The organism is Actinomadura harenae, from assembly GCF_003696215.1.
Taxonomy (GTDB): Bacteria; Actinomycetota; Actinomycetes; order Streptosporangiales; family Streptosporangiaceae; genus Spirillospora; species Spirillospora harenae.
Genome location: NZ_RFFG01000023.1, coordinates 1 through 55799 on the forward strand (window position 1 = coordinate 1; position 55799 = coordinate 55799).

Sequence of the window (55799 nt, forward strand, 5' to 3'; positions counted from 1 at the left end):
GCGCGCCGAGCGCGGCCGGGCCGATGACGACGAGCGGGCTCGGCGAGGTCGCGGCCGGGGACGGCTCGTCCGCCTCCCGCTCGTAGGACGCCAGCACCTCGGCGCGCGGCGCGCCGGGCATGCCGTCCGGGACGCGCCGGGCCAGCAGGCGCGGCAGCGTGCCCTTCTCGATCGCGGCGATGACCTCGGCCACCGCGGTTCCGTCGGCCGCCTCGCCGCGCATCAGCGCGCCCAGGACGCCGCGTTCGAGCCGGGCGCGGGCGGTGTGCAGCAGCTGCCGGACGGTGTCGGGCGCGAGCCCGAGGACGTGCGCGATGTCCGGGACCTCCAGCCATTCGCCCGCCTCCAGCAGCAGCGCCTCGCGCTGCTCGGCGCGGAGCGCGGCGGCGGCGCGCAGCAGCGGGTCGGCCTCGCCCGCCGCGACCCGCCAGGGCCGGTCGAACGCGCCACGGGACCGGGCCGCGGTGCGGGAGAGCGCGTACATCCAGAGCACGACGTCGCCGCGCGGGGGATGCCGGACGGCGGCCGCGAAGGCGTCGTGCACCGCCGTCGCCGCGTCGTCGCCGAGGAGCGACCAGCCGTGCGCGTACAGGCGGGCGGCGTGCGCGTCGTAGAGGGAACCCGGGTCCCCGCGCATGGTGACCTCCGTAATGGGGCCGGCTCTGGCGAGCCGATGGGAGCCGACCGGTGCACCGCCCGGCGCAGGGGGCAGAGGCTCGGGACGGACCGGTGGGAATCGGGACTCTAGTGCATTCCGGAAAAGGGGTGGAAGCGGGGGTCCGGCGTGTCGCGAGAGGGTCCCCGGCCTGCTCAGCGGCCTCGCGAGGGGCGGAGCTACCTGCCGGTTTGGTGTCAGTTGGGGGATTGTTACCTGAATCACAGGCTTCCTGATCCGTTTCAGCAGGGAAGATTCGAACTTGTGATCGAAAATTCTCGCCGCCTGCGTCTCGAGGACGTGCACAGCCACGTCACCGGGACCTGCTTCAAGACCGGTCCCCCCGGAACCGTCGGGGCGGAGACCGAATGGTTCGTCATCGACCCGCGCGAGCCCGGGGCCCCGATCCCGGCCGCCACCGTCCGCGCCGCCGTCGAGCAGGCCGGGCCGCCGCCCGGCGGCAGCGCCGTCACCTACGAGCCCGGCGGCCAGCTGGAGCTCAGCTCGGCCCCGTTCCCCGGCCTCGCGCCCCTGCACCGGGCGCTGGCCGCGGACATCGCCCACGTCCGGGACGCGCTGGAGCCCGCCGGGCTGACCCTGGCCGGGCACGGCGTCGACCCGCACCGGCCCCCCGGATTCCAGGCCGAGCACCCCCGGTACGCCTGCCAGCGCGACTACTACATCGCGCGCGGCTTCGCCGAGGCCGGCCCGCAGATGATGTGCTCCACCGCGTCCGTGCAGGTCAACCTGGACATCGGCGCGGACGACGCGGACGCGGCCCGGCGCTGGCGGCTGGTGCACGCGCTCGGCCCCGTGCTGGTCGCCGCCTTCGCCAACTCGCCGCGCCGCGCCGGGCGGCGCACCGGCTGGGCGTCCACCCGGCAGGCCATCTGGGCCGAGCTGGACCCGTGCCGCACCGCCTCGGTGCTGCGCGACGCCGCCGAGAGCCCCGCCGACGCCTGGACCCGGTACGCGCTGGACGCCCGGGTCATGCTCGTGCGCGCGCCCGGGGACCGGTGGATCGCCGACCCCGGCCTGACCTTCGGCGAGTGGGTGGACAAGGGCGAGCCCACCGCCTCGGACCTGGAGTACCACCTGTCCACGCTGTTCCCGCCGGTCCGCCCGCGCGGCTGGCTGGAGCTGCGCATGATCGACGCGCTGCCCGAGCGGTACTGGTCCGTGCCCGTCGCCGTCGCGACCGCCCTGCTGGACGACCCGCGCGCGTCGTCCGCCGCCGAGGCCGCCACCGCCCGCTTCGCCGGGCGCGCCGGGGCCGCCTGGTGGGAGCCCGCGGCGCGGCACGGGCTCGCCGAGCCGGTGCACGCGGACGCGGCGCGCGCCTGCTTCGAGGCCGCGCTGTCCGCGCTGCCGGGGATGGGCGCGTCCGCGCTGGTCCCGGCCGTCGCCGACTACGCCGACCGTTACGTCGAGCGGGGCCTGAGCCCCGCGTTCGCCGAGGAGACCTCCCGATGTTGACCGCACCCCACGCGAGCTCCGGCGTCCCGGACGAGGACGCACTCAAGGAGCTGGTGGCGGCCGAGCTGCTCGCCGCCCGCGACCGCAGCCTGGGACTGACCACCGGGTCGCTCTCGCGTCCCGAGCTGGTCGAACAGGTCTCGCCGCTGATGTCGCCCCTGGTCTGGGACCTGGCGCACGTCGGCAACTACGAGGAGCTGTGGCTGCTGCGCGCCGCCGCCGGGATCACCCCGATGCGCCCGGAGATCGACAGCCTCTACGACGCGTTCGAGCACCCGCGCGCCGAGCGGCCCACGCTGCCGCTGCTGTCCCCGGACGACGCGCGCGCCTACATCGCCCAGGTCAGGACGAAGGTGCTCGACTCGCTCGAGCGGGTGTCGTTCGACTCCGGGAACCGGCTGATGTCGGGCGGGTTCGTGTACGGGATGGTCCTCCAGCACGAGCACCAGCACGACGAGACGATGCTCGCGACGCACCAGCTCCGCAAGGGCGAGCCCGCCCTGCTCGACCGCGCGCCCTCGGACCTGCCGGTCTCGCTCGTCCCGGCGGCCGAGGCGCTGGTCCCGGCCGGCCCGTTCGTCATGGGCGCCTCGGACGACCCGTGGGCCTACGACAACGAGCGCCCCGGGCACGTCGTGGACCTCCCCGCCTACTACATCGACACCGAACCGGTCACCAACGCCGACTACCAGCGCTTCATCGAGGACGGCGGATACGACGAACGCCGCTGGTGGACGGACGCCGGATGGGACTGGCGCAACGCCTCCGGCAAACGCGCGCCCGCGTTCTGGACGCGCGAGGGCTCGTCCTGGGTACGGCGCCGTTTCGGACGCGTCGAGACCGTCCCGCCGAACGAGGCCGTCCAGCATGTGTGCTGGTACGAGGCCGACGCGTACGCGCGATGGGCGGGCAAGCGCCTGCCCACCGAGGCCGAATGGGAGAAGGCCGCTAGGCACGACCCCGAAAAGGACCGTTCCCGCCGTTTCCCGTGGGGCGACTCATGGGGGGAGGGACGCGCCAACCTCGGTCAGCGCTTCCTGCACCCGACCGAGGCCGGAACCTACGCGTCCGGTGCGTCCGCCTATGGCGTGCGCAAGCTCATCGGGGACGTTTGGGAGTGGACGTCCAGCGACTTCCACGGCTACCCCGGATTCGAGTCGTTCCCCTACAAGGAGTACTCGGAGGTCTTCTTCGGGCCTGACTACAAGGTCCTGCGAGGGGGCTCCTGGGCGACGCACCCGCTCGCGGTGCGCGGGACGTTCCGCAACTGGGACTACCCGATCCGCCGCCAGATCTTCAGCGGCTTCCGCTGTGCGAGGTCGCTCTGATGTGCCGCCACCTCGGATACCTCGGACCGGCCCTCCCGCTGCACGACCTCGTGTACGCGGGGGACCACAGCATGGAGCACCAGTCGTACGCGCCGCGCATGACGAGCGGGAACCTGCTCAACGCGGACGGCTACGGCGTCGGCTGGTACCAGGCGGGCGAGACCTTCCGGTTCCGCCGGTCGCAGCCCATCTGGACGGACGCGTCGTTCCGCGAGGTCGCGCGCGCGGTGTCCGCGCCGTGCGCCGTGGTCGCGCTCCGGTCGGCGACGACCGGCTTCCCCGTGGACGAGTCGTCCGCCCAGCCGTTCCGCGCCGGGACGCGCCTGTTCAGCCACAACGGCAAGGTCGAGGACTTCGCGGGCGTCGAGGCCAAGCTGCGCGAGCTGGCCGGGGACCTCGCCGAGGTCCCGGACGCCCGCGCGGCCGTGGACTCGGCCCTGCTGTTCGCGATCGCCGCCCGGGCCTGGCGGGACGGCGCGTCCCTCGGAGAGGGGCTCGCCGCGACCGTCGCGACCGTGACCGGCCTCGCGTCCGGCCGCTACAACCTGCTGGCGTCCGACGGGACGTCGCTCGCCGCGACCACGTGGGGCGACTCCCTGTTCGTCCGTGAAGGGCCCGGCCGCGCCGAGTCCGCCGGCGAACGGCCGGACGCGCTGTGGATCGCGTCCGAGCCGCTGGACGCCGATCCCGCCTGGCGCGCCGTCCCGGACGGCTCGCTGGTCACCGCCGACCTCGCGTCCGGCGTCCGGATCGACGCGCTATGACCGCCGCCGCCCGCTCCCACTCACCTGGAGAATCCGTGGACCTGTTCCTCACCGCCGACGACCTCGCCAAGTCGCTGCGCCGGGACGTCGCCGAAGGGCTCGCCGCGAGCCCCAGGACGCTTCCGCCGAAGTGGTTCTACGACGAACGGGGCAGCGCCCTGTTCGAGGACATCACCCGGCTCGACGAGTACTACCCGACCCGCCGCGAGCGGGAGATCCTGGCGGCGCGGGCCCCCGCGATCGCGGAGGAGACCGGCGCGACGATGCTGCTGGAGCTCGGCGCGGGCTCCGGCGAGAAGACCCGCCTGCTGCTCGCCGCGCTCGCCGGGACGCTGCGCTCCTACGTCCCGGTGGACGTGTCCGGCGACTTCCTCGGCGAGGCCGCCGCCGCGATCGCCGCCGACCATCCGGGGCTGACCGTCCGGCCCGTGGTCGCCGACTACGAGCACCACCTGAACCAGCTGCCCACCGACGGCCGCCGCCTGATCGCGTTCCTCGGCGGGACGATCGGGAACATGCCGCCAGCCGCCCGCATCGCCTTCCTCGGCGGCCTGCGCGCCACCATGGGGCCGGAGGACGCGCTGCTGCTGGGCTGCGACCTGGTCAAGGACGAGGAGCGGCTGGTCCGCGCCTACGACGACGCGGCCGGGGTGACGGCGGAGTTCGACAAGAACGTCCTGCGGGTGATCAACCGCGAGCTGGACGCCGACTTCGACCCCGACGCGTTCGAGCACCGCGCGGTCTGGAACGCGGCGGACGAGTGGATCGAGATGCGGCTGCGGTCGCTGCGCGACCAGACCGTCCGGATCGGCGCGCTGGACCTGACCTGCGCGTTCGCGAAGGACGAGGAGATGCGCACCGAGATCTCCGCCAAGTTCCGCCGCGAGCGCCTGGAGAGCGAGCTCGGCGCCGCCGGGCTGCGGCTCGCCGAGTTCTGGACGGACGAGGCCGGCGACTTCTCGCTCAGCCTCGCCCGTCCGGCGTGACTCATCCCGCCAGCGGGACGGCGGGCGCGACGGCCGGTGTGACGGCGGGTGTGACGACGGGTGTGACGACGGGGGAGTCCCCGAGCACCGGGTAGTCGGTGTATCCGGTCGCCTCGCCCGTGTACATGAGGTACCGGTCCTGGATCTGGTTGAGCGGCGCGCCGAGGCGCAGCCGCTCGACCAGGTCCGGGTTCGCGAGGAACGGGCGGCCGAGCGCGACCAGGTCGGCGCCCGCGTCCACGAGCCGCTCGGACTTCGCCGCGACATCGCCGGTGGTGAAGTCGTCCAGGATCGGGTTCGCGATCAGGACGGTCGGCCACAGGGCGCGGATCTCCTGGAAGAGCGGCGCGTCCGGGTCGGCGTACACGATGTGCAGGTAGGCCGGGCCGATCTCGGCGAGCCCCCGGACGAGCACCGGGTACAGGACGTCGGTGTCGTCCTCGCGCAGGTCGTTCGCCGTGACTCCGGGGGAGATCCGGACGCCGACGCGGTCGGCCCCGACGGCGTCCACGACCGCCCGCGTGACCTCCAGCGTGAACCGGACGCGGTTCTCGACCGAGCCTCCGTAGCCGTCCGTCCGGAGGTTGGTGTTGGAGCCGAGGAACTGGTGCAGCAGGTACCCGTTCGCCGAGTGCACCTCGACGCCGTCGAAGCCCGCGTCGATCGCGTTGCGCGCGGCGGCGGCGAAGTCCCGCGCCGTGCGGTGGATCTCGTCCTCGGTCATCTCACGCGGGACGACGGCGGGAACCGGCCCGGCGGGCGTGTGGATCGTGTCCGGGAGCGGGACGGCCGAGGGCGCGACGGGGTGCAGGCCGCTGTTGTCGGGGTGCCCGACGCGTCCGCCGTGCTGGATCTGGAGGAACGTCCGCCCGCCCTCGTCCCGGACGGCGCCGGTCACGCCGCGCCAGCCGGTCACGTGCGCCGCGCCGTGGATCGCCGGGACGTTCGGGTAGGTCTGCCCGACGGCGTTCGGCGTGGCGGCCTCGGCGATGATCAGCCCGGCGGTCGCGCGCTGCCTGTAGTAGGTCTCCATCAGGGCGCCGGGGACGCCGTCGGCGTCCGCGCGGTTGCGGGTCATCGGGGCCATGACCAGCCGGTTCCGCAGAGCGAGCGGGCCAAGGGCGGCGGGGGAGAGAAGGGTGTCGTTCAGCATGGTCTTACTACCTTTCAGCGAGTGGGGAAGGCGTCCCGGCGGGCGATGACGACCACCGCGAGCACCGGGGCGAGCAGGAGGAGGGCGGTCCAGGGCAGAGCGGACGCGCCGAACCGGTCGAGCAGGACGCCGCCCGCGACGCCGCCGCCCGCCATGGCCACGTTCCAGAGGGTGACCAGGAGCGCCTGGGCCGCGTCGGCCGCGCCGTCCCCGGCCCTGCCGCCCGCGGTTCCGGCGGCGGTCTGGAGCAGCGTCGGCGCGCCGCCCCAGCCGAGGCCCCACAGGGCCGCCGCGACGTAGACCAGGACGGCCGAGCCGGACAGCAGCGCCAGGACGGCCGCGGCCACGGCGACGAGCAGCACGCTCGCGATCGACAGCAGCCGCAGGTGCCGGTGGATCCGCGCGCCGACGACCGCGATGCTCAGCAGGGACGCGCCGCCGAAGACCAGCAGCACCCGGTCGGTCGAGCCGCCCATGCCCAGCCGGTCCAGGAACGTGGCGACGTAGGCGTACAGGACGGTGTGCGCGAGGACGTACACCAGCGTGACGAACAGGACGGGGGCGACGCCCGCCACGCGCAGCACGCGCGGCCTCGGCTCCCCGGATCCGCGCCGCCGCCCCGGGGCGTCGGGCACGGACGCGGCGATCCACCCGACCAGGACGACCGTGAGCGCGCTCATCGTCCAGAACGCCGTCCTCCAGCCGAGCGCCGAGCCGAGGAACGTGCCCGCCGGGACGCCCAGGGACAGCGCGACCGGGATCCCGGCCATCGCGACCGCGATCGCGCGGCCCTCCAGCCCGGCCGGGGCCAGCCGGCGCGCGTACCCGGCGAGCAGCGCCCAGGCCAGGCCCGCCGCGATCCCGGCGGCGAACCGCGCGACCATCGTCAGCGTGTAGTCGGAGGAGACGGCAGTGACGCCGTTCGCGACGGCGAACCCGGCAACGGTCGTGAGCAGCAGCCGCTTGCGCCGCCAGCCCGCGGTCGCTGCGGTCAGCGGCGCGGCGGTCAGCGCCGTGCCGAGGGCGTAGACCGTCACGGTCTGCCCGGCGGCGGACGCCCCGACCCCGAGGCCCGCGCTCATCGCGGGCAGCAGCCCGGCGGGCAGCGTCTCGGTCAGGCTGGTGATGAACACGGCCGTGGCCAGGGCCAACAAGGGCGACATCGGCAGCCGCCGGGCTGCGGCCTCGGGCTCGGCGACCGGCACGGCGGTCGTCTGTTCGGTGGTGACCAACTCGTCCTCCTCAACTGGACAGGGACGACGATGCCTCCGGGTCCTTCGGGAACGCTGACGGGCGGCTGATGGAAGATCCGAATAGGCTGCCGACGTGCGGTTCGGGGTACTTGGTCCGGTAATGGTGTGGGACGACGCGGGCGCGCCCGTCGCGGTTCCGGAGGCGAAGGTGCGGGCGCTGCTCGCCGACCTGCTCGTCCGGCCGGGCGCGGCGGTGTCCGCGGACCGGCTGATCGACGATCTCTGGGGTGACCGCCCTCCCGGGAACCCGGCCAACGCGCTCCAGGCGAAGGTGTCGATGCTGCGGCGCGTCCTCGGCCGGGACCGGGTCGTCCGGGAGGCGGCCGGGTACCGCCTCGTCCTGGACGACTCCGTCTCCGTGGACTCCGAGACGTTCGCGTCCCTCGTCCAACGCGCGCGCACGATGGACGACCCGCGCGCACGCGCCGCCGTCCTCGCGGAGGCCCTCGGCCTCTGGCGCGGCCCCGCGTTCGCCGACGTCGCCGACGAGGAGTTCGCGCGGACGGCCGCCGACCGGCTCGACGACCGGCACCTCGACGTCCTGGAGGAGCACGCCGAGGCGAGCCTCGCCGCGGGGGACCACCTGCCGCCCGCCGGGGGACTGGCCGACCTCGTGGCCCGGCACCCCCTGCGCGAACGGCTGCGCGTCGTCCACGCGAAGGCGCTGTACCAGGCCGGACGGCAGGGCGAGGCCCTCGAAACCCTCGCTGACCTGCGTAAACTCCTCGCGGACGAGCTGGGCGTCGACCCCGGCCCCGAAGCCGCCGCCCTCCACGAGGCCATCCTCCGGCAGGACGCGTCCCTCGCGCCCGCCCCGCCCGCCGCTCCGGAGAAGCCGCCCGCCGCGACGAACCTGCCCGTCTCCCTGACCGGCCTCGTCGGACGCGGCGCCTGCCTCGCCGACGTCGTCCGCCTCCTCGGCGCGACGCGCCTGGTCACGCTCGTCGGGCCCGGCGGTGTCGGCAAGACGCGCCTGGCCGTCGAGTCCGCGCGCGGCGCGGCGGGCCCGGACGGCGCCTGGCTGGTCGAGCTGACCGCGCTGCACGGCGGCGTTGCGGACCTGGCGCAGCACATCGCGGCCGTCCTCGGCGTCCGCGACGAGCTGCCGGGCACCGCCGGCGCCTGGGGCCCCGCCGCCGACCCGGCCGGACGCCTCGCGGACGCGCTGCGCGACCGGCGGATCCTGCTCGTCCTGGACAACTGCGAGCACGTGGTCGAGGAGGCCGCCGAGCTCGTCGCGCTCCTGCTGGCCGCCGCGCCCGGCCTGCGCGTCCTCGCGACCAGCCGGGAACCCCTGGCCGTGGACGGCGAGACCGTCTACCAGGTCGAACCGCTCGGCGAGGACGACGCGGTCCGGCTGTTCGCCGAGCGCGCCGCCGCGTCCGCGCCGGGCTTCTCGCTCGACCGGGACCGTGACGCCGTCGCCGAGATCTGCCGCCGCCTGGACGGCATCCCGCTCGCGCTGGAGCTCGCCGCGACCCGCGTCCGCGCCCTCGGCGCCCGCGAGCTCGCGGCCCGGCTCGGCGACCGGTTCCGCGTCGTGGCGGCCGAGCGGCGCGGCGCGCCCGCCCGGCAGCGCACCCTCCGCGCGATGATCGACTGGAGTTGGGAGCTGCTCACCCCGTCCGAGCGGATCGTCCTGCGCCGCCTCGCCGTCCACCGGGACGGCTGCGACCCGGCGGCGGCCGAGGCGGTCTGCGCCTGCGGCGGCGTCCACGCCACCGAGGTGCTCGGCCTGGTCACCCGCCTCGTGGACCGGTCCCTGGTCGTCATGGCCGAGGGCCCGGACGGCCCGCGCTACCGGCTGCTGGAGTCCGTCGCCGCCTACGCGCTCGAGCGCCTGGACGAGGCCGAGGAACTCGCCGCGACCCGCGACCGGCACCTGCGCCACTACCTCGCGCTCGCCGAGACCGCCGAGCCCCTCCTGCGCGGCCCCGAACAGCGCGCCTGGCTCACCCGCCTCGACACCGAAGCCGCCAACCTGCGAGCCGCTTTGGAGAACACCTCCGCATCGGACGCGGCTCGGATGGTGACGGCGCTGACCTGGTGGTGGCTGTTGCGCGGGCGGTTCCACGAGGCGCGCGGAGCCCTGGCGGAGCACGCGCCGGGCGGCCTCCTCCACACCGCGTTCGCGCTGCTCACCGGCGACCACACGGCGTCCGCCGAACCCGACGGCGAGGGACGCGCCGTCTGGCTCTACGCCTACGGCCTGTTCCACGCCGGACGTCCGGACGCGAGCCGCGAGGCCAACGCGCGCGCACAGGAGCTGTTCACCGAGAACGGCGACCGCTGGGGAACCGCCGCGGCGCTCGCCCTGAGCGCCATGCACGCGATGAACGCGGGTGACCTCGCCGCGATCGCCGACACCGGGGAACGCGCCGCCGCCCTGTTCCGCGACCTCGGCGACCGGTGGGGCGAGCTCCAGACCGTCCTGCCGCTGGCGAACCTGGCCGAGGTGCGCGGCGACTACGCCGAGGCCGGACGGCTCCAGTCCGAGGGCCTCGGCATCGCCCGCGACCTGGGGCTGCGCGCCGAGGAGTCCGAGCGGCTGTCCGGGCTGGGCCGCCTGGCGCTGCTCGCCGGGGACGCGGAGCGCGCCCACGACCTGCACGAACGCGCCCGGAGGCTGGCCGCCGAGCAGGGCTACCGGTACAGCGAGGTGTACGCGCTGGTGGGCCTCGCGCTCGGCGCCCGCCGCAGCGGCGACCTCGACGACGCCGAGGCGCGCCTGCTGGCCATCCGGGAGGGGCACGAGTCGTCCCCGCTCGGCGAGCACCTGATGGCGGCCGAGCTGGGCTTCGTCGCCGAGCTGCGCGGCGACGCGGACGCGGCCCTCGCCCACCAGCGCGAAGGGCTCGCGATCGCGGTCGAGCTGGCCGAGCCGCGCTCCCTCGCGCTCTCCCTGGAGGGCATGGCGGGCGTGTCCGCCCTGGTGGGCGACGCGTCGCGGGCCGCGCTGCTGCTCGGGGCGGCGGACGCGGCGCGGCGCGCGGTGGGGGCTCCGCTGCCGTCCGCCGAGCGCGGCGACGTCGACCGGATCACGGCGTCCGCCGCGTTCGCGCTGGGGGACGCCGCGTTCGCCGCCGCCTTCGAAGAGGGTGCCCGCCTCCCCGTGGACGAGGCCGCCCGCCTGGCCGCCGACCAAGCCGTCAGCCGCGCCGCCGGCTAAGCGGTCAGCTGCTGCCGGCCGGATGCGCCAGCCCGGCCTTCCGCAGGTCCTCGGCCAGGCGTGTCGCGAGGTAGCGGTGGCCGTCCAGGGTCGGGTGGGTGCCGTCCGGCTTGATGTACCGGGCGGCGTTCCCCGTGCCCTTGTCCCGGTCCCCGGTGATCCACTTCTCGGTGAAGGGGTCGATGAACGGGATCTTCAGCTGGGACGCGACCGTCCGCAGCCCGTCCCGCACCGCGAGGGCCCCGGTGGACGGGTGGTCGCTGCCCCACATCGGCCCGATCAGGACGATCCGCGTCTTCGGCCACCGCGACCTGATCTTCTGGAGCAGCGTGCGCGCCGCGTCCGAGACCTTCCCGGCCGGGTACTTGCCGTCGTTGTGCCCGCCGGACACCACGAGCAGCGCGGGTGGGGGCCGCCAGCCGAGCTGGTCCTCGAAGAGCTTGTCGAACGGGGTGTGCTTGCTGCTCGGGTTGACGAACCCGGTTCCGGAACGTCCGCCCTGGACGACCTGCCAGCCCAGCAGCCGCGCGGTGGCGGCGGCATAGGTGGTCTCGGGCTGCACGCGTTTCTCGCCGACCGTGTAGGAGTCGCCCAGGAACATCACCACGGGCGCGGACGCCGAGCCCCGGCCGTTGGCCTTGGGAGACTTCGCCTTCCCCGCCTCGTGCGCGCGCGAGGCGCACCCGGTCACGAGAAGCGGAACGCAGATCAGCAGGGACGCCGCGCTACGGCGGACGCGGCGAGACGCCATCGACAAACCACCATCGTTCGGAACATTCTCCGCGCATACTAGCGAGCCCGACCTGCCGGAAGTGCCGTTTCCCGCGGCATGATCATCGTCCTTCCGCCCCCGGAGGGGTGCGGAGGGGCACGCCCTCCTCCGCGTGCCCCTCCGCACCCGCCTCGGGCCGGGTCAGCCGTCCAGCGGGCGGAGCTCGTCCGCGTAGCTGACCGAGGTCCGGCGCATGACGCCGTCGTCGCTGATCGAGTACTGGCCGAGCCGCCACAGCGGAGGCGAGTACGCGTGGATCGACACGCTCGACTCGGCCGACCCCACCAGGCGGTGGATGTGGTCCGGGCCGAACGCGAACGACGCGCCCTCGCCCACCCGCACGCGCACGTGCTCGCCGCCGATGCGCGGGTTGCACTCCTCCAGCTCGCCCGCGACCACCCGGACGGCGCCCGACGACACGTCGTGGTCGTGCCAGCCCGTGTCGTTCTCCGGCGTCCAGCAGAGCAGCCACACGTCCACGTACTCGTCCCGGTAGAGGGACGCGTAGTGGCGTTCGTCGTCGGAGAAGGCGACGTGCCGCCCCCAGACCTCCGGCCGCAGGGCCAGGTCGTCGACCAGGCCGCGCAGCTCGCGCTTGTCCAGGGCGCGGGCGGGCAGCTCCGGCAGACAGGAGTCGCCCTCGGTGAGAACTGCGTCAGACGACATGGGTTCGCTCCTTTCCCTCGAGTAGCCGGAACGGGTTGGCCACGCGGAAGGCGTGGCGGGCGGCCTCGCCGAGGCCGAGCTCTTGGGGGTCCGCGTAAGGACGGTCGCTGCCGTGGACCACGACGTCCACGCCGAGGGCGCGGACGACCGCGTCGGCGGCACGCGGCCCATAGGAGGAGGTCTCGACGAAGACGTCGCGGTCGATCTCGCCTCGTCCGCCCCCACGGGCGATGAACCGTTCGCCGTGCACCGGCGCGAGGCCCGCCAGCAGGGCGAAGCAGACGCGCAGGCGCGGGAAGGCGGGCCGCCCGAACGCCCGGAACGCGTACCAGGCCGCATGCATCTGGGAGACATAGGAGACGACCGGAGCCCACCAGCCGGGCTCCTCCGCGCCGGGACGGACCGCCCCGGCGGCCGGGCCCGGGTGGACGAACAGGGGCAGCCCGCGCTCCTCGAGCAGGGAGAGGAGCGGCGCGCAGTGCCGGTACCCGGACGCGTCGAGCAGCGCCGTCGCGGGGAGCTGGAGCCCGGCGAACCCGCGGTCGAGCTCGCGGGCCAGGGCGTCCGCGTCGATCCCGGTCACGCAGGCGGACGCCCAGGCGCGGAACGGCGCGGGGAGCGCGGCGGCCCCGTCGTGATAGGCGTCCAGGAGGGGACGCGCCTCGTCCGGGGGGAGGAACTCGATGCCGAGGGGCGAGGAGAGGGAGACGAGGGCGAGATCGAGGCCGTCCTCCCGCGCCCGCGCGGCCCGCCCGGCCACGTCATGATCGTCGGGATCCACCTCGTACGGCGGCTCCCCGGCCAGGTGGAGCGTCCAGCCGTCCAGGCGCGGCGGGGCCGTCCGGGCGCGCAGCGCGGCGAGCAGGGGAGTGCCCCAGAGGTGCTGATGGACATCCACGCCGGGCACGCGCCGCCTCCTGGAGACCGTTCACTGAACCGCATCAGTTAACCGTTTCAGTGAACCGGTTCAGTGGCCGCCGCGTCAACCACATCCGGGAAAGGACCGCCCGACCGTCTAGGGTTGGGGGGCGTGAGCGACAGGCGGAAGCGGGCGACCATCCGGGAAGTGGCGCAGGCTACCGGCCTGTCGCCGGCGGCCGTCTCCTACGCGCTGCGCGGCATCCAGACCTCCGAGGAGACCCAGGAACGGGTCCGGGCCGCCGCCGAGGAGCTCGGCTACGAGGCCCACCCCATCGCCCGCGCCCTGGCCAGCGGGCGCACCGACATGGTCGGGCTGCTCTGCGGCTCCCTCGAGGACTACTGGCAGCAGTCCCTCGCCGTCGGCATCGGCCGCGCCCTGCTCGCCCGCGACCGCTACGCCCTCATCGTCGACGCCGGCGGCGACCCCGAACGCGAGCTCGCCCTCGCCCGCCGCCTCCGCGACCAGCGCGTGGACGGCCTGATCGTCCAGCCGCTCGATCCCGCCGCGAGCCTCTGGACCGACCTCGCCGAGACCCTCCCCGTCGTCTCCATCGGGGACGCCCTGCTCGGCGGCAAGGCCCAGGGCGAGGTCGTCTTCGACAACCGGCGCGGCGTCACCCTCGCCCTGGAGCACCTGCGCGACCTCGGGCACCGCCGCGTCGCCGTGTTCACCCCGACCCGCGCCAGCACCCCCGACCGGCCCGCCGACGTCCACGTCAACGCCGAGGCCGACCGGCTCGGCCTCGCCGTCGAGGTGGTCGTCGCGCCGCCGTCACCGGCCGAGACCACCGAGGTCGCCCTGCGCGTCCTCGCGGGCCCCGACCGGCCCTCGGCCGTGTTCTGCTTCGCCGACTCGATCGCCTACGCCGTCTACGCCGCGACCCGGGCCCTCGGCCTGTCGGTCCCGGGCGACCTGGCCGTCTGCGGCTACGACAACCACCCCATGTCCGCGCTGCTCACCCCGCCGCTGACCACCGTCGACTGGGACATCGACGGCATCGTCGACGCCGCCGTCCGGCTCGTCGTGGACGTCATCGACGGCAAGCCGCGCAAACGCCGCGTCGTCCGCGAACCGGAGCTGATCGTCCGGCCGTCCACCACCGCCTGACCGCCCGCACCGCCTACTCGGCGGGGAGCAGGCGGGCCAGGACGGGGACGAGGTCGTCGGCGATCGCGATGTCGGCGTCCAGCGGACGGTCCGCCACACCGTCCGGCAGGACGGCCGCCGCCCGGTCGAACGCCGCGCGCAGCGGACCGCCGGACGGCGCCCGCCCCTGCATCCGCAGCGCCCGCACCGCCGCGACCAGCTCGCACGCCAGCCCGATCCGGTACGCCGCGACCGCCTCGCCCGTCGCCCGCGCCGACTGCGTCGCGAACCCCGCGTGCTCCTCCACCCCGCGCGACAGCACCGCGCTTCCGAGCGCCGCCGGGGCCGCCTGCCGCCGGACGTCCGCGAGCGCCGAGTGCGCCACGTACTCCAGGATCATGATCCCGGAGGCGGCCTCCACGTCCGCCTGGAACGGGCGCAGGCCCGTGAAGGACGGCTCGGTGAGCGTCCCCAGCCGCGCCGCCGACAGCGCCCCCGCCTGGAACAGCGCGAGCCGCGCCGCGTCCAGCGCGAGGCCCGTCCCGGCGGTGTGGAAGTTCCCGTTGTGCCAGACCTCGGCGTCCGCGGCGTTCACGGCGTCCGTGACGTCCACCATCGGATTCTCCGCCGCGCTGTTGACCACCCGCGCGACGGTCGTCTCCGCGTGCCGCGCCGCCTCCATCGCCGGGGCGTGGACCTGCGGAAACGCCCGGTACCCGTACGGGTCCTGGATGCGCGCCGGGGTGTCGTCCTCGTAGGCGAGCAGGGTCCGCATCGCCGCCGCCACCTCCGCCTGGGCGGGCTGCGCCCGGTGCACGGCGGGCGCGTACGGCTCCCGCGACCCGCGCACGGCCAGCAGCGACAGCGCCGCGACCACCACCGACGCGTCCAGCGCCGTTTGTAGGTCCGTGACCGCCAGGGCCGCCTCGCCCAGCGTCGCCGCGTTCGAGCTCATGAACGCCAGCGCGTCCGCCGAACTGAGGGGGAAGCGCGGGGCGACCGACGCATCCGGGAACGTCTCGGAGTCGTGGCCCAGCCACGACCGCTCGCCGATCAGGCAGAGCGCGGTCGACGCCAGCGCGGTCAGGTCGCCGGTGCCGATCGCCCCGTACACCGGGACGGGCGGCAGGACGCCCAGGTTCAGCGCGTCCGCGAGCGCCGTCAGCACCCCCGGATCCACGCCCGACCCGCCCGCCGCGATCTGGTTCGCCCGGACGACCAGCATCGCCCGCACCACCTCGGCCCGCACCAGAGGCCCGGCCCCCGCCGCGTGGCTCCGCATCAGCCGCAGGCCGTGCGCGTCCGCGTCCTCCCATTCCACCTCGACCGCCCGGTTCGCCCCCACGCCCGTCGTCCGGCCGTAGACCGGCCGCCGCTCGGCGACACGCCGGACGGCGCTCCAGGCCTCACGGGCCCGCTTCCGGCCGTCCGCGGATATGGCGATCATCACGTCCGCGCGGGCCGCGCGGGTGACCAGATCGCAGGTGAGGGACGTCCCGTCGAGCTCGATCCGGCTGTGTACCACGGCGCTGCGCCCCTTTCTCGTGTTTTCAGGTCGATAACATCGACAGATATCGGGTTGACCCGGCGGGGCCCGTGTCGGAGATTGTCGGATGTCTAAGGTTGGGTGGATGCCGGTACCCATAACCCTTTTGTCGAGTGGAACGGCGTCACGGCGGCGCCCGGACAGGACGTGACTCGTTTGATCACCTTCACGGGCGTCACGAAGCGCTACCCGGACGGCACGGTCGCCGTGCACGATCTCGACCTGGAGATCGCGGCCGGGCGCATCACCGTGCTCGTCGGGCCGTCCGGATGCGGCAAGACCACCACCCTCCGCATGGTCAACCGGATGATCGACCCGACCTCCGGGACGATCACCGTCGACGGCCGCGACATCCGCGAGGTGGACCCGCCCCGCCTCCGCCGGGGGATCGGCTACGTCATCCAGCAGGCCGGCCTCTTCCCGCACCGCACGATCATCGACAACATCGCCACCGTGCCCTACCTGCTCCACCAGGACAAGAAGCAGGCCCGCACGCGCGCACTCGAACTGATGGAACGGGTCGGACTCGACACCGCCCTCGCCAAGCGCTACCCCGCCCAGCTGTCCGGCGGCCAGCAGCAGCGCGTCGGCGTCGCCCGCGCGCTCGCCGCCGACCCGCCGGTCATGCTGATGGACGAGCCGTTCAGCGCCGTCGACCCGATCGTCCGCGGCCAGCTCCAGGACGAGTTCCTCCGCCTCCAGAGCGAGCTGGAGAAGACGATCGTCTTCGTCACCCACGACATCGACGAGGCCGTCAAGCTCGGCCACCGCATCGCGGTGTTCCAGGTCGGCGGCGTCCTCGCCCAGTACGCCACCCCGGACGAGCTGCTCGCGAACCCCGCGAACGACTTCGTCCGCGACTTCCTCGGCGGCGACCGCGGCATCCGGCGGCTCCGCTTCGTCCAGGAACTCGACGCGGAGGCCGCGGCGGAGAGGCGAGCGGCCGTGCCGGAACCGGCCGAGCCACCCCCCGGTGGCGAGGCCGCGGCGGCGGGCGAGCGGTGAGCGCCGCCCTCTCCCCGGTCGCCGCCGGCGACAACGGGGAACCCCTGATCCGCTGGGACTGGATCGGCCACAACTCCGACATCATCACCCAGGCCCTCAACGACCACCTGGTCCTGTCGATCGTCCCGGTGGTGCTGGGCCTGGTGATCTCGCTGCCGATCGGCCTGCTGTGCGCCCGCTACCGCTGGCTGTACGCGCCCGTCGTCGGCCTCACCAGCGTGCTCTACGCCATCCCGGCGATCGCGCTGTTCGTCGTGCTGGTCGCCTTCACGGGCCTGACCCGCACCACCGTGATGATCCCGCTCACCCTGTACACCCTGTCGGTGCTGGTCCCCGCCGTCGTGGACGGCATGGACTCGGTGCCCGAGCACGTCCGGCAGGCGGCCACCGCCATGGGCTTCGGCACGCTGCGCCGGCTCGTCCAGGTCGAGCTGCCGATCGCCGTCCCCGTCGTCATGGCGGGCCTGCGCGTCGCGACCGTCTCCAACATCAGCCTCGTCTCGGTCGGCGCCCTCATCGGCGTCGGCGGCCTCGGCCAGCTGTTCACCGACGGCTTCAACCGCGACTTCACCACCCCGATCATCGTCGGCATCGCTCTGATCATCGCGCTCGCGATCGCCGCGGACGTCGTGCTCCTGGTCGTCCAACGCCTGCTCACGCCCTGGGCGCGGGCGGGGAGCAGCAGACGGGCCGCGCGCCGCGCCGTCCGGGCCGAGCCGGCCATGCCCGAGGAGGCCGCCCTGTGAACGCGATCCTCGACGCGATCCGCTGGTTCTTCCACGGCGAGCAGTGGCACGGCACCGACGGCATCCCGCACCGGCTCTCCGAGCACCTCTGGTACTCCGGCCTCGCCTTCGCGATCACCGTCGCGATCGCGCTGCCGCTCGGGCTGCTGCTCGGGCACGTCCGGCGCGGCAGGGCCGCCTCGTTCTTCGGGTTCTCGGTCATCGCGTCCGCCAACGGCGCGCGGGCCCTGCCGACGCTCGGCCTGCTCATCCTGGCCGTGCTGGTCACCTCGTCCAGCCTGGTCCCGACGCTGATCCCGCTGATCGTCCTCGCGATCCCGCCCGTCCTGGTGAACGCCTACACCGGCGTCCAGCAGGTCGAGCCCGGCCTGCGGGACGCGGCGGAGGGCATGGGCATGACCGGCACGCAGGTGCTGTGGCGGGTCGAGGCCCCCGTGGCGCTGCCGCTGGTGCTGCTCGGCCTGCGCACCGCCGCGATCCAGATCGTCTCCACCGCGACCATCGCCGCCTACGTCGGGCTCGGCGGCCTCGGCCGGTTCATCGTGGACGGCCTGAAGCGGCAGGAGTACTCCAGCACCGCGGGCGGCGCGATCCTCGTGATCCTGCTCGCCTTCCTCATCCAGTTCGTCTTCGCCCTGCTGCGCCGGGTCGCGGTCTCACCGGGACTACGGCGCACTTCCTGACATCTGATCGACGAAGCAAGACAACGACAACTGACGTCCGGCCGAAAGGACTGTTCATGTTCTCCAAGACACGCGGTGCCGCCGTGCTCCTCGTGGGTGCGCTGGCCCTGTCGGCCTGCGGTGGCGGCGACAAGAAGGACCCGCTCGGCTCGTCCGGCGGCAAGGGCGGCACCCTCGTGATCGGCACCGCCGACTTCCCCGAGAGCCAGGCCCTCGGCGAGGTCTACGCCCAGGCGCTCAGCGCCAAGGGCATCAAGGCGTCGACCAAGGTCGCCGGGACGCGCGAGGCGTACTTCAAGGCCATCCAGTCGGGCCAGCTCGCCATCGTCCCCGAGTACAACGGCAACCTGCTGCTGCACGTCGACCCGAAGGCGACCGCCGCCACGACCGAGGCGGTCAACGCGGCCCTCGGCCAGAAGCTCCCGTCCTCGCTCGGCGTCCTGGACTCGGCGAAGGCCGAGGACAAGGACTCGGTCGTCGTCACCAAGGAGACCGCCGACAAGGACCACCTCAAGACGATCGCCGACCTCAAGCCGGTCGCGTCGGGCATCGTCTTCGGCGGCCCGTCCGAGTTCAAGACCCGCGTCTCCGGCCTGGTCGGCATCAAGGAGAAATACGGCCTGGAGTTCAAGGAGTTCAAGCCGCTCGACACCGCCGGCCCGATCACCGTCGCGCGCCTGAAGCAGGGCGCGATCCAGGCGGCGAACCTCTTCTCCACCGACGCCGCCATCACCAAGAACGGCTTCGTCGCGCTCGAGGACCCGAAGAACGTCTTCCCCGCTCAGAACGTCACCCCGCTCATCTACCGCAGCAAGGTGACCGCCGACGCGCAGGGCGTCCTCAACGCCATCGCGGCCAAGCTGACCACCGCCGACCTCCTCGAGATGAACTCGAAGATGTCCGTCGACAAGGCCGAGCCGCGCGACGTCGCCAAGGCCTGGCTGCAGAAGTCCGGAATCACGTCCTCCTGAACAGCATGAGAAAAGGGCCCGCGCACCGCGCGGGCTCTTTCTTTTCTCATGGGCGGCGGCCGCCGAGGCGGGTGGTGAGGTCGGCGGCGGTGCGGCGGACCTCGGTGGCGAGGTCGGGCCAGGTGTCGTCGGGGCGGGTCTCGCGGCGGAAGGTGACGGTGATCGCGGCGGCCGGGTGGCCGGTGTGGTCGAAGGAGCAGGCGGCGATGGACGCGAAGCCCGCGGTGACGTGGCCGTCCTCGGCCGACCAGCCGCGCCGGGCGTCCTCGGCCAGGACGCGCCGCAGCTCGCGCAGGGACGCCGGGCCCCGGCCGGTGCGGTCGACGAGCGGGCCGGGGAACAGGGCGCGGACCTGCGCGGCGGGCAGGTGGGCGAGCATCGACAGGCCGCTCGCGGTGAGCTGGGCGGGCAGCCGGACGCCGACGTCGGTGACCAGGGGGGCCTGCCGCCGGGCGGGCTGCTCCTTCAGCAGGTAGAGGGTCTCGGAGCCGTGCAGGACGCCGAGCTGCGCGATGTCCCCGGTGCGGTCGACGAGGCGGCGGAGCAGGGGCCGGGCGAGGCGTTCGAGGGGGCCGTGCCGCAGGTAGGCGGAGCCGATCTCGAAGGCGGCGACGCCGAGGCCCCAGCGGCGGTCCTCGGGGACGTAGGAGACGAAGCCGTCCTCGGCCATGGCCGTGAGCAGGTGGTAGGTGGACGAGCGGGGCAGTCCGAGGCGTCCGGCGATGGCGGAGGCGGGCAGCGGGCCCGCGGACTCGGCGAGGAGCCGGAGCACGGCGAGGGCGCGGCGGGCCGCCGGGACCTGGCCGCCCCCCGTACCGCCGCCCGCCCCGCCCTCCGCGTCGCGCGTCCCTGACCCGGGCTTTACGGTCATACGCCCATTGTCTCGTATCTGAGACAGTACGGCCCGCGCGCGGGTCGCCGGAGGGCGGTCCGCGCGCTGCAATGGGGGTATGAGTTTCGGCATGGGGGACACAGGCATCCAGGTCGGACCGGAACCGCTGACCTTCGCGGAGGTCGTGGCGGTGGCCCGGGACGGCGCGCGGGTCACGCTGACCGGCGAGGCGCTGAAGGCGATCACCGAGGCGCGGGCCGCGATCGAGGAGCTGGCCTCCCGTCCGACGCCCGTCTACGGGGTCTCCACGGGATTCGGCGCGCTCGCGACCCGGCACATCGCGCTGGAGCTGCGCGCGCAGCTCCAGCTGAACATCGTGCGGTCGCACGCCGCCGGGTCGGGCCCGGAGGTCGAGCGGGAGGTCGTCCGGGCGCTGATGCTGCTGCGCCTGCACACCCTCGCGACCGGCCGGACGGGCGTCCAGCCCGCGACGGCGCAGGCGTTCGCGGCGCTGCTGAACGCGGGGATCACCCCGATCGTCCACGAGCACGGCAGCCTCGGCTGTTCGGGCGACCTCGCGCCGCTGGCGCACTGCGCGCTGGCGCTGATCGGCGAGGGTCAGGTCCGGGACGCCGGGGGCGATCTGCGGGACGCCGCGGACGCGCTCGCCGAGGCCGGGATCGAGCCGGTCACGCTCGGCGCGAAGGAGGGCCTGGCCCTCCTGAACGGCACGGACGGCATGCTCGGCATGCTCGTCATGGCCATCCAGGACCTGCGGCGGCTGTTCACCGCCGCCGACCTCGCCACCGCGATGACCGTCGAGGCGCTGCTCGGCACCGACCGGGTGTTCGCCGCGGACCTGCAGGAGCTGCGCCCGCACCCGGGCCAGGCCGTGTCGGCCGCGAACCTGCGGGCGCTGCTCGCCGACTCGCCGATCATGGCGTCGCACCGCGGCCCGGACTGCACCCGCGTCCAGGACGCCTACTCGCTGCGCTGCGCCCCGCAGGTGAACGGCGCGGCCCGCGACACCCTCGCGCACGCCGAGCTGGTCGCGTCCCGCGAGCTGGCCTCGGCCGTCGACAACCCGGTCGTCCTGCCGGACGGTCGCGTCGAGTCGAACGGCAACTTCCACGGCGCGCCGGTCGCGTACGTGCTGGACTTCCTCGCCGTCCCGACCGCGGACGTCGCGTCGATGTCGGAGCGCCGCACCGACCGGCTGCTCGACAAGGCCCGCTCGTTCGGGCTGCCGCCGTTCCTCGCCGACGACCCGGGCGTGGACTCCGGCCTGATGATCGCCCAGTACACGCAGGCGGCGATCGTCAGCGACCTCAAGCGGCACGCGGTGCCGTCCTCGGCCGACTCGATCCCGAGCTCGGCGATGCAGGAGGACCACGTGTCCATGGGCTGGAACGCCGCGCGCAAGCTGCGCAGGGCGGTGGACGGCCTGACCCAGGTGATCGCCATCGAGATCATGGCGGCCGCGCGGGCGCTGGAGCTGCGGCCGCCGCTGCGTCCGGGCCCGGCGACGGGCGCGGTCGTCGCGAAGCTGCGCGAGCGCGTCCCCGGGCCCGGCCCGGACCGCTACCTCGCGCCGGAGATCGCCGCCGCCACCGAGCTGGTGCGGGACGGCTCGCTCGTCGCCGCCGCCGAGTCGGTCACCGGCCCGCTCGCCTGACCGGCGGCACGCCCTGACCGGCCCGACGCCCTGACCGGCGCTACGCACTGACCGGCCCTACGCACCGACCGCACGACCTGACCGTCCGCGCGCGGCGACCCCGCGCGCGACCCGTCTTCCGGAGGAGTTCCCTCATGTCCGGTCCTCGCCCCGTCCGCGCGCCGCGCGGGACGCAGCTCACCACCGCCAAGGGCTGGCCGCAGGAGGCCGCCCTGCGCATGCTCCAGAACAACCTGGACCCCGAGGTCGCCGAGCACCCCGACAAGCTCGTCGTGTACGGCGGCACGGGCAAGGCCGCCCGCGACTGGAACTCCTTCGACGGGATCGTCCGGTCGCTGGAGTCGCTCGAGGGGGACGAGACGCTGCTCGTCCAGTCCGGCAAGCCGGTCGGGATCTTCCGCACGCACGAGTGGGCGCCGCGCGTCCTCATCGCGAACTCCAACCTCGTCCCGCAGTGGGCGAACTGGGACGAGTTCCGCCGCCTGGAGGCCGAGGGCCTCACCATGTACGGGCAGATGACGGCCGGTTCGTGGATCTACATCGGCACGCAGGGCATCCTCCAGGGCACCTACGAGACGTTCGGGGCGGTCGCCGCGAAGCGGTTCGGCGGCTCCCTCGCCGGGACGATCACGCTGACCGCCGGGCTCGGCGGGATGGGCGGCGCGCAGCCGCTCGCGGTGACGATGAACGGCGGCGTCGCGATCTGCGTCGAGGTCGACCCGTCGCGGATCGACCGGCGGGTCGAGCACCGCTACTGCGACGTCCGCGCCGACTCGCTGGACGAGGCGCTGCGCCTGGCCGTCGAGGCCCGCGACAAGCGTGAGCCGCTGTCGATCGGCCTGCTCGGCAACGCCGCCGACGTCGTCCCCGAGCTGCTGCGCCGGGGCGCCCCGATCGACATCGTCACCGACCAGACCAGCGCGCACGACCCGCTCGCGTACCTGCCGTCCGGGGTGGCGTTCGAGGACTGGGACGAGGAGCGCGACAAGGACCCGCAGGGGTTCACCGACCGCGCCCGCCAGTCGATGGCCACGCACGTCGAGGCCATGGTCGGGTTCATGGACGCGGGCGCCGAGGTCTTCGACTACGGCAACTCGATCCGCGGTGAGGCGCAGACCGCGGGCTACGACCGCGCGTTCGCGTTCCCCGGGTTCGTCCCGGCGTACATCCGGCCGCTGTTCTGCGAGGGCAAGGGCCCGTTCCGCTGGGCGGCGCTGTCGGGCGACCCGAAGGACATCGCGCGCACCGACAAGGCGATCCTCGACCTGTTCCCCGAGAACGAGCAGCTCACCCGGTGGATCAAGATGGCGGGGGAGAAGGTCCACTTCCAGGGCCTCCCGTCGCGGATCTGCTGGCTCGGCTACGGCGAGCGCGACAAGGCGGGCGCGGTCTTCAACGACCTGGTCGCGCGCGGCGAGATCAGCGCGCCGATCGTGCTCGGCCGCGACCACCTGGACTGCGGCTCGGTCGCGTCCCCGTACCGCGAGACCGAGGGCATGAAGGACGGCTCGGACGCGATCGCCGACTGGCCGCTGCTGAACGCCATGCTCAACACCTCGTCCGGAGCGACGTGGGTGTCGATCCACCACGGCGGCGGCGTCGGCATCGGCCGGTCCATCCACGCGGGCCAGGTCTGCGTCGCGGACGGCACGGAGCTCGCGGGTGCGAAGCTGGAGCGCGTGCTGACCAACGACCCGGGGACGGGCGTCATGCGGCACGTGGACGCGGGCTACGAGCGCGCGGAGGAGGTCGCCGACGAGCGCGGCGTCCGCATTCCGATGCGCGAGGAGTAGCGGCGTCCGTCCCATCCGCGAGAACCGGTCGCTAAGGAGAACGGGTTGAGTTTCGAGGAGATGTGGGCGGCGCTGCTGCCCGTAGGACGGAACGCCGGCACCGGCGGTTACGACCGTTTCGTGTGGACGCCGTCCGAGCTGGAGTGCCGCGCCTGGTTCCTCGACGAGGCCCGTGCCCGTTCGCTGGAGGTCGAGAGCGACGGGAACGGCAACCTGTACGCCTGGTGGTATCCGGCGGACGGACGGCGCGACGACGCCGTCCTGACGGGCAGCCACCTCGACTCGGTGCCGGGCGGCGGCGCGTTCGACGGGCCGCTCGGTGTCGTGTCGGCGTTCGCGGCGATCGACCTCCTGCGCGCGCGGGGGGTCGAGCCGACGCGTCCGCTGGGTGTCGCGGCGTTCGCCGAGGAGGAGGGCGCGCGGTTCGGTGTCGCGTGCCTCGGTTCCCGGCTGCTGTCCGGTGCGATCGACCCGGCTCGTGCGCGCGCCTTGACCGATGCCGACGGGCGCACGTTCGCGGAGGTCGCGGCCGAGAACGACGTCGACCCGGACGGCATCGGACGCGACGACGCCCTGCTCGGACGCGTCGGCTGCTACGTCGAGCTGCACGTCGAGCAGGGCCGCGCGCTCGCCCCCGAGACGCCGGTCGGCGTGGCGTCCGCGATCGTCCCGCACGGCCGGTGGCGGCTGGACTTCACCGGCGAGGGCAACCACGCCGGGACGACCCGCCTGATCGACCGGCGCGACCCGATGCTGCCGTTCGCGTCGACCGTCCTCGCGGCGCGGGCCGCGGCCGAGCGGCACGACAGCGTCGCCACGGTCGGGAAGGTGAAGGTCGTGCCGGGCGGGGTGAACGCGATCCCGTCCGCCGTCGCGGCGTGGCTCGACAGCCGCGGGCCGGACGAGCGGTCCGTCCGCGCGACGGTCTCCGACGTGCTCGAACACGCCCGCGCCGCCGGTGAGGGGCACGGTGTCGCGGTCGCGCTGACCGAGGAGTCCTACACCGAGGTCGTCGACTTCAACCTGGGGCTCCGTGACCGCGTGGTGAAGGCGCTGGGCGGCGTGCCGGTCCTGCCGACGGGCGCGGGGCACGACGCGGGCGTCCTGTCGGCGGTGATCCCGACGGCGATGCTGTTCGTCCGGAACCCGACGGGCGTCTCGCACGCGCCCGCCGAGCACGCCGAGGAGCCCGACTGCCTCGCGGGTGTGGAAGCGCTCGCCTCGGTACTGGCCGACCTGGTCCGGGGGTAGGGACTCAGTATGCGATGGCACGCCGAGTACGCCTGGCTCGGAGACGGCGTCGCCGCCGACGTCCTCATCGAGGCCGACGGCGAGCGGATCAGCGGCATCACGCGCGGTGTCCCGGCCCCTCCGGACGCCCCCCGCCTGCGCGGCCTCACCCTCCCGGGCCTGGCCGACGCGCACTCCCACGCCTTCCACCGAGCGCTCCGCGGCCGCGTCCAGGCCGACCGGGGCACCTTCTGGACGTGGCGCGAGACGATGTACAAGGTCGCCGAGCGTCTCACCCCGGACTCCTACCGCGCGCTCGCCACGGCCGTGTTCGCCGAGATGGCGCTGGCCGGGATCAGCTGCGTGGGCGAGTTCCACTACCTGCACCACCGTCCCGGCGGTGCCCCCTACGACGAGCCGAACGCGATGGGCGAGGCGCTCATCGACGCCGCCGAGGCGGCCGGCATCCGCATCACCCTGCTCGACACCTGCTACCTGACCGGCGGCCTGGGACAGCCCCTGGCGGGCGCCCAGCTCCGCTTCGGCGACGGTTCGGCGGGGGACTGGGCACGGCGCGTGGACGCCCTCTACGAGCAGAACGACAAGGGCGGCCGTCCTCATGCGCGCGTGGGGGCGGCGATCCATTCGGTGCGTGCCGTCCCGCGTGAGCAGATGCACGCCGTCTCGTCGTGGGCGAAGGAGAAGGGCGCGCCCCTGCACGTCCACCTGTCGGAGCAGCCCGCCGAGAACGAGGCGTGCCTCGAGGCGTACGGCGTGACCCCGACGAAGCTCCTCGCGGAGTGCGGCGCGCTCGGCCCGCTCACCACGGCCGTCCACGCGACGCACCTGACGCCCGAGGACATCGGGCTGCTCGGCGCGACCATGACCGGCGTGTGCATGTGCCCGACCACCGAACGCGACCTCGCCGACGGCATCGGGCCCGCCCGCGACCTGCACCGCGCCGGGTCGCCGGTCAACCTCGGCTCCGACCAGCACGCCGTCATCGACCTGTTCGAGGAGGCCCGCGCCGTCGAGCTGGACGAGCGGCTCCGCACCCGCGTCCGCGGCCACTGGACGGCGCACGAGCTGCTCGCCGCCGCGACCTGGAACGGCCACTCCGCGCTCGGCTGGCCCGAGGCCGGACGCCTCGAACCCGGCGCGTTCGCCGACCTGACCACGATCGCGCTCGACTCGCCCCGCACGGCGGGCGCGGGCCCGGAGTTCGCCGCGGAGACGGCCGTGTTCGCCGCCACCGCCGCCGACGTCCGGCACGTCGTGGTCTCGGGACGGCAGGTCGTCGAGGACGGCCGCCACGTGCTCGTCCCCGACGTCCCTGCCCTGCTCCGCGACACCATCGCCGCCGTCACGGGCGACGAACCGGTTCCGCCGTCCGCCTAGGGCTCGGGCAGCGGAGCGTTCTCCACCTTTCTCCGCCATTTCGCCGCCCTGGCCTGGCGCGCCGACGCGATCTGGCGTGCTGCTCGGATCTGGCGCGACGACGCCCCCGCCCCGTCGCGCCAGATCCCGAGCACCTTCCACAGCCGTTTGCTGACCGGGTTGATCAGGCCGGTCTCCGCGCAGAGGTCGCGGAGGCCCGCCACGGCGTCCGCGAGGGTGTCCCGGGACGCGTCGGACCGCCAGTACGCCTGCCGCATCACCGGCCCCGGGACGCCGAACCGCCGCGCCATCGCCGGCGGCGGGGTGAGGACGACGACCGCCATCACCTTCGCCGTCGGCGGGACGCCGAGGCTCAGCAGGAACCGGGACGGGGCCGTCATGCGCGGCACGTGGTGGCGGAGGTACCGGCGTCCGAACGCGATGTGCCGGGCCTCCTCGGCGACGTGGATCGCCATGATCCGGGTGAGGAGCGGATGCCCGTCCTCGCTTTCGCGGAGCACCCGCCGCTGCATGTGGTCGATCGGCTCCTCGCCCGCGAGGACGCCGAAGAAGAACAGCGCGGGCGCGACCGCGCCGAAGACCGGAACGGCCTCGGCGGCCCACCGGAGAACGCGGGACATTCCCGGGGCGTCCATTCCGCTGCGGTCGACGAACTCCTGGAACATCAGCCCGTGACGGCCCTCCTCGATCATCTCGTGGTAGACGTACCGGAACTCCGCCGACCCGTTCGGCAGCCGCCAGGCGAACGCCAGCAGCCCCCTGTTCAGCAGGTTCTCGAACTGCATCCCGACCTTGGCGACGTTCGCCTGCCGGTACAGCCCGAGCCGCGCCCGCTCGTCGGACGGCAGCGACCGGTACCAGGGATGGGCCGCGAGCGGATCGGCGCGCGGCAGTTCCCAGCGCGGATCCGCGGGGTCGATCGCGTACTCGGGATCGTCCCAGGGAATGTCGCGGAACGGTTCCCAGTGCTTTTCGGCGGACGCCTTGGACAGCCTTCTCAGTGCCTTCTCGTAATCGAGATCCGTGACAGTCATCCCCGCCCTCGGTAAATGAGTGACGTCGTGCCCGTTGTGACCGAATCTTTCTTTCACGGTCAACCTAGGAACCGCCCGCCACCGGGTCAACCGTCCGTGATCGCCCCGACACCCGCCCCCGCCCCGCGAGGTGCGCAATCAAGCACTTTCCGCCGTGATGTCCAATACCGGCCACCCCGCTCCGCCCGTCCCGCCCGCGCGCGAGGATCACCGTCCATGACGCCCGACCCCGCCCGCCCCTCGCCCGCCCGCGTCTACGACTACCTGCTCGGCGGCCACGACCACCTCGACGTCGACCGCGCCGCCGCCGAGGCCGTCCTCAAGGTCGAGCCCGACGCGCGCGAGTCGCCCCGCCGCAACCGCGACTTCCTCGGACGCGTCGTCCGGCACCTCGCCGGGCTCGGCGTCGACCAGTTCCTCGACATCGGCTCCGGCCTGCCGACCGCCGAGAACGTCCACCACGTCGCGCGGTCGGTGAACCCCGGCGCCCGCGTCGTCTACGCCGACAACGACGCCACCGTCCTGGAGCAGGCCAACGCGCTGCTCTCGGGTGACGACCGCACCGCGTTCGTCCACGCCGACGTCCGCGACCCCGCCGCGCTCCTCGCCGACCCGGCGCTCGCGATGCTCGACCCCGGCCGTCCGACGGCCGTGCTGCTGGTGGCCGTCCTGCACTTCGTCGCGGACGCCGACCGCCCGTCCGACCTGGTCGAGGCCCTGCTGGCGTCCGTCGCGCCGGGCAGCTACCTGGTCATCTCCCACGTCACGGACGAATCGACCACACCCGAGCTCCGCGCCGCGATCCACGACACGTACGCGAACGCGCCCGCGCCGCTCCACCTGCGCCCGCGCGCCGAGATCGAAGCCCTGTTCGGCGGCCGCCCGCTGCTCGCCCCCGGCCTCGTCGACGTCCAGGACTGGCGTCCCGCCGAACGCCTCGCGCCCTCACGCCTCCGCCTCCTCGGCGCCGTCGCCCCGGTCGCCTGACCGGCCCGGCCGCGTCCCCACCGGCGCCCCGCGACCATCGCCAGCACCACCGCCTTCGCGGGCGGCCGGAACGTCGCGGATGTCGCCCTTGAGGGTAGATAGAACGTTCTGTATAGTCCTGGCCCATGGCCGACGACAGCAAGCCCCCCGCCCGCCGCCGCATCCTCGACGCCGCCGACGAGCTCTTCTACGAGAACGGCATCAACTCGACCGGCGTGGACGCCGTGATCGAGTCCGCCGGGGTCGCGCGGATGACCTTCTACAAGCACTTCGGCGGCAAGCAGGCCCTGATCATCGCCTACCTCGAAGGGCGCGAGACCCGCTGGCAGCTGCGCCTCCAGCGGGCCATCGACGCCGCGGGCGACTCCCGCGGCCGCCTGCTCGCGGTCTTCGACGCGCTCAGCGGCTGGGCGTCGTCGGAGTCCCGCTTCCGCGGCTGCTCCTTCGTCAACGCCCTCGCCGAACTCGCCGAGCCGAACCACCCCGCGCGCGCGATCGTCCACGCGTACAAGGCCGCCCTGCGCGACTGCGTGTTCCAGCTGGCCGAGGAGAGCGGGACCGCCGATCCCGAACTGCTCACCGACCAGCTGCTTCTCGTCTACGAAGGGGCGATCACCACGAACTCGCTCGGCAACGTCGAGGCCGCCTTCGACAAGGCGCACTTCACCGCCGAGCAGCTCATCAACGCCGCCGTTCCGGTGTCCGCCTGACTCAGCGGGGGAGCCGGAGCGCCCGGACGATCGCCTGGTAGCCCGTGTCGTTCGGGTGCAGGCCGTCCTCGTACACGTACGCGAGCCGCGGACGGTCGGGGGCGGCCGGGTCGGCCATCACCCGGTCGACGTCCAGGACGGTGTCGAACGTCCCGCTCGTCCGGACCCACTTGTTGATCGCGATCCGCGTCTTCTCGACCGTCGGCGACCACACGGGGAACAGCGCGCCCCGCATCGGCAGGATCGTCGTCCCGACGACCTTGATCCCGTGCGCGTGCGCCGCCTTCACCAGCTGCCGCTGCGCGTCGATGACCTGCTGCGCCGTCGACGGGCCGCCCGGGACGAGGCACGGGTCGCCCGGCGTCTCCCGGATGTCGTTAGCGCCCAGGTGCAGGATCACGGAGCGGACGCCCGGACGGTCGAGCACGTCCCGCTGGAACCGCGCCGGCGCCTTCTCCCCGGCGCACGCCGAGTCGTACCGCAGCCGGTTCCCGCCGATGCCCGTGTTCGCGACGCCGACCGTCCCGCCGAGCCGGGCCGCCAGCAGGGCGGGGAGCGTGGAGTCCGCGCCACTGGCCCCGACACCGTCGATCAGCGAGTCCCCGAACGCCACGACCGTCCCGGTGCTCCGGCCCCCGGAGACGTCGACCCCGGACAGGTAGTAGGACGAGTCGGTGGTCTTCGTGTACGCGTCGGACCCGACGTCCCCGACATGGTCGCCCTGCGCGAGGAACGAGGCCCGCCCGCCGACCCGGTGGAACGTCGCCGGCCCGGTCGGGGTTGTGAAACGCAGCGTGATCGCGAGCTTCTCCAGCGGCACGGTCGAGAGCTTCACGGGGTCGCTGAGCGCCTCCGCGCCCGGCCGCACGACCGGGGCCGTCCGTCCGCCGAACGTCAGCGGGACGCTGGTGCCCGGCCACACCTTGGCGCCGCCCGCCGACCGTCCGACGGCCGCGCCGTCCACCTTGAGGAGGGACTTCCCGAACAGGTTGGAGACCCGGACCCGAAGCCGGGTTCCGCCGGAGCTCAGCCGCACGACCTGCCGGAGCGACTGCCCGGAGAACCCCTGCGTCGACCAGTTCTGCCCGGAGTCCTCGTCCCCGGCGATCGGACGCTGCATCGCCGCGCCCCAACTCTGCGTCCAGCTGGGCGCGGCCTTGTCCGGCGTCTGGGCGACCGCCGTCCCGCCGGCCAACGCGAGGACGACCGCCCCCGCCAGGGGCAGGCGTGCCCGCCGCACTATCGATGAATTCATGATCAGGATTCCACCGCGCCGCCCACCCCGGAGACATCGCAGCCACCCCCACACTTCCCGGTGGGGCAAACCCCCGCCTCCACCGCCTGCACGACCCGCTCCGCCGCCTCCTGGAGATCGATCAGCGGATGCCGCACGTACACCCCCTGCGGCCCCCGCCACGAGAACGTCAGCGGACAGACCCACACGTTGAGCCCGCCGACCGAGACGATCGACACCGCCCCGTCACTGGACCACTCGGCCCGAAGCCCCCGAGCCGCCAGCGCGTCCACCAGCCGCCGCGCCGCGATCCTAGGCGCCACCCGCCACGGAGGCCGAGGCCACCGCTCCGGCAACGGCAAGGTGAACCAGGCGGCCTTCCCCACCACAGGCGCGTGGGAGAGCCGAGACCGCGACAGATGGCACCCCCACCCCGAAGCGACCGCCGCGACGATCCCCAGCCCCTTCCCGCTCTCGTCGAGCAACTCCCCGCCATGTACCGCGGGCAGGGCGGCCCGATTCCCGTCGAAGACCGAGACGACGAGCTCCGACCGAGGCCGACTCCGAGCCCACACCCAGAGCTCGATGGAACCCCCGGCATGCCGGTACGCGTTCGTGGCCAGCTCACTGACCGCCAGCACCCCGTCCTCCACCAGGGAGGCGTCGAAGCCCACCTCCGCCATGGTTGCTTCGACCACCCCCCGAGCCCGCCCCGCCCCCAACGCGTCCGGCGGAAGCTCCCACAGACAAGCCCCGCCATACGGAAGATCACCCGCACGCCCACCCATTCCGATCACCCACCGTCCCGCTGTCGCCTCTTTCTGTAACTTCCAGACGAGCGTGACCCTCCGTGCTTACGGTGATTACGCATTCGGATGTACTGAAACATCCGTCCGGACAAGGAGGCGGGGCCCATGGCCGGCCTGGATTCACTCGACCCACAGGCGTCGACGTGGGACCTCATAGCCGTTCAGCTGCGGATACTCCGCGTTCAGCACGGCTGGACGTGCGAACAGGTGGCGCGCACAGCCAACGTCTCGCGCTCACATGTTTCGAACTGGGAGGCGGGCCGCCGCCGTCCGCGCCGTCCCGAGCTCGTCGCACTCGACGAGGCGTGGAACACCGGCGCCCTCCTCGCGACCCTCCACGACTACGCGACGGACGGCCACGACCACACGAGGCTCGGCGCCTACCTCGACCACGAGGGCAAGGCCGAGACGATCGAGGGCTTCAACTCGGACCTGGTCTTCGGCCTCTTCCAGACCGAGGACTACATGCGCGCCCTGTTCCAGGCGGGCGGAGTCGTGGAGGACGTCGAAGCCGAGGTCACCAAGCGCCTCGCCCGCCAGGAGATCCTCACCCGCCCGCACCCCCCGAAGCTGTGGATGGTGCTCGCCCAACCGGCGCTCTGGTGGCAGGTGGGCGGAAGCGAGGTGATGAGAGCGCAGCTCGCCCACCTGCTGGAGATCTCCCAACGGCCGAACGTGAGCCTTCGGGTGCTTCCCGTCTCGGCGGGCTGGTCGTCGATCCCCGGATCCCTTTCGATCATGAATTCGAGGGACGCGGAGATCGCCTATCTCGAAGCGGGGCGTATGGGTAGGCTCTACGATCGTAGGCCCGAAGTGCAGGAGGCTCGCGCTCGCCTCAACGAGATCAATGCGCGAGCGTTCTCCGAGAGTCAGTCATACGCCCTGATCGAGCACACGATGGGACTGGTGAAGTGACCTCATGGCGCAAGTCGTCGCACAGCGATGACGCCGGTGGACAGTGCGTGGAAGTGGCCGCATTGCGCGAGCAGGTGGCCGTCCGGGACAGCAAGGCCCCAGGGGCCGGTCACTTGAACCTCGCCCCCGCCGCATTCGCCGACCTGCTCGCTTGCGTGAAGGCGGAGCGCGGCACACAGTCGGAGGCATGACCCCCAACTGGCGCAAGTCCAGCCACAGCCACGACTCGAACTCCGACTGCGTCGAGCTGGCACGGCTGCCGACTGGCCTGGGCATTCGCGACAGTAAGGCCTCCCAGGCCGGTCACCTCGTCCTCCCGCGCAGCGAGTTCGCCACCCTGCTCGCTGGCCTGAAGCAGGAAATGCGTTCACACTCATCCACATGAGCACTCGGTGGCGTAAGTCGTCGCACAGTGATGAAGCCGGTGGACAGTGCGTGGAGCTTGCAGCACTGAACGGCAATGTGGCCGTCCGCGACAGCAAAGTTCCCGGAGCCGGTCATCTGAACCTGACTCCCAGCGCATTCGCCGACCTGGTCACTTGTATGGGGACGGATCGCGGAGCACAGTCGGAGGCATGACCCCCAACTGGCGCAAGTCCACCTACAGCCTTGGTGAGAACTCAGACTGCGTGGAGCTGGCCCGCCTGAACGCGGGTCTTGGCGTCCGCGACAGCAAGGCTCTTGAGGACGGTCATCTCACGCTCTCGCGCGACACGTTCGCTGATCTGCTGGCTGGCGTGAAGCGCGAGAACGGTCCAGGTTCGGGTGCTTGAGGCATCCCGGACGCCTAGGCAGCGCTGAACGCACGCACGCGCGACGCAAGCCGAGTCAAACGTTGAATGGCTGTGCTGGCGTTATCAGCGTTCGGGCGAGTTCGAGCCTGGTGCGGTGGTCCTCGATCCAGTCATCGGGAAGGCGGATCGGCAGCGTCACCGAGGTGAGCGACGCGACGGCGTCCGTGACGGTGACCTCGGTCCATGTGCGGGGGCCGGACGGGTCGCCGGCCTCGACGGGGACGATCGTCATCTGCGGACCGCGTCCTTGTTCCATCCACGCCCCAGAGCCCCCGGCGGCCAGGGTGTCCAGGATCGCCGCCCACTCGTCCAGGTCCTCTCTGAGGAGGTGCACCTCGTCCAAGTGGCCGTGAGCGAACTCGCTGGTCGCCGTGATGCGGACCTCGAGAGTCTCGAGTGGGCCGGGCGCGACGACCTCCACGATGACGCTGTTCTCACCGTCATCGAACTTGATCAGTTCCACAAGCTTCCTTCCACTTCAGCCAGGGCGTCGGAGGGGTCACCCCTGTTCGAGGGACTCGATCGCGGGGCAGACCGCAGCGTTGAGCGCGGGCACCAGGATCTCGATGTACTCGACGGCGACGGACACCAGGTCGTCGGAGTCGGCGGAGGCGGGGACATCGGGCAGGTCCACATCCAGCGGAAAGAGGAGACAGACCGACGCGAACGCGTACCCGCCGCCATTGCCGAGTGCGAGCGGTTCGTCGGACGAAAGAGACCAGAAGCTGTCCTCTACGTCATCACCCCAGCCGACCTGCGTCACTTCGGCCGGAAGCGGCGCGGTGAGTGACACGCTTGCGACCGGCAGCACGTCAGCGCCTTTGATATTGCGTGACAGGCGTGACCAGTTGACGAGCTTGTGGTGGTCCACGTACAGGGGGGCGACGTAGTCGCTGCGCAACCTCGGCGGTAGCGTGGCGGACCGCCAGGCCAGCTCCGCGAAATGGGCGCGAGCGATCTGCTGGTCCCTTCTGTGGTCGGAGTAGACCTCCCACGGCGTCCCGTCGCTGTAGGCCGCCAAGCGCACGCGATCGGCGAAATGGTCGACGATGGCGCGGACCCGACCCGGGCTCTGCTCGCGAAGGATGGTGAACGGCGTGCTCAACCGGCGCTCTCCTCACGATGGGCATGGCGGCGACCGCGAACGATCATGATGCCCTGGCGGGGGGTCTGGGCGTGAGGTCTCACGTGTGTGAGGAACGGCGGGCGAGCGCGGACGGGGTGGTTGTTGGGTGGGCGGGGGACTGGGGTTACTGGGCGGGCGGGAGGCTCTCGCCCTCGTTGCAGAAGAGGCCTGTCATGGGCTTGTTCGGGTACGGGCCTCGTCCGGCGAGTTCGTTGTAGACGTGGACGGGGAAGGCGTACTTGTCCCCTCCGTTGGGGTCGGGCCACACTCCCTTCTTTCCATAGGTGACGAAGTCGAGGCGGAGTTTTCGCTGGTCGTGGCCGTAGGAGATGCAGGCGTACCAGTCGAGTCCCGCGTTCTCGTCCTGGCGGATCTCGGCCTGGACGGGCCCCTGGAGTGGCGTGGCGAAATGGGTGATGAGCCATTGCGCGCCCGCCTCGCCGTCGGGTGACCGGCGATGAGTCGTCAGGTCCACGTCGAACTCGGCGATCCCGGACGCGTCGCGCTGCCGCAATCGCTCAATGACGTCCGACACCCGTTGCCGCAGCCGGGAGTCACCCTCGCCGGTGAAGGTCACCCCCGCCGCCGGGTGGACGGCGGGACGGTGCTTCTGCGGCCACCATACGAACGCGGCGACGGCGGCCGCGAGTAGCAAGGCTCCGGCCAGCGCGATGACCGATTTCAGCGGCGGGCGCTGCCGCGTTGCCATCGGTGCCATGACTTCACCCAATCGACCGTCCGTCCGGGGGAGGGGGCGCGTTGTGCCGGTGACGTCGCCGCGTCGGGCGATGCCGAAGGATCATTGTGTGTCACCCGGAATCGCGCGGACGCAGCCGTGGCTCACGTTGGCCACGCCGAGGTATCACTGAGCGGACGCCACTTCCCGGTGAACATGTTCACCGCTGGTCGTGATCCGCACCGCTCACGGGATCTCCTCGGCGTGGCCCTGTTCGTGTGGGTCAGACGAGGTCGAGGACGGCCTTGCCCTGGATACGGCGGGTCAGCAGGGCCTCCACCGCCTGCTCCGCCTGGTCCCAGGGGGTGCGCCAGCCGATCTGGGGGTCGAGCCGGCCCTGTTCGAGCAGGTGGAGCAGGTCGGACGTGTCGGCGGCGAAGGGCGCGGAGACGGCGAACGGCTCGAGGCGGCCGTGACCGCCGCGCATGCGGGCCTCTTCGAGGTGGAGGACGTCGGGCTCGCGGGACGCCCAGCCGATCGACAGCAGGACGCCGCCGGGTTCGAGGAGAGCGAAGGCACCCGACAGCAGGCGTCCGCCGACGTTGTCGAGAACGCCGTAGACCGGGGCGTCCGGCAGCGCCGAGCCCGTGAGGATCTCGGCCGCGCCCAGCTTCTCGAGGCCCTCCGCCCGCTCGGGAGCACCAACTGAAGCGATCACGTGCGCTCCCGCCTGGGCGGCGAGCTGGACGGCGAAGCGGCCGACGCCGCCGGACGCGCCGGTGACGAGGACGCGGCGGCCGAGCACCGAACCCAGCCTCCGCACCGCCTGAAGTGCGGTGACGCCTGCGGCGGGGACCGCGGCGGCCTCGCCCAGATCGATGGAGTCGGGGACGACCGCCACGTTCGCGGTATCGGCGGCGCGGAGCTGTGCCCAGCCTCCCGTCCCAGCGAACGACACGACACGCGTTCCCTCCGCGGGGCCCGAGCCGTCGGCGGCGGCTTGGACGACGACGCCCGACGCGTCCTTGCCGAAGACCTCGCCGGGACGCAGCTGCCGTTCCGCGAAGGCGAGCTCGCCGAAGTTCAGCGACGCCGCCTCAACTCTGATCAGTACCTCGGACGGCCCCGGACGCGGCTCGTCGATCTCGTCGAAACGGACGCCATGGGCGGTGGTGGGGTCATAGACCAGGGCGCGCATGCACACTCCTTGAGGGGAAATCTAACTACCCAGTTAGTTCAGTAGGGAACGCTAGCAGACTGAACTAACCGGTTAGGATGGCCGCCATGTCACCCCGACCGTCCGCACGCGAGCGACTGCTGGAAGCCGCGCGCGAGCTCTTCTACGCCGAGGGCTACGGCGTCTCGATCGACGCCGTCACCGAGCGTGCGGGCGTCGCCAAGCCGACCGTGTACGCGCACTTCAAGTCCAAGGACGCGCTGATCGGCACCATGCTCACCGCCGCCTGCGACGACTGGTTCACCGACCTGGACGCCGAACTGGAACGCCGCGCCGGGGACCCCGCCCGCCGCCTGCTCGCCCCCTTCGACCTCCTCGCCGCGCACCTCCCGGACCCCGCCTACCACGGCTGCATCCTGGTCAACAGCGCCGCGTCCTTCCTCGACACCGAGCACCCCGCCCACGCGGCGCTCGCCACCCACGACCAGCGCATGCGCGACCTCTTCGAACGCCTCGCCACCGAAGCGGACGCGACGAACCCCGCCGGCCTCGCCCGCCAGCTCCTCGTCCTCTACGACGGCGTCAAGGCCCGCGGCCTGGTCGACAACTCCGGCGAAGCCGCCCGCGACGCCCGCACCGCCGCGATCCTCCTCCTGGCCGCCGCCCGCCTCCACGACGCCACCGCCACCGCCTACTAACGCCCCCTCCCGCCCGTCCCCGACCCGACGTCCTCGCCCGCGGCGGGCGACCGCAGTGAGGGCCACCCGCGCGACGCCCGCGACGCCCGTCCGTGCTGAGGGGCGTGGGGGTTGGGATCGGTAGGGTGACCTGGTCGTTTTCTGGCAGAAAGGTCCCCGTGAGCGCGTCCCGTCCGCACGCCCTGTTCTCCTTCGGCACGCTGCTCGACGAGCAGGTGCAGAGCGCGCTGTTCGGAGGGCCCGTTCCGAGCGAAGCGGCGGCTCTCGCGGGGTACGCGACGCGGCCGCTGCGGATCACCGATCCGTCCGTGATCGGGACCAGCGGTCTCGACGTGCACCTGACCCTGGCGCGTGAGATCGGCGCCGAGGTCGAAGGAGCCGTCCTGCGCCTCACGGACGCGGACCTCGCCGCCGCCGACGCCTACGAGGTCGACGACTACGTCCGCCGCCGCGTCCGCCTCACGTCCGGCGCGACCGCCTGGGCCTACCTGGACGCGAAGCCCCTGCGCGCCGCCGCCCGCATCGTCATCGCCGGGGACAGCATCGCCTACGGACGCTGCGACCCCGACGGCGGATGGGCCGCCCGCCTCGCCTCCGCGCACATCGCCGCCAACGAACTCGACCACCGCGTCTTCAACGTCGCCATCCCCGGCAGCACCCTCGACGACGTCCGCGCACAGCTCCCCGCGCTCCTCCCGCCCCGCCTTCCGGACACCCTCATCGTCGCCGCGGGCATCAACGACTCGGCCCTACCGCCGCGCCACGACGACTGGCTCGCGTCCGTCGCGGACAACCTCACCGGCCTGGCGGCGACGGCTCACGACCACAACGCGCGCCTCGTCGTCCTCGGTCCGGCCTGGCTGGACGAATCCCGCACCGCCGCCTTCGGACGCCTCCGTTTCACCCTCGCCCGCGCCGAAGCCCTCCACGACCTCATCCGCACCTGGTGCGCCACCAACCACATCGACCACATCGACATGTGGGAACCCCTGCGCGACAACCCCGCCCTCTTCACTGACGGCCTTCACCCCGGCCCAGAAGGCCACCAGGCTCTCCACGCCCACATCGCCGCCCACACCCGCTGACCACCCCGCCGTGTCTGGGGCGCGGGACGCGTGCGCTACCGGTCGGGGGCCGGGGCGCGGAGGAGTTCCAGGACGGCCTGGACGGCCGGGGTGGCGTGTCGGGTCAGCGCGTGGATGTCGCGGGTGAGCGGCAGGCCCGCGAGGGGGCGCAGCAAGACGTCCGGGGGAGCGCCCTCGGTGCCGCCCTCAGGGACGAGCGCGACGCCCAGCCCCTGCCCGACCATCCGGAGGATGAGCGCGTAGTCGTCCGCGGAGTGGCTGGTCTCCGGGAGGAAGCCCGCGAAGGCGGCGGCCCGTTCGATGAGCTGATGATCGGCGGTGCCCCGAGAGCCGACGATCCACTGCTCGGAGGACAGTTTTCGCAGGTCAACGGCAGTTGACGCGGCAGGGTGGCCGGACGGCAGCGCGACCAGGACGGGCTCCCGGTACAGGAGACGACCGCTCAGCCCGTCCGGCGCGGGCGCTGACGCGGACGCGGCTTCGGCAGGAGGGGGTGTGGCCCCGGACGCGGGGGCAGCGGCGGAGAGCAGGTTGTAGGAGTAGACGAGGGCCAGGTCGCAGCGGCCCTCGCGGAGGGCGGCGGTGGCGTCGGCGGGTTCGTGTTCGTGGATGATGACGCGCAGTTCCGGGAACCGGGTCCTCGCCGCGCGGACGGCGGGGAGCAGGTGGCGTCCGGCGGCGGTGGCGAAGGTCGCGACGTGGACCGGGCCGCGCGGAGTGCCCGCTCCCCGAAGGTCCCTCTCCGCCGCGTCCAAGGCGTTCAGGACGGTGTGCGCGTGGCCGACGAGCCGGTGCCCTTCCGCCGTCAGCCGGACGCGGCGTCCCACACGGAGGAAGAGCCGCACGCCCGCCTCCCGTTCGAGCCGCGCCAGATGCTGCGACACGGCGGAGGACGTCATGCCACCGGCCTCGCCGACGGCGGTCATCGTCCCGTACTCGGCGAGGTCGCGCAGGAGACGCAGGCGCGTGGGGTCCAACATGAAGTCGAACTTACAGGCCATCCCAGAAATACTAAGTGGACCTTGGAGGACGAAGCGGACGACACTACCGCCACACCATCCGGGAAAGGGGCCGCGATGCTCGCCGTCGTGGAAGTGCCGCAGTGGCAGGGATCGTCTTCTCCGACCGCGCCGAGGCTGGTCGAGGGGGCGGCCTGGATCACGTGGCTGATCGGACGCGTCCCGAGCCTCGCTCGGGAGGACGTCGTCTTCTCCAAGGTTCATGTGCCTCCAGGTGCGACGCTCGCGGAGACGGCGTCGCGCGTCCGGGACGTCCTTCCCGAGGACGGGCTGACCGTCACCGTCGGCGGGGACTGCGGCGTGGAGCTGGAGCCGGTCGCCGCGGCGGCCCGGAGGCACGGTGAGCGGCTGGCCGTCGTGTGGTTCGACGCGCACGGCGACCTCAACACGCCGGAGTCGTCGCCCTCGGGCGCCTTCCACGGGATGGTCCTGCGGACGCTGCTCGGCGATGGCCCGGAAGAGCTGGTTCCGCCGACGCCCCTGAAGCCGTCCCAGGTCGCCCTGTCCGGCGTCCGCGCCCTGGACCTGGGGGAGCGCGACTTCATCTGTGACAACCGGTTCGCCAGCGTGGACGCCCTTCCCGGCGACAGCGTCCTCTACCTGCACATCGACCTGGACGTTCTCGACGGCCTCGCCTCGGTCGGCTTTCCGGAGCCCGGCGGCCTCTCCCCGGGCGACCTCCTGTCGCAGGTCGAAGAGCTGTCAGCGCGTCACCGCGTCGTCGGGCTCGGCATCACCGAGTACGCGCCCGCCGACTCCGCTGACGAGGCCCTCCTCGCCGACCTCGTCCCCGAGATCGTCCGCCTCTGCGTGACGTCCCACACCCGCTGAACCGTCCGCGGACAACGCGCCGCCCAGGCTTCGACCGGGACGGTTTTGAGGGGGATGGGCTGTCGGACGTCGTGGCTAGTCTGTCGGCCGATCACCCCCGGGACGAAGGAGCGCCGCTGATGGCCACCGGTCTGGACGACGTCGACTGGGCCTCGCTTCGTGACGCGTACGGTACGGCGGAAGCCTTTCCCGAGTTGCTCGGCCACCTCACCGACCCTGATCCCGAGGTCCGCGAGGAGGCGCTGTACGAGTTGTTCGGCAGCATCTACCACCAGGGGACGCTGTACTCCGCGACCCCGCATGCGGTGCCGTTCCTCGTCCGCGTCGCCGTCGACCCGGACACGCCGGGACGCGCGGGCCCGGTCGGCCTGCTCGGCGCGATCGCCGAGACCGACGACGCGGCCGCGGACGTCCTCGCCGACGTCCAGGCCGCGCTGATCCGCGACGTCCACCTGCTGCTGCCTCTCCTGGACGACCCGGACGATGAGGTCCGCGAGGCCGCCGCCCACCTGCTCGGCAACCTTCCGCACGAGACCGCCGACCAGGTGGTGGCCGCGCTGCGGACGCGCCGCGCCATCGAACCCGAACCGAACATCGTGGCCGGGCTGCTCGCCGCCGCCGCACGCATCGCCCCGCAGGTCAGCGCGGCATGGCTCGCCGAAGAGCTCGCGCCCGGCAGGCCCGACACGGTGCGCGCGGCCGCGCTCTGGGCCTCCGTGTCCGCCGACCTCCCCTGGACGGACGCGTCGGACGAGGCGTTCGCCGAATGCTGGCTGAACGGCGACCCGCTCGACCCGAACTGGATCTGGTCGGTCACGCCCTACGAGGACATCGCCCGGCGGCTCGACGCCCCGTCCATCGCCGCGTTCGCCCGAACCGTCCTCGCGACGGGGACGCCCGTGGCCGCGCGCGCCGCCGTCGACGCCCTGTACGAGCGGTGCGAGCGGTCGCGTTCGGCCCGCGCCGTCCTGGCGCCCTTGCTGGTCGAGGCCGTCGAACACCCCGACCCCGCGGTCCGCCTCGCCGCCGCGCAGGCCGCCAGGGACGTCCCAGAAGCCACACCGTCGACAGCAGACACCCTGGCCGCCCACGCCACCCGCATCACCTCGGCGCTTCCGGCCGTCCGCGCCGTCCCGGCGGATGACGGGCCGCGCCTCCTGTCAGAGGATGATCGGCTGCTCTCGGTCGCCCTCGACGTCCTGATCACGCTCGGGGATCCGCGCTGGCGGGAGCCGCTCGTCCGCGCGCTCGACGCGGGCGAGGTCATGTTCGGCACGCTGCGGACGCTGATCGACGCGGGTGTTCCCTGCGACGACGTCCTGCTCGGGGCCGTTCGGCGGCGGATCGCGGCGTGGCAGGCCGGGGAGGTGCGCGAGACCTACGCCGGTGTGGCGGCGTACAACGAGATCAACGCGCTCACCAGGCTCGTCCACCACTGGGGACCGGACGCGGCCGACGTGGTGCCCGACCTCGTCCCGATCGTCCCGGACGACGTCTGGTGGACGGTCCGGGCGCTCGGCGCGATCGGCGCGGCGGCGTCGGAGGCGGTGCCCACACTGACCCGCGTCCGCGACACGGCGGAATCCTGGAAACTTCGCCTTCAGTGCGCGGAGGCCATCGCCGCGATCACCGGGGACCCCGGCCAGCTCGCCGCGTGCGTCGCCAAGGCGGCCGTCGCGGACGGCGGGGATCCGCCGCTCGCCTTCGAGACCGCGCTCCGCCACGGCCTCCCCGTGGACGACGTCCTTCCCGCTCTGCGGGCTATGGCGACCCGGCCCACGGCCGCGATCGGGGAACGGATCGTGGCCGCCGGGCTCCTGATCGATCAGGGCGACACCGCCCCCGCGATCGGGGCCGCCGTCGAAGCGCTGGACGCCGGAAAGCACACCAGGGAGGCCCTGGAACTCGCGGGCCGTGCCGGACGCGCCGCCGCCGGGGAACTCGACCGCAGGGTGCGGGCGCGCGTCGGCCACCGTGACGACGCCCTCGCCGCCGGGCTCGCGCTGTACCGGATCACCGGCGAGTCCGAGGCGCTGATCGCCGCCGTCCGCGCGGGGCTCGAAGGGCTCGGAAGCGGCCGCTGGCTCGACGAGCCGCTCCGCGAACTCGGCCCGGACGCCGCGGAACTCGTGCCCGAGCTGCGGGAACGCGCGCTCGGCGACGCCCCGGCCTCACGCCGTGGGACCAACGGCGACCAGATCCGCGAGGACGAGAGGGAACGCGCCCGCCTCCTCACCCTCCTGACCGCCCTCGACGTCTGAGAGCGCGGCGCGGGTCAGGGACGGACGACCGCGTCGGCCTCGATCTGGACGAGCAGGTCCGGCGCGAACAGGGCGCCGACCTCCACCAACGTCGCCGCCGGACGGTGCGGGAAGAACCGCCGGAGCAGCGTCACGATCTCGGGGCGGCGGCCGATGTCGGTGAGGTACACGCGGAACCGGACGACCTCGTCCAGGGCCGACCCGACCTGCCGCAGCGCGATGTCCATGCGCCGCAGCACCTCGGTGGTCTGCGCGATGACGTCGTTCCCGCCGACCGCGCCGCCGGCGTTTGCCGCCGTCGTCCCGCCGATCCACACGGACTGCCCGACGCGAACGGCCTTCGGGTGGGCCAGGGCCTCGTCGAAGGCCGGCTCGAATCCCACGATCTCATCCACCGGACGAAGGTAGCGGCGGCCGCGACACGACGAACAGGCCCGTTACCAAATTCTCAGGCAATCCGGGGGCTATTCGGCAAGCCCGGCGATTTCGGATCTGGGTGCGTTTCCACCGGTGCAGACGACGGCGACGCGCAGGTCCGCGAAGTCGTCCGGAGCGGCGAGGACGGCCGCCAGTGCCGCCGCCCCGGCGCCCTCCGCGAGCGTGTGCGCGTGCGAGGCGAGAACACGCTGCGCCTCCCGGATCCGCTCGTCCGAGACCAGCCGGAACTCGGCGAGGCCCTTGCGCAGCAACCGCTGCGGCAACGCGAACCCGCGCCCGGTGGCCAGGCCCTCGACGGCCGTCCGGTTGGGGCGTTCCACGGTGTTCCCCGCGCGCCAGGAGTCGTGCGCCGCGGGCGACGCCGACGACTGGACGCCGATCACCCGGCACCGGGGCGCGACGGCGGCGGTGACCAGGCACGCGGCCGCCGCGCCCGTGCCGCTCCCCACCGGCACCACCACGGCGTCCAGGTCGGGCCGCGCCTCGAGGACCTCCAGGTAGGCGGTCCCGACCCCGGCCATCAGCTCGGCCGTGTCACCGGGGCTGACCAGCAGCAACTCGTCGGCGAGGGCCTCCGCCGCGTGCTGCGCCCCGGCCATGTCCGCGCCGCTCAGCAGTACCCGCGCGCCGTAGCCGCGCGTCGCGCGGATCTTCTCCTCGCTCGCCGACTCCGGCATGACGACCGTGCAGGACGCGCCGTACTCGGCGCACGCGTACGCGATCGACTGGGCGTGGTTCCCGGTCGAGTACGTCACCAGCCCGCGCCGCCGCTGCTCCGGCGTCATCCCGGCGAGCAGCGTCAGCCCGCCGCGCACCTTGAAGGCGCCCGTGGGCTGCGTGTTCTCGTGTTTCACGAACACCGACGCGCCCGCCGCCTCGTCCAGCACGGGATAGGACCACAGGGGCGTCGCGGGGAGGTGCGAGGACAGCAGGTCGCGGGCGGCGAGGACATCGTCGAACACGGGGAGTCGCATGCGTTCCATGCTGGCGACGGCACGACCCGTAGGTCCAGTGCCGATCTCGTCTGTAACGCATCGGACCCGTTGATATGCCCCAGCCGTGCTCGACGCCGGCCGACCGCGCGTGCGGCGGGCGGCGGGCCTCACGCGGAGGCCACGGCCTCCCGGATCGCCGGGACGACCTCGCGCGCCCAGGCGTCCGGCTCGCTCCCGAAGTAGGTGAAACCGGACGCGCCGTGCTCCAGGACGGCGCCGCTCAGCTCCTCCGCCCACTGGTCCGGCGACCCGCCGATCCAGCGGCCCTCGGCGTCCCGCGTCGCGGCGAGCGGCCGGGCGGTGATCCGCCCCGGCAGGTTGTAGACCGTCCGGACGTCGGACGGGTCGCGCCCCGCCGCCGCGGCCGCCTCGTCGATCAGCGGACGCGACCACCGGTACCGCTCGCTCAGCCAGTCGGCCGCGTGCCCCGGGATCCAGCCGTCCGCGTGCCGCCCGGTGACGGCGAGGGACCGCGGCCCGTTCGACCCCGTCCAGATCGGCGGCGTCGGCGCGGCGGCCGCCTCCAGGCCCTTGACCTGGTAGAACTCGCCGTCGAAGGTCACCGGACCGCCGCCGCCCGACAGCGCCCGGACGACCTGGAACGCCTCCTCGAACGCCCGCACCGCCTGCCCCGGCGTGAGCCGCTCGACGCCCATGCGCGCCGCCTCGTCCCACAGCCCGCCCGCGCCGAGGCCGAGGATCACGCGCCCGTCCGACAGCTCCGACAGCGACGTGAGGGTCCGGGCGAGCAGCGGCGCCGGGCGCACGGGCAGGCTGGAGACGTTCGCGAACGCCGACAGCCGCTCCGTGCGGCCGAGCAGCACCCCGACGGTGGCGTACGCGTCGAGCCGGTCGGCGTAGTACGGGTGGTCGGAGACGCTGACCATGTCGAGCCCGTCGCGGTCGGCCCGGGTGGCCTGCTCCAGCATCTGCCGGGTGGTCCGCACGGCCGAGGAGAGCCCGAGGCCGAAAACAAGTTCGTTCCGCGAATTACGCATCGTATTTCCTTCGAGCTAGGGTGTCGGTATGGGAAAGGCAACGGGAGAGCGGATGGCGGTCGCGACCGCGCTGGTCCGCTCGTCCTTTCTGGTGAACGCCGTGTACGCCGGGGCCGCGCGCGAGTACGGTCTGACGCCGCAGCAGGGGCAGTTGCTCTGCGTCCTGATGCTCCGGCCGATCGGGATGGGCGAGCTCGGGTCGATGCTCGGCCTGGCCAAGTCCAGCCTGACCGGCCTGGTCGACCGCACCGCCCGGCGCGGCCTGGTCCGCCGCGAGCCCGACCCGGAGGACGCCCGCGCCGTCCGGGTCGCGCTCACCGAGGCCGGCGCCGCGCTCGCCGACGACTTCTACACCGAGACCTGCCGCCGGGTCGAGGACCTGCCCTCCGGGTTCAGCGCCGCCGACCGCGACGCCCTGGTGGAGCTGCTCGCCCGCGTCGTCGACGAGAACCACGTCCCCGAGGTCTTCATGGACGAGCCGTAGCCCACGCCCACTAAACCGCAGGCTCGGGCTCGGGCTCGATGTTGAAGAGCTCGACGAAGCGGCCGATGAACAGGTCGCGTCCCTTGTACTCGGAGACCGTCTCGGCGGAGAGCACGAGCGGGCCGTCCGGGGTGGGGAACTGGCCGACGCCGCCGTCCGGTCCGAGGGGCAGCAGCACCGACGGGATCGGGGACGGCGCGTACGTCGCCACCGGGGCCTCGCCCCGCACCCGCGCCGCGACGTTCGCCGCCACGACCTCGGCGTGCTGGAGCGCGTACCCGGCCATCTTCGCCTCGTCGAGGTCGGTGACGTCGCCGAGCGCGTACACGTTCTCGAAGCCCTCCACGTTCAGGGTTTCGGTCACCCGGATCCGCCCTCCCGGGGTGCGGGCGGCGGCCAGGTCGTCGCCCAGGTAGGACGTCTGGACGGCCACGCCGTACGCGCGGAACCAGATGTCGGCGGTGATGCCGTCCACGGTGAACGTCTTCGTCCGGCCCGGCTCGACCGGCGGCTCCTGGCTCAGCGCGGTGCCCATGCGGATCTCGACCCCGCGCTCGTCCAGCTGTCGTTGGAGGTCGGCGCGCATCTCGTCGTCGAAGGCGGGGGCGATCCGCTCGCCTGGGTCCACGATCGTCACGTGCTTGTCCGGCCAGACCGCCTTGATCTCGCCCGCGAGCTCCAGGCCGACCGGCCCGGCGCCGGTGATCAGCACCCGGGACGCCGCGGCGAGCTCGGCGTGCGTCTCGCGCAGGTGGGCCATCGCCTCGTCCGCGACGTCCGTCCGCATCTTCGCGGGATACGGATATCCGGAACCGGACGCCAGCACGATGTGGTCGGCGTCGATCCGCTCGCCCGACTCCAGCGTCACGCCCCGGGCGTCCACCGAGGCGGCGCGGGCCCGCACCACGCGTCCGTTGGTCAGCAGCCGGTCGTAGCGGAAGAACATGTTGGGCGCCCATTCCGGGTCCACCAGCGACCGCAGCGCCCCGGCCGAGTGGACGAACGCGTCCTTCGGCTCGACCAGGATCACGTCGGCGTGCTCATCCAGCGCCTTGGCGGCGGCGGCGCCACCGTATCCCCCACCGATGACAACAACGGTCTCCGTCATTTCAACCACTCCCTGGTGCTTCAGTTCGTACTACGAACATTAAATCGTTCGTAGTACGAACTGCAAGCCAAGGTGACCCAGGTCACGTCGACCGGCGCCCGAATGTCTCGGATACGAGACGTTCACTGATGGGACGCGGGATGGCGGCCGAGGCGGCGGGTGCGATGCTGGGACGGTGAGCATCGTCATCACGAACATCGGGGAACTGGTCACCAACGAGCCCGGACTGGGGGAGGGGCCGCTCGGGATCGTCCGGGACGCCGCCCTCGTCCTCGACGGGGAACGCGTCGCCTGGGTCGGCGGCGCCGCCGACGCGCCCGCGGCCGACGGGGCGCATGACGCGGGAGGCGGCGCCGTCCTTCCCGGGTTCGTCGACTCGCACGCGCACCTGGTGTTCGCGGGGGAGCGCGCCGAGGAGTTCGCCGCACGCATGTCGGGCCAGCCGTACAAGGCGGGCGGAATCCGGACGACCGTCGCGAAGACGCGCGCCGCGTCCGACGACGAACTGCGCGCGAACGTCCGGCGGCTCGTGGACGAGATGGCCCGGCAGGGCACGACCACCGTCGAGTGCAAGTCCGGCTACGGCCTCAACGTCGAGGACGAGGAGCGGGCCGTCCGGATCGCGGCGGAGTACGCCGACGAGGTCACCTTCCTCGGCGCCCACGTCGTCCCGGCCGAGTACGCCGACGACCAGCAGGGATACGTGCGGCTCGTCGCGGGCGACATGCTCGCCGAGTGCGCGCCCCACGCCCGCTGGATCGACGCGTTCTGCGAGCGCGGCGCGTTCGACGCCGACCAGACCCGCGAGGTGCTGGAGGCCGGGATCAAGGCCGGGCTCCTGCCGCGCGTCCACGCCAACCAACTCGGCGAGGGGCCCGGCGTCCAGCTCGCGGTGGAACTGGACGCGGCGTCCGCCGACCACTGCACGTTCCTCAGCGACGACGACGTCTCGGCGCTCGCTGGCTCATCGACCGTCGCGACGCTGCTGCCGGGCGTCGAGTTCTCCACCCGGCAGCCCTACCCGGACGCCCGGAGGCTGCTCGACGCCGGGGTCACGGTCGCGCTCGCGAGCGACTGCAACCCCGGGTCCTGCTACAGCTCGAGCATGCCGTTCTGCATCGCGGTCGCTGTCCGGGACATGCGGATGACGCCCGCCGAGGCGGTCTGGGCCGCGACGGCGGGCGGCGCGCGGGCGCTGCGCCGCACCGACGTCGGACGGCTCGGCGTCGGCGCGCGCGCGGACGTGCTCGCGCTGTCCGCCGCGTCCCACATCCACCTGGCCTACCGGCCGGGCGTCCCGCAGGTCGCCGCCGTCTGGAAGCGCGGCCGCCGCGTCTGACGCCGCCCGGGCGAGGCGGTCGGACGAGGTGGGTCAGACGAGGTGGTCAGACCCAGAACGTGTCGTGTTCGAGGAAGAACGCGACACGTTCCTCGTCGGTCATCTCGCCCAGGTGCGGGAGACCCTCGAAGTACCCCTCGCGCGGCGCGCCCGGCGAGAAGTGGAGCAGCATGGACGCCGGCTCGCCCGACTCGTTCCGGAAGCCGTGCACCCCGCCCTCCGGGACGTGCACCCAGTCGCCGGGCGCCGTGTCGATCCACTTCGCGCCGTCGAAGATCCGGACCGTCCCGGACAGGATGTAGAACGACTCGGAGATCGACCGGTGGAAGTGCGGCGACGGACCGGACGGGTTCGGGCCCATCTCCCACCGGTACAGCCCGAACTGCCCGTTCGTCGACGCGCCCGTCGCCAGGTAGTGGACGCGGGTGCCGGCCTCGTAGACGAAGTCGGGCTCGGCGGAGTCCGGCCGGTAGGTGGCGCTGATCTCGCCCGTGTCGCCCAGGTACCGGGGCTCTGGATAGGTCATCGCGGGTCCTCTACAGGGTGATCTGGTAGACCTTGCGGAGTGTCTCGTGGACGGTCCAGGTGGTGCGCGCGCCCTCGGTGAAGACGCCCACGTCGCCGGGGCCGACCTCCAGAGTCGGCCCGTCCTCGACCGTGATCGTGGCGCGGCCGGTCAGGACCGTGAAGATCTCGTCGGCCTCCACGTCCGTGACCGTCCCCGGGGTGATCTCCCAGATCCCGCGCTGGACCGTTCCGTCCTCGTGCAGGACCGTGCTGAACATGCGCGGCTCACCGGCCAGGACGGTCGCGGGGTCGAGCTCGTCCTCCTCCAGGACGGCGCTGCTCACGGAGAGGGAGAAGGTCATGTCGTACTCCTTTGGGCGATTCCTGCCCCGGAGCGTACCGACATATGCTTCCCTTCCGCTGCCCCCGGCACCTCCCTTTCCCTCCGAACGGATCAGGTCAGGTAGCGGCGGTTCACCCTGATCAGCGGGGAGCGGTGGCGCGCCACGTAATCGGCGGCCAGCACCTCCGCGACGAACAGCAGATGGTCGCCCGCCTCGATCGTCCGCCGCGTCTCGCACTCGAGCGCGGCCAGCCCGGACTCCACGACCAGCGCGTCCGACACCGGGCCGCGGTGGTGCGGCTCGGACGCCAGCAGGATCCGCGCGGACGGACGGCCCGCCGCGGCGAACCGCCCGGCGAGCGCCCGCTGCTCCGCGCTCAGCACCGTCACCGCCCACCGGGGACGGCGTTGCAGCACCTCCGCGAGGTACCCGTCCGACGCCACGCCCACCAGGACCATCGGCGGCTCCAGCGACACCGACATGAACGAGGTGACCGTGGTGCCGAGATCGTCCCGTTCGTCCCGGACGGTCAGCACCACGACCCCCGTCGCGAACCCCGCGACGGCCTCGGTGAACTCGACCTCGTTCAGCGGATCTCCCAGTTGCCCGGCAGCGTGAGCGGACCTGCGGACGGCAGCCCGAGCCGCGCGGCGACCCCGCCGAGCGACCCCCAGCCGTCGAACCGCGCCGACGCCGCCGCGCGGTCCTCGCTCGACTCCGGCGGACGCAGCCGCTCGATCGGCGAGGTGTGCGGGAACGTCCGGACCGGCGCGTCCGCCGGCAACCCGGCCTTCCGCCGCGCCAGGTCGACCGCGAGCTCCAGGCCGCCCAGCTCGTCCACCAGGCCGCTCGCCTGCGCGTCCGCGCCCGTCCAGACCCGGCCGCGCGCCAGCTCGTGGACGCGCTCCCGCGTCATCCCGCGCCCCTCGGCGGCCTTCCCCGTGAAGTCGGCGTAGATCTTGTCGAGCGAGGCGTTGATCCGCTCCCACTCGGAGTCGCTGAAGTCCTTGGTCGCGCTGAACATGCGGGCGTGCGCGCCGTCCTCGACCGCGCCGAGCCCGACCCCGATCCGGTCGAGCAGCCCGTTCACCACGGCCTTCCCGACGACCACGCCGATCGAGCCGGTGATCGTGCCGGGCTGCGCCACGATCGTGTCCGCGGCCATCGCGACGTAGTAGCCGCCGGACGCCGCGACGTCGCCCATCGACACGATCACGGGCTTGCCCGCCTTGCGCGCGAGGACGACCTCCCGCCAGATCGCGTCGGACGCCACCGCCGACCCGCCCGGGCTGTTCACCCGGAACACGATCGCCTTGACCCTGTCGTCCTTCACCGCCGCGCGGAACGCCGCGCCGACCGTGTCCGAGCCCATCGCGACGCTCTGCCCGGGGAGCGGCCCGCCGCGCCCGCTGCGGCCGAGCCGGATCTGCCCGTGCCCGTTGATCAGCGCGATGCCGTCGTGCCCCCCGGGGTGCGGGATCCGCCTCGCGAGGCCGTGCGTCCGGTTGTACCGCGCGACGTACCTGAGCTGCGCGTCCGCGCCCGCCTTCGCCTTCAGGTGCGCGTACACCTCGTCGCGGTAGCCGAGCTTGTCGACCAGGCCCGCCTCGAGCGCCTCGTCCGCCAGCAGCGGACCCCGGTCGGTCAGCTCGCGGACCCGCTCCGGCGTCAGCCCGCGCGCCTCCGCGATGCCCCGCGCCATCTGCTCGCCGATCGACTCGACGAGCCGCTGGGACGACTCCTCGTGCTCCGGCGTGTACGCCTTCTCCATGAAGGTGTTCGCCATCGTCTTGTACTCGTAGCGCTTCGCGAACCGCGGCTGGACGCCCGCCTTCTCCAGCGCCCCCGCGAAGAACGGCTCCTCCAGCGCCACGCCCGTCAGCCCGACCTCGCCGGTCGGCTGCAGGTACACCCGGTCGAACGCGGACGCCAGGTAGTAAGGCACGGTGCCGCGCCCGCCCTCGCCGAACGTCTCGGCCCACGCGACCGTGTACGTCCCGGACTTGCGCAGCGCGGCGACCGCGTCCCGGATCTCCTGGGTGAGCGCCAGGCCGATACCGCCGGTGACCTTTACTACAAGGGCCTTCACACGGGCGTCCGAACGCGCGCGGCGCAGCCCGGAGAGGACGTCGCGCAGGTGCGTCCGCCGCATCGCGAGGAACGCCGACAGCGGATCGCCGGGCGGGGCCTCGACGATCCCGTCCGTCAGGTCCAGTTCAAGGACCAGCGGCCCGGTACGGCGCTCGCGCGCCTGCCGGATGACGTTGACGACATTGCCGGGATCCACCATCCCCCCACCCTATGCGCCGGCCCCGCCGATCGAACGAGCACCCGGCCGGGTCGTCTTTCCCCAGGCGGGGAGGGTCAGCGGGCGAAGGCGCGGTTGGGCAGGACGGACGCGCTCGCCTGCGCGAGGACGCGGCCCTCCGCGTCGGTGATCGCGGCGTTGGCGACCATGCGGGTGCGGCCCGCGTGCACGCACGTCCCGGCCACCGTGTACGTCCGCCCCGCAAGGACGGGCCGCAGGTAGTCGACGTTCAGGCTGAGCGTCAGCATCGGCATGAAGTGCTCGCCCGTGGACGCCCCGGCGAGGCACGAGGCGTTGTCGAGGATCATCGCGACATAGCCGCCGTGCACGGTCCCGCCGGGGTTGCACAGGTGCCCGCCCGGCGTCCACTCCAGAGAGATGCGGCCGGGTTCGGCGGACCGGATCGTCTGGCCGATGTGCTCGTCCACCAGGGAGACCTGCGGGAACCGGCCGTCCGCGATCGCCTGGATCAGCTCCGCGCCGGACAACTCGTCCCACATGCGCGCGTGTTCGGCCTGGACGGCCTCCGCTGCGGCCTGCGCGGCCTCGGTCTCGACGCTCAACGCTGCTCCCCGGGGGATGGACGTCACCAACCCGAAGGGTATTCGGGCGGCGATGCGCGGGCACTGTGCCCTTGGTCACGGCTAGGGTCGCGGGCATGGGAGACGGCGACGGTGACGGCTGGACGCGGTGTGAACAGGGGCATAAGCACTGGGGCCGGTACGGCGCGTCCGGGCTGCTGCCCTATCACCGGGACCAGGACGGCGTCATCCACGTGCTCCTGCAGAAGCGCGGGGCCTGGGGGCTGGGCGGCGGCAAGTGGGGCATGTTCGGTGGCGCCAACCACAGCCACGAGGACCCGATCACAGGCGCCATCCGCGAAACGGGAGAGGAGAGCTCGTTCGACGCGTCCGACGCCGATCTCGTAGGAACCCGTACCGAGGACCACGGCGGCTGGGCGTTCACCTCGGTCGTCGCGTCCGTCCCCGAGATGGTCACCGTCCGGGGCATCTCGTTCGAGACGCGCCGCGCCGCATGGGTGCCGGTGGACGACGTCGGCTCACTCAAGCTGTTCGCACCGTTCGCCGGAACCTGGCCGATCCTGCGGGAAGCGCTCTTCGAAGTCGTCCTGATCGTGGACGCCGCGAACGTCGTCGGCGCGCGCGCCGAACACGGCTGGTGGCGCGACCGTGCCGGGGCCAACGCGCGCCTCCGCGACGACCTGGCCGTCCTGGCCGAGGGCGTCACCGACCTGCCGAGCGTGCCGGTGCCCTACGACACCGTGTACCCGATCATCGTCCAGGTGGTGGAGGGCGCCGCGCGCTCGGTGTCCTCGTCCGACTGGGTGGAGGTCAGCCCGGCCTCCGGCAGCGGGGACGACCACATCGTCGAGCTCGTCGCGGGCGTCGGACCGGGGGAGAAGGCGCTGGTCATCACCGCCGACCGCGAACTCAAGACCCGGGTGGCGGCCGCCGGCGGCGCCGTCGCCGGACCCCGCTGGCTCCTCAGCCGCCTCGGCCGCCCGGACTGAGGCGGGACGCGGCCCGGCTAGGGCAGGATCCTGTGCCCGGCCTCCTGGAGTGCCGCGGCCGCGACCTCCTGCTTGTAGTCGGGCACCAGGACGAGGTCGGCGTGATAGGTCGACGCCACGAACACGGGGACGTGGGCCTCGGCCAGCGGGCCCACGATGGCCGCGAGCATGCCGGGCTGATCCAGCGAGTGCGCGGTGGCTCCGCCGTAGAAACCCACCCAGCGCCCCTCCTCCACATAGGGCGGGGCCTCACGGACGACCGTCAGCCCCTCAGGCGCGCGTACGAGGGCCACCCACTCGTCGTCCTCGGGGAACACCGAGTTGGGCAGGTGCTCCAGGACGAACTGGTTCGGGACGACACCGAGGGTCTGCGCGACGGTCATTCCGCCACTGTATTGGTGTCCCCGGCCTCGATCCCCTCGGGAACCAGCCACACGACGCCCAGCGGGGGCACGCGCATCTCGGCCGAGGCGGGCATCGCGTGGCACGGCTCGTCGCGGGCCTCGACGCGTCCCAGGTTGCCGACGCCACTGCCGCCGTACTCGTAGGCGTCCGAATTGAGCAGTTCGAGCCAGCCGCCTAGGCGCGGTAGCCCGACGCGGTAGTTCTCGTGGGCGTCGCCGGAGAAGTTCACGAGACAGACCAAGGGCGCTCCGTCCGCCGAGTACCGGACGAACGAGAGGACATTGCCCTCCGCATCGTTCGCGTCGATCCACTGGAACCCGTCCGAGGACGCTTCGCACGACCACAGCGCGGGCGCGTCCCGGTAGGCGTGGTTGAGGTCGCGCACGAGCCTCTGCACACCGATGTGGTTCGCGCCTTCGGCCGCGTTGTCCAGAAGCCACCAGTCCAGCGGACGGCTCTCCGACCATTCCGCCCCCTGGCCGAACTCCCCGCCCATGAACAGAAGCTGCTTCCCGGGGTGAGACCACATGTAGGCGAGCAGGGCCCGTAGCCCCGCGAACTTCTTCCATGTGTCGCCGGGCATCTTCTCCAGCAGCGACCCCTTCATGTGCACGACCTCGTCATGCGACAGGGGAAGCATGTAGTTCTCCGAGAACGCGTACACCATCGAGAACGTGATCTCGTTGTGGTGGTAGTGCCGGAACACCGGATCGTGCTTGAGGTAGTTGAGCGTGTCGTGCATCCAGCCCATGTTCCATTTGAACCCGAATCCGAGCCCGCCCAGATGCGTGGGACGTGAAACCCCAGGCCAGGCCGTGGACTCCTCGGCGATCGTGATGATCCCGGGGTTCCGCTTGTAGGCCGTCGCGTTCATCTCCTGGAGGAGCGAGATGGCTTCGAGGTTCTCCCGTCCGCCATAGACATTGGGCTTCCACGTGCCGTAGTCGCGGGAGTAGTCCAGGTAGAGCATGGACGCGACGGCGTCCACACGGAGGCCGTCTATGTGGAACTCCTCAAGCCAGTAGCACGCGTTCGCCACGAGGAAGTTGCGCACTTCGGCGCGTCCGAAGTCGAAGACGTACGTCCCCCAGTCGGGATGCTCGCCCCTCTCGGGATCGGGGTGTTCATAAAGGGCCGTCCCGTCGAATCGCGCGAGTGCCCAGTCGTCCTTGGGGAAATGCGCGGGAACCCAGTCGACGATGACGCCGATGCCCGCCTGATGCAGCCGGTCCACGAGATGCCTGAAGTCGTCCGGCGCACCGAAACGGGACGTGGGGGCGTAGTAGGACGTGACCTGATACCCCCAGGACGGCCCGTACGGATGCTCGGCCACCGGCAGGAACTCCACGTGCGTGAAACCCATGTCGTGCACGTAGCCGGTCAGCTCGTCCCCGAGTTCCCGGTAGCCCAGGCCAGGACGCCACGAACCCAGATGCACCTCGTACACGCTCATGGGCTCGTCCACCCAGCGGCGCCCCTTACGGCGGTCCATCCAGTCGCCGTCGCCCCACTCGTACGCCGACGTGTACACGCGCGAGGCCGTCGCCGGAGGCGTCTCGGTGTACCTCGCCATGGGGTCCGCCTTGGTGCGCCACACATGGTCTTCGCCGAGGATCTGGAACTTGTAGGCGTCGCCGTCCCCGACGCCCGGGACGAACAGCTCCCACACGCCCGTGGAACCGAGCGAGCGCATCGGGTGCGCGCGTCCGTCCCAGTGGTTGAAGCCGCCCGCGACGCGGACGCCGCGCGCCGTCGGAGCCCACACCGCGAACGCCGTCCCGGAGACGGGACCGAACACCGAGCCGTACGTCCGGACGCGCGCCCCGAGCGCCCGCCAGAGCTCCTCATGGCGCCCCTCGCCGATGAGATGCAGGTCCAGCTCCCCGAGAGTGGGGAGATGCCGGTACGGGTCGTCCTGGACGACCTCAGGGCCGCCGGGATAGGTCACCGAGAGCCGGTAGTCGGGCACCGCCTGCGGCGGACCGGACGTGTCGGACAGCGAGGCGCCCGGCGGCAGCGTCCCCGTGAACACGCCGCCGTGATAGTGGCGGAGCCGCCTCCGGTCCCCGCCCGGCAGGATCACCTCGACCCGCTCCGCGAGCGGGCGCAGCGCCCGGACCGTCACGCCCGTCCGTCCCGGGTGCGCGCCGAGGACGGAGTGCGGATCGTGGTGGTCGCCTCCGACGAGCCGGTCGATCTCCGCGCGGGTCACTCGTGTCATCGGCGCTCCTCCCGGGGGTGAGGGCGGTCTGGGCGGCGGATGTCCTCCTAGCCATGCCCCGAGAAACGCGGGTCTCACCCGGTTCCGGAACCCGAACCCCAGGTGAAGGGGAGACGCGTGATGCCGTTGTCGAAACTCGAGAGCAGATATTCGGGCTCCCCGCACGCGCGAAGACCGGGCAACCTGTCGAACAGCTCCCGGAACATGATGCGCAGCTCCATGCGCGCGAGGTTCGCCCCCAGGCAGAGATGCGGCCCCGGCCCGCCGAACCCCACGTGCGGGTTGGGGGAGCGGGTGATGTCGAACGCGTCCGGATCGGTGAAGACCTCCGGATCACGGTTGGCGGCCAGGTAGAACAACACCACCTTGTCGCCGGCCTTGAGCGGATGCCCGTTCAGCTCATGGTCGGTGGTGACCGTCCTACGGAACTGGATGATCGGGGACACGTACCGGACGAGTTCCTCGATCGCCGTCCCGATCCGCTCGTCGTAGTACTCCGAGAACAGCAGGTCGCGCTGGTCCGGATGGTCGGTGAACAGCTTCAGCCCGTGCGCGAGCGCGTTCCGCGTCGTCTCGTTGCCGGCCACGAGCAGCAGATCGAAGAACGACCCGAGCTCCTTCACCGACAACCGCTCACCATCGGGGTTCGCGTTGACGAGCGCCGACACCAGGTCGTCCGCCGGGTCCTCCCTGCGCGCCTCGCCCAGGCGCGCGACGAGCCGGTGCAGATCGACGATCGCCTTGAGGTTCCCCGCCAGCAACCGCATCGTGCGCGGACTCGCCAGGGACCCGCGCACGCCCGAGTACTCCGTCATCGCGTCGATCCGCGACAGCACGTACGGACGCGTCTCCTCCGGGATGCCCATCATCGAGCAGATGACGTCGATCGGCAGCCGCGCCGCGACCCGCCCCACGAAGTCGCCCGCCCCGGCCCCCTCCGCCAGGACGTCGTCGACGATGCGCGCCGCCGTCGCCCGGATGTCGTCCTCGATCCTCGCGAGCATCTTCGGCGTGAACGCCCGGAACACGATGCGCCGCAGACGCGCGTGCGCGGGATCGTCCATGTTCACCATCGGCGTGCCGAACACCTTCGACAGCCACGGCGGAGGCTCCGGCGACGTCGCGGCGGGCTCGCTGGAGAACACCTTCGCGTTCCTGCTCGCCGCCACCACGTCCGCATGCCGGACGAGCGCGTAGAAGCCCTTCCCCGAGCGGACGAACGGAACCCGCGGCTCGGGGAAGTACACCGGGGCCCCGCGCTCGCGCAGGCGCGCGAAGTCCGCCAGCCGCTCACCCGGCGGACGATCCCAGAACCCGATATCGACCAGGTCGATGTCAGCGGCGAGCGTCATCACGATCCCCCTGCGTTCGATAAGCACGGTTCGACAAGCACGGTTCGACAAGCACGACTGCGTCCGACGAGCACGACTGCGTTGGGCGGCGCGACTGCTGCGTCCGACGGCACGCCTGCGTCCGGACGGCACGATCCGGGTGCTCGGAAAGCAGTCCGGTCAACGGCCGGCCCACCTGACCTCGTACGGTGCGAGGTCGAACCTGTGCCCGCCCACCTGAGCCGACACGGACACGCTCCGCGTGTTCACGAGGACCATCTCGTGCGCCTGCGCGAGGACCCGTACGGACGGGTCGGACGACCGC

Annotated in this window: 56 protein-coding genes and 1 pseudogene (1 of these 57 running past the window's edge); 28 read left to right on the forward strand and 29 right to left on the reverse strand. The window is 72.8% G+C overall.

The genetic code is table 11. The features are described from left to right. On the reverse strand, positions 1-637 hold a 637-nt coding region (locus tag EBO15_RS14905; protein WP_147481505.1), incomplete at its 3' end, for an RNA polymerase sigma factor. A 282-nt stretch (positions 638-919) separates the two neighbouring features. On the opposite strand from EBO15_RS14905, the gene egtA reads away from it, so the two are divergent. The 4 genes from egtA to egtD are packed head-to-tail and all read left to right on the forward strand — an operon-like array spanning position 920 to position 5209. Further along, positions 920-2131, forward strand: a complete 1212-nt coding sequence (egtA, locus tag EBO15_RS14910) for an ergothioneine biosynthesis glutamate--cysteine ligase EgtA (protein WP_233616198.1) — start codon at positions 920-922, stop codon at positions 2129-2131. Then, positions 2125-3459: an ergothioneine biosynthesis protein EgtB gene (gene egtB, locus EBO15_RS14915; protein ID WP_122194988.1), complete on the forward strand. Its 1335-nt coding sequence runs from the start codon at positions 2125-2127 to the stop codon at positions 3457-3459. Before egtA ends, egtB begins: the two co-directional genes overlap by 7 nt. After that, a complete protein-coding gene (gene egtC / locus EBO15_RS14920) occupies positions 3459-4223 on the forward strand; it encodes an ergothioneine biosynthesis protein EgtC (protein ID WP_122194989.1) in 765 nt (254 codons plus the stop codon). The genes egtB and egtC overlap by 1 nt, the downstream gene beginning before the upstream one ends. Continuing rightward, positions 4220-5209, forward strand: a complete 990-nt coding sequence (gene egtD / locus EBO15_RS14925) for an L-histidine N(alpha)-methyltransferase (RefSeq protein ID WP_122194990.1) — start codon at positions 4220-4222, stop codon at positions 5207-5209. The genes egtC and egtD overlap by 4 nt, the downstream gene beginning before the upstream one ends. Before the next feature lies 1 nt (position 5210). Here the strand turns inward: egtD and EBO15_RS14930 are convergent, their stop codons facing one another. Next, positions 5211-6362: an alkene reductase gene (locus tag EBO15_RS14930; protein ID WP_122194991.1), complete on the reverse strand. Its 1152-nt coding sequence runs from the start codon at positions 6360-6362 to the stop codon at positions 5211-5213. Between the two features lie 14 nt (positions 6363-6376). Next, positions 6377-7594, reverse strand: coding sequence for an MFS transporter (locus EBO15_RS14935; protein ID WP_233616199.1), 1218 nt, complete (start codon positions 7592-7594; stop codon positions 6377-6379). A 121-nt stretch (positions 7595-7715) separates the two neighbouring features. Between EBO15_RS14935 and EBO15_RS14940 the strand changes: the two genes are divergently transcribed. Next, on the forward strand, positions 7716-10784 hold the full coding sequence (locus EBO15_RS14940; protein WP_233616200.1) for a BTAD domain-containing putative transcriptional regulator: 3069 nt from the start codon (positions 7716-7718) through the stop codon (positions 10782-10784). 4 nt (positions 10785-10788) lie between these two features. Here the strand turns inward: EBO15_RS14940 and EBO15_RS14945 are convergent, their stop codons facing one another. From EBO15_RS14945 to EBO15_RS14955, 3 genes are all read right to left on the reverse strand, one after another. Beyond that, on the reverse strand, positions 10789-11535 hold the full coding sequence (locus EBO15_RS14945) for an SGNH/GDSL hydrolase family protein (RefSeq protein ID WP_122194992.1): 747 nt from the start codon (positions 11533-11535) through the stop codon (positions 10789-10791). Positions 11536-11697: 162 nt separating this feature from the next. After that, on the reverse strand, positions 11698-12222 hold the full coding sequence (locus EBO15_RS14950) for a cysteine dioxygenase (RefSeq protein WP_122194993.1): 525 nt from the start codon (positions 12220-12222) through the stop codon (positions 11698-11700). After that, positions 12212-13129 (reverse strand): amidohydrolase family protein, encoded by a 918-nt coding sequence (locus EBO15_RS14955; protein ID WP_122194994.1) that lies wholly within the window; start codon positions 13127-13129, stop codon positions 12212-12214. The genes EBO15_RS14950 and EBO15_RS14955 overlap by 11 nt, the downstream gene beginning before the upstream one ends. Positions 13130-13252: 123 nt before the next feature. On the opposite strand from EBO15_RS14955, the gene EBO15_RS14960 reads away from it, so the two are divergent. Then, entirely contained in the window at positions 13253-14251 is a 999-nt protein-coding gene (locus EBO15_RS14960) for a LacI family DNA-binding transcriptional regulator (RefSeq protein ID WP_122194995.1), read from the forward strand. A gap of 13 nt (positions 14252-14264) precedes the next feature. Here the strand turns inward: EBO15_RS14960 and EBO15_RS14965 are convergent, their stop codons facing one another. Next, a complete protein-coding gene (locus EBO15_RS14965; RefSeq protein WP_122194996.1) occupies positions 14265-15755 on the reverse strand; it encodes an aromatic amino acid lyase in 1491 nt (496 codons plus the stop codon). A gap of 177 nt (positions 15756-15932) precedes the next feature. Here EBO15_RS14965 and EBO15_RS14970 point away from each other — a divergent pair. From EBO15_RS14970 to EBO15_RS14985, 4 genes and pseudogenes are all read left to right on the forward strand, one after another. Continuing rightward, positions 15933-16676, forward strand: a pseudogene (locus tag EBO15_RS14970) (ABC transporter ATP-binding protein); the annotation flags it as partial. Positions 16677-16777: 101 nt separating this feature from the next. Then, positions 16778-17527 carry an ABC transporter permease gene (locus EBO15_RS14975; RefSeq protein WP_122194998.1) on the forward strand — a complete coding sequence of 250 codons (750 nt, stop codon included), beginning with the start codon at positions 16778-16780 and terminating at the stop codon, positions 17525-17527. After that, a complete protein-coding gene (locus EBO15_RS14980) occupies positions 17524-18210 on the forward strand; it encodes an ABC transporter permease (RefSeq protein ID WP_122194999.1) in 687 nt (228 codons plus the stop codon). Before EBO15_RS14975 ends, EBO15_RS14980 begins: the two co-directional genes overlap by 4 nt. A gap of 56 nt (positions 18211-18266) precedes the next feature. Continuing rightward, complete coding sequence (locus EBO15_RS14985; protein WP_122195000.1) at positions 18267-19181, forward strand: ABC transporter substrate-binding protein; 915 nt, start codon at positions 18267-18269, stop codon at positions 19179-19181. A 46-nt stretch (positions 19182-19227) separates the two neighbouring features. Here EBO15_RS14985 and EBO15_RS14990 read toward each other — a convergent pair whose 3' ends face one another. Beyond that, the gene (locus tag EBO15_RS14990) at positions 19228-20052 is read right to left on the reverse strand and encodes an IclR family transcriptional regulator (protein WP_122195001.1); all 825 of its coding nucleotides are present in this window, start codon (positions 20050-20052) and stop codon (positions 19228-19230) included. A gap of 91 nt (positions 20053-20143) precedes the next feature. Between EBO15_RS14990 and hutH the strand changes: the two genes are divergently transcribed. The 4 genes from hutH to EBO15_RS15010 all read left to right on the forward strand — a co-directional run bounded on the left by hutH (position 20144) and on the right by EBO15_RS15010 (position 26109). After that, positions 20144-21688, forward strand: a complete 1545-nt coding sequence (hutH, locus tag EBO15_RS14995) for a histidine ammonia-lyase (protein ID WP_122195068.1) — start codon at positions 20144-20146, stop codon at positions 21686-21688. A gap of 134 nt (positions 21689-21822) precedes the next feature. Next, entirely contained in the window at positions 21823-23481 is a 1659-nt protein-coding gene (hutU, locus tag EBO15_RS15000; protein ID WP_122195002.1) for a urocanate hydratase, read from the forward strand. Between the two features lie 45 nt (positions 23482-23526). Continuing rightward, positions 23527-24732 (forward strand): allantoate amidohydrolase, encoded by a 1206-nt coding sequence (locus EBO15_RS15005; protein WP_199744543.1) that lies wholly within the window; start codon positions 23527-23529, stop codon positions 24730-24732. A gap of 9 nt (positions 24733-24741) precedes the next feature. Further along, a complete protein-coding gene (locus tag EBO15_RS15010) occupies positions 24742-26109 on the forward strand; it encodes a formimidoylglutamate deiminase (RefSeq protein ID WP_122195003.1) in 1368 nt (455 codons plus the stop codon). On the opposite strand, the gene EBO15_RS15015 is transcribed toward EBO15_RS15010, so the two are convergent. Continuing rightward, positions 26106-27143, reverse strand: coding sequence for an AurF N-oxygenase family protein (locus EBO15_RS15015; protein ID WP_122195004.1), 1038 nt, complete (start codon positions 27141-27143; stop codon positions 26106-26108). The two genes, EBO15_RS15010 and EBO15_RS15015, sit on opposite strands and share 4 nt — an antisense overlap. 216 nt (positions 27144-27359) lie before the next feature. On the opposite strand from EBO15_RS15015, the gene EBO15_RS15020 reads away from it, so the two are divergent. Then, the gene (locus tag EBO15_RS15020) at positions 27360-28130 is read left to right on the forward strand and encodes an SAM-dependent methyltransferase (RefSeq protein ID WP_122195005.1); all 771 of its coding nucleotides are present in this window, start codon (positions 27360-27362) and stop codon (positions 28128-28130) included. A gap of 125 nt (positions 28131-28255) precedes the next feature. Beyond that, entirely contained in the window at positions 28256-28840 is a 585-nt protein-coding gene (locus tag EBO15_RS15025) for a TetR/AcrR family transcriptional regulator (RefSeq protein ID WP_122195006.1), read from the forward strand. A 1-nt stretch (position 28841) separates the two neighbouring features. Here EBO15_RS15025 and EBO15_RS15030 read toward each other — a convergent pair whose 3' ends face one another. Together EBO15_RS15030 and EBO15_RS15035 are read right to left on the reverse strand one after the other, a co-directional pair. After that, positions 28842-30095: an SGNH/GDSL hydrolase family protein gene (locus tag EBO15_RS15030; RefSeq protein WP_147481506.1), complete on the reverse strand. Its 1254-nt coding sequence runs from the start codon at positions 30093-30095 to the stop codon at positions 28842-28844. 2 nt (positions 30096-30097) lie between these two features. After that, the gene (locus tag EBO15_RS15035) at positions 30098-30862 is read right to left on the reverse strand and encodes an ATP-binding protein (protein WP_325051908.1); all 765 of its coding nucleotides are present in this window, start codon (positions 30860-30862) and stop codon (positions 30098-30100) included. A gap of 126 nt (positions 30863-30988) precedes the next feature. On the opposite strand from EBO15_RS15035, the gene EBO15_RS15040 reads away from it, so the two are divergent. The 5 genes from EBO15_RS15040 to EBO15_RS15060 are packed head-to-tail and all read left to right on the forward strand — an operon-like array spanning position 30989 to position 32571. Next, positions 30989-31798 (forward strand): helix-turn-helix domain-containing protein, encoded by an 810-nt coding sequence (locus tag EBO15_RS15040; RefSeq protein ID WP_122195009.1) that lies wholly within the window; start codon positions 30989-30991, stop codon positions 31796-31798. Beyond that, positions 31795-31989 (forward strand): DUF397 domain-containing protein, encoded by a 195-nt coding sequence (locus EBO15_RS15045; protein WP_122195010.1) that lies wholly within the window; start codon positions 31795-31797, stop codon positions 31987-31989. Before EBO15_RS15040 ends, EBO15_RS15045 begins: the two co-directional genes overlap by 4 nt. Continuing rightward, positions 31986-32183: a DUF397 domain-containing protein gene (locus EBO15_RS15050; RefSeq protein ID WP_122195011.1), complete on the forward strand. Its 198-nt coding sequence runs from the start codon at positions 31986-31988 to the stop codon at positions 32181-32183. Before EBO15_RS15045 ends, EBO15_RS15050 begins: the two co-directional genes overlap by 4 nt. Further along, positions 32180-32377: a DUF397 domain-containing protein gene (locus EBO15_RS15055; protein ID WP_122195012.1), complete on the forward strand. Its 198-nt coding sequence runs from the start codon at positions 32180-32182 to the stop codon at positions 32375-32377. Before EBO15_RS15050 ends, EBO15_RS15055 begins: the two co-directional genes overlap by 4 nt. Then, positions 32374-32571 (forward strand): DUF397 domain-containing protein, encoded by a 198-nt coding sequence (locus EBO15_RS15060; protein WP_122195013.1) that lies wholly within the window; start codon positions 32374-32376, stop codon positions 32569-32571. The genes EBO15_RS15055 and EBO15_RS15060 overlap by 4 nt, the downstream gene beginning before the upstream one ends. Before the next feature lie 55 nt (positions 32572-32626). Here the strand turns inward: EBO15_RS15060 and EBO15_RS15065 are convergent, their stop codons facing one another. The 4 genes from EBO15_RS15065 to EBO15_RS15080 all read right to left on the reverse strand — a co-directional run bounded on the left by EBO15_RS15065 (position 32627) and on the right by EBO15_RS15080 (position 35592). Continuing rightward, positions 32627-33055, reverse strand: a complete 429-nt coding sequence (locus EBO15_RS15065; protein ID WP_122195014.1) for a DUF5959 family protein — start codon at positions 33053-33055, stop codon at positions 32627-32629. 36 nt (positions 33056-33091) lie between these two features. Continuing rightward, positions 33092-33697 carry a hypothetical protein gene (locus tag EBO15_RS15070; protein WP_122195015.1) on the reverse strand — a complete coding sequence of 202 codons (606 nt, stop codon included), beginning with the start codon at positions 33695-33697 and terminating at the stop codon, positions 33092-33094. A gap of 145 nt (positions 33698-33842) precedes the next feature. Beyond that, a complete protein-coding gene (locus EBO15_RS15075; protein ID WP_147481507.1) occupies positions 33843-34436 on the reverse strand; it encodes a hypothetical protein in 594 nt (197 codons plus the stop codon). 241 nt (positions 34437-34677) lie between these two features. Next, the gene (locus EBO15_RS15080) at positions 34678-35592 is read right to left on the reverse strand and encodes a zinc-binding dehydrogenase (protein WP_122195017.1); all 915 of its coding nucleotides are present in this window, start codon (positions 35590-35592) and stop codon (positions 34678-34680) included. Between the two features lie 86 nt (positions 35593-35678). Between EBO15_RS15080 and EBO15_RS15085 the strand changes: the two genes are divergently transcribed. Both EBO15_RS15085 and EBO15_RS15090 read left to right on the forward strand, forming a co-directional pair. Beyond that, a complete protein-coding gene (locus EBO15_RS15085; RefSeq protein WP_158628238.1) occupies positions 35679-36269 on the forward strand; it encodes a TetR/AcrR family transcriptional regulator in 591 nt (196 codons plus the stop codon). 158 nt (positions 36270-36427) lie between these two features. After that, positions 36428-37354: a GDSL-type esterase/lipase family protein gene (locus tag EBO15_RS15090; RefSeq protein WP_122195019.1), complete on the forward strand. Its 927-nt coding sequence runs from the start codon at positions 36428-36430 to the stop codon at positions 37352-37354. A 35-nt stretch (positions 37355-37389) separates the two neighbouring features. On the opposite strand, the gene EBO15_RS15095 is transcribed toward EBO15_RS15090, so the two are convergent. Further along, positions 37390-38334, reverse strand: a complete 945-nt coding sequence (locus EBO15_RS15095; RefSeq protein WP_158628239.1) for a LysR family transcriptional regulator — start codon at positions 38332-38334, stop codon at positions 37390-37392. Positions 38335-38430: 96 nt separating this feature from the next. Here EBO15_RS15095 and EBO15_RS15100 point away from each other — a divergent pair, with 96 nt between their 5' ends. After that, complete coding sequence (locus tag EBO15_RS15100; RefSeq protein WP_122195021.1) at positions 38431-39204, forward strand: arginase family protein; 774 nt, start codon at positions 38431-38433, stop codon at positions 39202-39204. Positions 39205-39323: 119 nt separating this feature from the next. Continuing rightward, on the forward strand, positions 39324-41465 hold the full coding sequence (locus EBO15_RS15105) for a hypothetical protein (protein WP_122195022.1): 2142 nt from the start codon (positions 39324-39326) through the stop codon (positions 41463-41465). A gap of 14 nt (positions 41466-41479) precedes the next feature. On the opposite strand, the gene EBO15_RS15110 is transcribed toward EBO15_RS15105, so the two are convergent. The 3 genes from EBO15_RS15110 to EBO15_RS15120 all read right to left on the reverse strand — a co-directional run bounded on the left by EBO15_RS15110 (position 41480) and on the right by EBO15_RS15120 (position 43896). Then, positions 41480-41860 (reverse strand): Rid family hydrolase, encoded by a 381-nt coding sequence (locus tag EBO15_RS15110; protein ID WP_199744544.1) that lies wholly within the window; start codon positions 41858-41860, stop codon positions 41480-41482. Between the two features lie 69 nt (positions 41861-41929). Further along, positions 41930-42877 carry a threonine ammonia-lyase gene (locus EBO15_RS15115; protein WP_122195071.1) on the reverse strand — a complete coding sequence of 316 codons (948 nt, stop codon included), beginning with the start codon at positions 42875-42877 and terminating at the stop codon, positions 41930-41932. Positions 42878-43005: 128 nt separating this feature from the next. After that, entirely contained in the window at positions 43006-43896 is an 891-nt protein-coding gene (locus tag EBO15_RS15120) for an LLM class flavin-dependent oxidoreductase (protein ID WP_122195023.1), read from the reverse strand. Between the two features lie 28 nt (positions 43897-43924). Here EBO15_RS15120 and EBO15_RS15125 point away from each other — a divergent pair, with 28 nt between their 5' ends. Next, complete coding sequence (locus EBO15_RS15125) at positions 43925-44380, forward strand: MarR family winged helix-turn-helix transcriptional regulator (protein ID WP_199744546.1); 456 nt, start codon at positions 43925-43927, stop codon at positions 44378-44380. Between the two features lie 10 nt (positions 44381-44390). On the opposite strand, the gene EBO15_RS15130 is transcribed toward EBO15_RS15125, so the two are convergent. Then, a complete protein-coding gene (locus EBO15_RS15130; RefSeq protein ID WP_122195025.1) occupies positions 44391-45488 on the reverse strand; it encodes an FAD-dependent oxidoreductase in 1098 nt (365 codons plus the stop codon). Between the two features lie 175 nt (positions 45489-45663). On the opposite strand from EBO15_RS15130, the gene hutI reads away from it, so the two are divergent. Beyond that, entirely contained in the window at positions 45664-46827 is a 1164-nt protein-coding gene (hutI, locus tag EBO15_RS15135) for an imidazolonepropionase (RefSeq protein ID WP_122195026.1), read from the forward strand. Positions 46828-46873: 46 nt separating this feature from the next. Here the strand turns inward: hutI and EBO15_RS15140 are convergent, their stop codons facing one another. From EBO15_RS15140 to EBO15_RS15160, 5 genes are all read right to left on the reverse strand, one after another. Continuing rightward, positions 46874-47353 (reverse strand): cupin domain-containing protein, encoded by a 480-nt coding sequence (locus tag EBO15_RS15140; protein ID WP_122195027.1) that lies wholly within the window; start codon positions 47351-47353, stop codon positions 46874-46876. A 10-nt stretch (positions 47354-47363) separates the two neighbouring features. After that, positions 47364-47696, reverse strand: a complete 333-nt coding sequence (locus tag EBO15_RS15145) for a cupin domain-containing protein (RefSeq protein WP_122195028.1) — start codon at positions 47694-47696, stop codon at positions 47364-47366. Between the two features lie 92 nt (positions 47697-47788). Beyond that, a complete protein-coding gene (locus EBO15_RS15150) occupies positions 47789-48280 on the reverse strand; it encodes a flavin reductase family protein (RefSeq protein ID WP_122195072.1) in 492 nt (163 codons plus the stop codon). Continuing rightward, positions 48265-49968 (reverse strand): signal peptide peptidase SppA, encoded by a 1704-nt coding sequence (gene sppA / locus EBO15_RS15155; RefSeq protein WP_122195029.1) that lies wholly within the window; start codon positions 49966-49968, stop codon positions 48265-48267. The genes EBO15_RS15150 and sppA overlap by 16 nt, the downstream gene beginning before the upstream one ends. Before the next feature lie 74 nt (positions 49969-50042). Next, the gene (locus EBO15_RS15160; RefSeq protein ID WP_233616201.1) at positions 50043-50549 is read right to left on the reverse strand and encodes a PaaI family thioesterase; all 507 of its coding nucleotides are present in this window, start codon (positions 50547-50549) and stop codon (positions 50043-50045) included. A gap of 95 nt (positions 50550-50644) precedes the next feature. Here EBO15_RS15160 and EBO15_RS15165 point away from each other — a divergent pair, with 95 nt between their 5' ends. Next, complete coding sequence (locus EBO15_RS15165; RefSeq protein ID WP_122195030.1) at positions 50645-51517, forward strand: NUDIX domain-containing protein; 873 nt, start codon at positions 50645-50647, stop codon at positions 51515-51517. Positions 51518-51534: 17 nt separating this feature from the next. Here EBO15_RS15165 and EBO15_RS15170 read toward each other — a convergent pair whose 3' ends face one another. The 4 genes from EBO15_RS15170 to EBO15_RS15185 form a co-directional block, all read right to left on the reverse strand. After that, positions 51535-51900 carry an ACT domain-containing protein gene (locus EBO15_RS15170; RefSeq protein WP_122195031.1) on the reverse strand — a complete coding sequence of 122 codons (366 nt, stop codon included), beginning with the start codon at positions 51898-51900 and terminating at the stop codon, positions 51535-51537. Then, complete coding sequence (gene glgB / locus EBO15_RS15175) at positions 51897-54143, reverse strand: 1,4-alpha-glucan branching protein GlgB (protein ID WP_122195032.1); 2247 nt, start codon at positions 54141-54143, stop codon at positions 51897-51899. The genes EBO15_RS15170 and glgB overlap by 4 nt, the downstream gene beginning before the upstream one ends. A 74-nt stretch (positions 54144-54217) precedes the next feature. Next, positions 54218-55495 carry a cytochrome P450 gene (locus tag EBO15_RS15180; protein WP_122195033.1) on the reverse strand — a complete coding sequence of 426 codons (1278 nt, stop codon included), beginning with the start codon at positions 55493-55495 and terminating at the stop codon, positions 54218-54220. Positions 55496-55654: 159 nt separating this feature from the next. Then, positions 55655-55799, reverse strand: the 3' end of a protein-coding gene (locus tag EBO15_RS15185) for a GH39 family glycosyl hydrolase (RefSeq protein ID WP_122195034.1). It continues 1157 nt past the right edge of the window; the window shows 145 of its 1302 coding nt (coding positions 1158-1302); its start codon lies beyond the right edge, outside the window — the gene reads right to left on this strand; the stop codon is at positions 55655-55657.

Coding starts and splice junctions, on each gene's coding strand:
- EBO15_RS15020 (WP_122195005.1), top strand. CDS start 27,360: ATGACGCCCGACCCCGCCCGCCCCTCGCCCGCCCGCGTCTACGACTAC.
- EBO15_RS15050 (WP_122195011.1), top strand. CDS start 31,986: ATGACCCCCAACTGGCGCAAGTCCAGCCACAGCCACGACTCGAACTCC.
- EBO15_RS15085 (WP_158628238.1), top strand. CDS start 35,679: ATGTCACCCCGACCGTCCGCACGCGAGCGACTGCTGGAAGCCGCGCGC.
- EBO15_RS15120 (WP_122195023.1), bottom strand. CDS start 43,896: ATGCGTAATTCGCGGAACGAACTTGTTTTCGGCCTCGGGCTCTCCTCG.
- egtD (WP_122194990.1), top strand. CDS start 4,220: ATGACCGCCGCCGCCCGCTCCCACTCACCTGGAGAATCCGTGGACCTG.
- EBO15_RS15170 (WP_122195031.1), bottom strand. CDS start 51,900: ATGACCGTCGCGCAGACCCTCGGTGTCGTCCCGAACCAGTTCGTCCTG.
- EBO15_RS15040 (WP_122195009.1), top strand. CDS start 30,989: ATGGCCGGCCTGGATTCACTCGACCCACAGGCGTCGACGTGGGACCTC.
- EBO15_RS14990 (WP_122195001.1), bottom strand. CDS start 20,052: ATGACCGTAAAGCCCGGGTCAGGGACGCGCGACGCGGAGGGCGGGGCG.
- EBO15_RS15080 (WP_122195017.1), bottom strand. CDS start 35,592: ATGCGCGCCCTGGTCTATGACCCCACCACCGCCCATGGCGTCCGTTTC.
- EBO15_RS15015 (WP_122195004.1), bottom strand. CDS start 27,143: ATGACTGTCACGGATCTCGATTACGAGAAGGCACTGAGAAGGCTGTCC.
- EBO15_RS14985 (WP_122195000.1), top strand. CDS start 18,267: ATGTTCTCCAAGACACGCGGTGCCGCCGTGCTCCTCGTGGGTGCGCTG.
- glgB (WP_122195032.1), bottom strand. CDS start 54,143: ATGACACGAGTGACCCGCGCGGAGATCGACCGGCTCGTCGGAGGCGAC.
- EBO15_RS15025 (WP_122195006.1), top strand. CDS start 28,256: ATGGCCGACGACAGCAAGCCCCCCGCCCGCCGCCGCATCCTCGACGCC.
- egtB (WP_122194988.1), top strand. CDS start 2,125: ATGTTGACCGCACCCCACGCGAGCTCCGGCGTCCCGGACGAGGACGCA.
- hutU (WP_122195002.1), top strand. CDS start 21,823: ATGTCCGGTCCTCGCCCCGTCCGCGCGCCGCGCGGGACGCAGCTCACC.
- EBO15_RS15060 (WP_122195013.1), top strand. CDS start 32,374: ATGACCCCCAACTGGCGCAAGTCCACCTACAGCCTTGGTGAGAACTCA.
- EBO15_RS15105 (WP_122195022.1), top strand. CDS start 39,324: ATGGCCACCGGTCTGGACGACGTCGACTGGGCCTCGCTTCGTGACGCG.
- EBO15_RS15115 (WP_122195071.1), bottom strand. CDS start 42,877: ATGCGACTCCCCGTGTTCGACGATGTCCTCGCCGCCCGCGACCTGCTG.
- EBO15_RS14945 (WP_122194992.1), bottom strand. CDS start 11,535: ATGGCGTCTCGCCGCGTCCGCCGTAGCGCGGCGTCCCTGCTGATCTGC.
- EBO15_RS15130 (WP_122195025.1), bottom strand. CDS start 45,488: ATGACGGAGACCGTTGTTGTCATCGGTGGGGGATACGGTGGCGCCGCC.
- EBO15_RS15055 (WP_122195012.1), top strand. CDS start 32,180: ATGAGCACTCGGTGGCGTAAGTCGTCGCACAGTGATGAAGCCGGTGGA.
- EBO15_RS15125 (WP_199744546.1), top strand. CDS start 43,925: ATGGGAAAGGCAACGGGAGAGCGGATGGCGGTCGCGACCGCGCTGGTC.
- EBO15_RS15075 (WP_147481507.1), bottom strand. CDS start 34,436: ATGGCACCGATGGCAACGCGGCAGCGCCCGCCGCTGAAATCGGTCATC.
- EBO15_RS15165 (WP_122195030.1), top strand. CDS start 50,645: ATGGGAGACGGCGACGGTGACGGCTGGACGCGGTGTGAACAGGGGCAT.
- EBO15_RS15095 (WP_158628239.1), bottom strand. CDS start 38,334: ATGTTGGACCCCACGCGCCTGCGTCTCCTGCGCGACCTCGCCGAGTAC.
- EBO15_RS15035 (WP_325051908.1), bottom strand. CDS start 30,862: ATGGGTGGGCGTGCGGGTGATCTTCCGTATGGCGGGGCTTGTCTGTGG.
- EBO15_RS15180 (WP_122195033.1), bottom strand. CDS start 55,495: ATGACGCTCGCCGCTGACATCGACCTGGTCGATATCGGGTTCTGGGAT.
- EBO15_RS15140 (WP_122195027.1), bottom strand. CDS start 47,353: ATGACCTATCCAGAGCCCCGGTACCTGGGCGACACGGGCGAGATCAGC.
- sppA (WP_122195029.1), bottom strand. CDS start 49,968: ATGGTGGATCCCGGCAATGTCGTCAACGTCATCCGGCAGGCGCGCGAG.
- EBO15_RS15100 (WP_122195021.1), top strand. CDS start 38,431: ATGCTCGCCGTCGTGGAAGTGCCGCAGTGGCAGGGATCGTCTTCTCCG.
- EBO15_RS14950 (WP_122194993.1), bottom strand. CDS start 12,222: ATGTCGTCTGACGCAGTTCTCACCGAGGGCGACTCCTGTCTGCCGGAG.
- egtC (WP_122194989.1), top strand. CDS start 3,459: ATGTGCCGCCACCTCGGATACCTCGGACCGGCCCTCCCGCTGCACGAC.
- EBO15_RS14940 (WP_233616200.1), top strand. CDS start 7,716: ATGGTGTGGGACGACGCGGGCGCGCCCGTCGCGGTTCCGGAGGCGAAG.
- EBO15_RS15145 (WP_122195028.1), bottom strand. CDS start 47,696: ATGACCTTCTCCCTCTCCGTGAGCAGCGCCGTCCTGGAGGAGGACGAG.
- EBO15_RS15030 (WP_147481506.1), bottom strand. CDS start 30,095: ATGAATTCATCGATAGTGCGGCGGGCACGCCTGCCCCTGGCGGGGGCG.
- hutH (WP_122195068.1), top strand. CDS start 20,144: ATGGGGGACACAGGCATCCAGGTCGGACCGGAACCGCTGACCTTCGCG.
- EBO15_RS15010 (WP_122195003.1), top strand. CDS start 24,742: ATGCGATGGCACGCCGAGTACGCCTGGCTCGGAGACGGCGTCGCCGCC.
- EBO15_RS14930 (WP_122194991.1), bottom strand. CDS start 6,362: ATGCTGAACGACACCCTTCTCTCCCCCGCCGCCCTTGGCCCGCTCGCT.